This is a genomic window from Lysinibacillus sp. NPDC096382, from assembly GCF_044762845.1.
Classification (GTDB): domain Bacteria; phylum Bacillota; class Bacilli; order Bacillales_A; family Planococcaceae; genus Lysinibacillus.
This window is the reverse complement of the sequence record NZ_JBIWFC010000014.1, coordinates 1-57,671: the sequence shown is the minus strand read 5'-3', so window position 1 is coordinate 57,671 and position 57,671 is coordinate 1. Positions and strand designations below refer to the sequence as shown.

The window sequence follows — 57,671 nt, the reverse complement described above, 5'->3', positions numbered from 1 at the left end:
ACGGTTGCTCGATTTCAGCGAAAAATCTACTCTTATCCGAAAAAGATTTCAATTATTATAGGATTAACTTTATCCACTAAATTCACCTGTACTCTGCGACGAAATCAAAACGACAAGAGCATTCGTCTAGCCCTTCTAAAAATCACGTCCTTTTTGTGCAATAGCTAAAAGTTGCACTATGATTACTATAAGTTATACTTGTGGTAAAAACTCAAAATAGTTTATAGCAAGCGAAGAAAAACGTACACAAATTTTAGCAATTTTACATGCAGAAAATGAGTGAAGTAAATGTCTTACGAAAATAAAATTTTACAAATGAAAAAAATGCTCGGTAAAAAAACGACAACAACTATAAAAAAAGAGGATAAACCTGCTTATCAAAAGCCTATTGTTCCAAGCTATACAGAGCAGTGGGCAAAAGCGGGCCTGACAGTTTTAGAAAATGATTTCGGTATTGTTTTTAAACGACAAGTGCGATATCCTTTTGGTTTTCAGCATGGTCATTATAAGTTGCAGTCATATTTTGATGCATTAGTAAAATGGCAAGAGGCAAAGTTTGAACATCCATATGCGTTAAAAATGGATGAAAAGGTATTATTTTTTGATACGGAAACTACTGGGTTAAAGGGTGTAGGTACACAAATTTTTCTTCTGGGCTTTTTAGAAGTGTCAAAAGAAGATAAAAGCTTTATTTTAACTCAATTTATTCTAGCCGATCCTGCTCATGAGGCCGCGTTACTTTTTGAATCGAAGCTTTGGCAAAAAACAGCAACGGTGATTACCTACAATGGAAAAAGCTTTGACTGGCCGCAACTTGAAACACGTTGGACACTCCATCAAAAAGAATTACCTAAATTGCGTACACAGCGGCAAATTGATTTGTTGCATAGTTCAAAGCGTTTATGGAAAAATGATATGGAACGAATGAAATTAACATCTGTGGAAGAAGAGAAGCTTGGCTTTTCCCGCATTGGAGATATACCAGGATATCTAGCACCAATCATTTATTTAGATGCAATTAAAAGCGGTGTTCCAGATGCACTTATGAAAGTCCTTCTTCACAATGAATGGGATTTACTTTCACTGATTACGCTTTATGTCCATTCTACAAATTTGCTATTTGAGGAGGCAAGCGAAGAATCGGCAAAAACGTTTACAAATATCGGGAAATGGTATGCTGATTTAAAAGAGGGTTCACAGAGCGTAAAAGTTTTGGAAAAGGTAACGACCCAATTTGATGCACTAGAAGCAGGAAATGCACAATATTATTTAGCAATCCAGCAGAAAAGAAATAAAAAGTTTAGTGAAGCAATCGATGCATTTGTGGCTGCTCTTCATTTCGTTGATTCACGAAAAAAGTTGCATGTATTAGAACAGCTCGCTATGATATATGAACATCAAATGAAAGATTATAACCAGGCCATTTATTATACGCAAGAGGGCATAAAATTAATTAAAAAGAATGAGCAATGGAGAGTAGAACAAAAGGAGAAATGGGAAATTTCTTGGGAAAAGAGGTTACTCAGGTTAGGAAATAAGAAATAATTTCCCGGGTAAGCGCAAGAAACGACAAGTTTAGCCTTACATTTAATGTTTTCAGACGATATAATGTGATGAAGTATGCTATAATGTAACGCATGTAGTGTGAGGAAGGGCGATGTGAATGGATATTAAATTAACGTCAAAAAAGATCCTTGAAAAGGAATTTAAGAAGAATTTTAAAGGCTACAATGTAGAAGAAGTCGATTCATTTCTTGATGAGATAATACAAGACTATGAAACGTTTGAAAAAGTGGTGGCCCAACTTCGTGAAGAAAATAAACAGCTAAAAGAAGAAATTGATAATACTCCTAAGAGACAACCTGTTGCATCTGCTACTGGTACGACAAACTTTGATATTTTAAAACGTCTTTCGAATTTAGAGAAACACGTATTTGGTAGTAAGTTGTACGAATAATTTTTTGTCAAATATATTGTATTTATCATAAAACTCTAGTATAATCTTTTTATCATCATGAAATTCTGGTAATCGCTGCGGCGCTAGACGTCGTAGAGGAAAGTCCATGCTCGCACGGTTCTGAGATGACCGTAGTGTTCGTGCTTACTGAAAAAATAAGGTAAGGCAGCTGTAAAGGCTGACGGCGGAAGGAAAACCTAAGTCTTAATGATATGGTTGAAACTTCCTGAAAGTGCCACAGTGACGTAGCTTGCTTGGAAACATGCAAGGTGGAACGAGGTAAACCCCACGAGTGAGAAACCCAAATTATGGTAGGGGCACTCTCTTGAAGGAATTGAACGGATAGAGGGACAGAGCTGGCTCTGTAGATAGATGATTACTACCCGGTCGTACGAGGCGATAGCTGTTTGAGTACTCGGGAACAAAACATGGCTTATGGAATTTTTTTGATGCTTATTATGAAATGACAAGCGCTCTCCAATTTGGTGGAGAGCTTTTCTTTTGAATACAGTAAGAAAAAGTTACTTGTTAATCATGTCTAGACATGAGCGATATACGTTTGAGAATAAGGCTGTACACTGTTGGTCATGCCCCTGTCACTACGATTCGAAACATAAACATCTAATAAACTATTATCGCATCGATGTACATATTGTCTACATACGAGTAGACTGACGCAAAAGCGCTTTTCTGAAAAATGAGGGTAGTAAAGAGAGATAGGATGGAGCGGAAACATGAACGGAGTGAACGATAGTCTGGAGAAGCTAAATTCGATTTCCAAATATCCTACTGCATTAATAACAAAAATCTTCGAAAATGTATCTGAAGGCATCATGATTACGGATAAAGAGAAAAGAATAGAAATGGTCAATCCTGCATTTGAATTTGTTACCGGCTATAAGCGTAATGAAGTGATTGGAAAAACGCCAGCCGTTCTACAGTCAGGTGTTCATGAATTGCAATTTTATTTAGATATGTGGCAAAAGATACGACAAGAAGGCAATTGGCAGGGGGAAATATGGAATCGTCGTAAAACCGGAGACGTATATCCAGAATGGTTAACAATTGTTGGTATAACCAACGATGAGGGAGAAATTACAAATTACTGTGGTATTTTCACAGATTTGTCTGAGAGAAAAATAGTAGAAAATGAACTAGAAAAGCGTTTATTAACTGACTCATTAACGGATGTATCAAATCGATTTGCATATATTGAAAGAATGGATAATCTACTAGAATCAACTTCTACTATTTCTCATTCAGTACAGCATGCAGTCTATTTTTTAGATTTAGATCGATTTAAGCAAATTAATGATACGTTAGGTCATGCGGTCGGAGATACCATTCTAGTAGAAGTGGCAAAGCGCTTAAAAACATTGTTGAAAAATAAAGATATCATTGCTAGATATGGCGGTGACGAATTTATTATTACGTTAACAAACGTGAAGAATGCCAAAGAAGCCGCAAATTTTGCTGAACAAATTATTGGAATTATTGAACAGCCTTTGGATATTAATGGTCAAGATATTTTTATTTCTACGAGTATTGGTATCAGTATGTATCCATTAGATGGTGAAGCAACGGAGCAATTGATTCATTGCGCTGACAAGGCAATGACTTATTCAAAAAAGAATGGCCTTAACGACTATGCTTTTTATTTTGATGAATTGAAGACTGACTCACAGCGTGTTTTATTATTAGATTCAGAACTACGAAGAGCAATCGAAAACCGGGAATTTCATCTGCATTTCCAACCTAAAGTATCTATGGAAAATGAAGAAATTCAAGGGCTAGAGGCACTTGTTCGTTGGAATAGTGAAAGACTAGGATTCGTCTCTCCAGCAGAGTTTATTCCGTATGCTGAGGAAACAGGATTAATCATTCCTTTAAGTGAAGTGATCATAGAAAAAGCTTGTGAGGCAGTTATAGAGATGCGTCAATGTGGCTACAAAACGCCAGTTGCTATTAATATTTCAAGTATTCACTTTAAGCAACAAAACTTTTTAGACTCTGTTCAGTCAATATTAGAGCGTTATAACACGCCTGCTAACAATTTTGAAATCGAAGTTACAGAACGTACTGTGATGAACAGTGCCAATGAAACGGTTAGCAAGCTTGTGCAGCTGAAGAAAATGGGCTTTAAAATTTCTATTGATGATTTTGGGACAGGTTATTCATCTCTTAGTTATTTGGTTCGCTTCCCCCTTGATTATTTAAAAATCGACCGAAGCTTCATTCAGCATATTGGCTCACTCGATGAAAAACAGGCAGTAGTGGATGCAATTATTCAAATGTCGCATCGTCTAAAAATGAAAGTTGTTGCTGAAGGTGTAGAACAAGCACAACAAGTGGATATACTACGTAAAATGAACTGTGATATAATTCAAGGTTATTATTACAGCAAACCGTTGCCACTTCACGAACTTATGGAGTTTATGGAGTATTGGGAAATTGAACATCAAGGAAGGAATTAGTGTATGGCAAACTATAAATTAGTAGCAACTGCAGCAATGGGACTAGAGTCGATTGTAGCACAAGAGGTACAGGCATTAGGCTATGAAACAACAGTCGATAACGGCAAAGTGTATTTTGAAGGTGACGAAACGGCCATTGCACGGACAAACTTATGGCTACGTGTAGCTGACCGAGTAAAAATCGTTGTGGGACAGTTCCCTGCTAAATCTTTTGAACAGTTATTTGAAAGTGTAAAAGCGCTACCTTGGGAAAAATACTTACCAGTTGATGCAGCTTTCCCAGTATCGGGGAAATCTGTTAAATCCAAATTATTTAGTGTACCCGATTGTCAGGCAATTACTAAAAAAGCAATTGTAGAGCGCATGAAACAACATTATAAGCGTTTAGGATTTTTAGATGAATCAGGTGCAACGTATAAAATAGAAGTTTCAATTTTAAAAGATGTGGCTACACTTACTATTGATACTTCGGGTGCTGGCTTGCATAAGCGTGGTTATCGTCAAGCACAGGGTGAAGCACCATTAAAAGAAACATTAGCAGCAGCACTCGTACAAATTTCAAAGTGGAATCCGAATCGACCATTCGTTGATCCATTCTGCGGTTCAGGTACAATTGCATTAGAAGCAGCAATGTTTGGCCAAAATATTGCACCGGGCTATAATCGTGAGTTTATTTCAGAGAATTGGCCATGGATGAAGGCAAAAATTTGGGATGCAGCGCGAGATGAAGCGGATAGCTTAGCGAACTACGATCAACCATTAGAAATTATCGGGTCTGATATAGATCATCGTATGGTGAGTATTGCACAAGAAAATGCACTAGAAGCGGGCTTTGGTGATATGATTACGTTCAAGCAAATGCAAGCACGTGATTTTACAACACAGCTAACAGACGGTGTTTTGATTGGTAATCCACCATACGGAGAGCGTATTGGTGACATCGAAGTCGTGGAACAGGTAATTCGTGATTTAGGAAAAGTCATGAAAAACTATCCGACTTGGTCTGTATACATGTTATCTTCAATGAAAAACTTTGAGGAATTGTACGGTCGTCAATCGACGAAGAAGCGTAAATTATTCAATGGCTTTATTGAAACAAATTATTACCAGTTCTGGGGACAAAAGTCTAAAAGAGATTAACAAACGGTAACGGAAGATAAGATTTTTTCTTATCTTCCGTTTCGTCGCGTATAATAGGAACAGATAGTTAGAGGGGGAACGTCAATTGCGTAAATCTTTACCATTTGTATTAACGAAGGACCGCTCATTTTTTGAGTCATTAGGTGACTGGATGGGGGACGTCCTTTACGATGAATTACCAGAAAAGGGCTTTGAATGTCGTGATGAACAAATTTTTATGGCATATCAAATTGAGCAGGCTCTAAAAGAGAAAAACGTGCTTTTTGCTGAGGCAGGTGTAGGGACTGGAAAAACAATTGCCTATTTACTACCAGCTGTATCCTATGCACGTTATACTGGAAAACCAGCTCTGATCGCATGTGCTGATGAAACTTTAATCGATCAGCTAGTAAAAGAGGGCGGCGATATTTATAAGCTACAAAAAACGTTAGGTCTTGAAATTGATGTTCGCTTAGCAAAGTCACGAGATCAATATTTATGTTTAAAGCGTTTTGAGGAAGCTGAAAAAGTGGTGTCCGATGAATGGATCGACGATATTGCGTTTTCTATACCTGATGGAGTATATGCACAGGGCTCGATGATTGCTATACAACCTTATGGTGAGCGTAGTGATTATCCAACTGTCAGTGATGAAGATTGGCAAAAAGTAAACTACAACTCGATTATGCAGTGTTCAGTATGTGACCTGCGTAATCGATGTGGTCAAACATTACATCGTGCACATTATCGTAAATCGGCGGATCTCATTATTTGTTCACAAGATTTTTTAATGGAACATTTAGCTACAAAGGATTCTCGTGAACGTGAAGGGCAATTAGCTTTATTGCCTGAAGTGTCAATGATTGTGCTAGATGAAGGCCATTTATTAGAATATGCCGCACAAAAAGCAATGACGTATAAAGTACAGGCGACAACAATTGTTACATTGTTAGAGCGTTTAATGGTAGATGGTGTGCGAGAACGTACATTATATGCTATGGAAAAATTACAAGATGACCATGAGTTATTTTTTGACCAGCTACGAGATGATCTAGTAGCTTCTGAAGAAGAGCGTAAACGTATTAATAAATCGCCAAATTTATTGAAATACGGTAAACAACTTATTGCTGATGTTGAAACATTACTCGAGGAACTTGTCTTTGAATCTGAAATGTATATGATTCCAGAATATGAATTAAATATGGCAGAGGAGTATTTAGAACAATACGAGGCATCCTTACGTATTTTCATAGCGCAGGGAGATGCAGTCGATTGGTTAGAGGAAACTGATGGAGAGGAAACGCTCGTAATTATGCCCCGCCTCATCACAGAAGTTTTAGCAGAAAAATTATTCTCTAAAAAACTTCCAATAATATTCTCTTCAGCAACTTTATCAGTCAACAAAGATTTTTCCTATATTGCTTATAGCTTAGGAATCCGTGATTATCAATCATTTTCTGTTCCATCACCATTCGATTATGAAAAAGTTATGCGAATTTATTTACATGAGCTATCACAAAAAGGGAAAACGGCGCGTGTTCAACAGCTATTACGTGACGGTGAAAAAACATTAGTTTTATTTAAATCAAAACAAGCAATGTTAGATTTCAAAGCAGAGTTACCTCTTATGGAACGGATGTATGTAGCGTTTGAGGGGGACCGCGAACTATCAGGAATTGTGCGTGATTTCCAAGAAGGTACCATCAAAACATTATGCTCCTATCATTTATGGGAAGGTCTAGATTTGCCAGAGGAGGCATTAACACGCGTTATTATTTATGATTTGCCTTTCCCTCCACATGATCCATTATTTGATGCGAAACGTACATTTGCTGAAAATCCATATGAAGAAGTGGAATTACCGTTTATGCAACTTCGTTTACAGCAAGGAATGGGGCGTTTAATTCGTACTTCAAACGACCATGGAGATATTCATATTTTGTTAAATGAAGAAGAAGCAAAGCAACGTGAAACATTTGAAAATATATTAGCCGTTACACCAGAAATTAAGTAGAAAAAAGCGAGTTTGCATCTGATGCAAACTCGCTTTTTTGTATATTAAAATAATATTTCTATCGCGAGATAATGTTGAGGTTGAAAAAAGTGTTGAATATTTCTCTTTTACGCTATATAGTTCTTTGTAATGCAACGAAAATTATTAAAATAAATTATTTTTTATATTGAAAATAATTTTGCAAAAGGTTTATAATGATGACAAGAATTTTAAGAATAATCAAAATCAACATTTGGTTATTCCGTGATAGGGGGTTTGAGCCCGTCGAACATTCAATCGGTGTGCCAAAAATATACGAGCTTATCTGCAACAGATGTAGAAAAGTTAATAGAAATAGAAGCTTCATTATCGTATTATGCTGAGTTGACAGATTGTTATATGTTCATAGATTGTATGCTGGAAAACTTACCACATGCAATTGTTGTGGCAGAGGCTTTCCCAAAAACAAAAAATGGCTTATACGAAAAATCTGTAATTGGCAAATTTGTATTTGAAAGCTTCGAACCTGCAGTATTTGCTGCGTTTAAAAATAAAGAAAAATCATCAATTACTCGAGCAATCACACAGGAAGGTATAACGGTTGAACAAAACGTTGTCCCTCTCTTTAATGACCAACAACAGGTTATTGCAGTGTTAATCCAGGAAAAAAAGGTGGAAGTGCAAACAACACCTATAGATGATTTTCGACATATGCCTTTTGCATTAATTGAGCATATTGTAGAGCCAAATTCTCAACCGATTCCAGTGGTTTCTGATTTGCTCGTAGAATCCATTATTCTCACAAATCATGAAAACAAAGTGATCTATAGCAATCCTGCGGGTCACCGATTTATATCGGAACTATCAGGGCTAGAACGTTTTGACAACGTTGCATTGAATAAGATTTTACCTTTTTTACAGGAGGTCTATGATAAAGGCGATGATGTCTTTTTCTTAGAAATTACGATTGAACGTAAATCCTTTATTGTAAAGAAAATTCCTATTCGTGATCAAAACGATAAAGTGACACTCCTCATTATTCACGATCTTACAGAGCTAAAGCTGAAAGAAAATGAACTAATGATGAAAACATTTGCTATACGAGAAATTCACCACCGCGTGAAAAATAATTTACAGACCGTTACAAGTCTATTGCGTTTGCAAATGAGAAATGACTTGTCAGCTTCTAGTGCAAGTGCATTTCAAGAGGCATTAAACCGAATATATAGTATTTCATCTGTTTATGAACTTATTTTAGAAAATGAGGATAACGCTGAAGAGAAAGTAGACGTTATCGCGTTGTCTAAAAAAATTGGACATAAAATGGTTGGGACATCCAACACACCATCTATTCAGTTAACCTTTCATGACGACAATGTACAGTTATTTTGTCATTCTAAAAAAGCTGTTTCGCTCGCGTTAATCATTTGTGAGCTACTGCAAAATGCACTGAAATATGCTTTTATTGGTCGTGAGGAGGGTACAATCGATATTCAATTTCAACAGGATGCTTTCTCTATTTCACTTTATATTTCTGACAACGGCGTTGGAATGCAAGAGGTGAAAGCATCATTTGGAATGGAGATTATTACAAGGCTTGTTGAATATGATTTAGCTGGCACATTTTCAATTATCCCTAGCGAACAAGGTACACATACTCATATTCAGTTCCCTGTAAGTGAGGAGGTATTTATCCTAAATGACTAGGAAAGTTATGATTGTCGAAGATGAGTCGCTTATTGCAATTGATTTGAAGTTTATGCTAGAGGATAACGGCTACGAAGTGGTAGCACAAGCGAATAATGGAGAATCAGCAATTGAGTTGGCTTTTACACATAAGCCACAGTTAATCTTAATGGACATTAAAATGCCAAAGCTAGATGGTTTAAAGGCAAGCAAAATTATTGAACAGCAACTCGGTATACCGGTGCTATTTATATCAGCTTATAGTGAAAAAGAATTGTTACTGTACATGAAGCAGGACAATATTTTAGGCTATGTTATGAAACCTTTTTCCGAAAGAAATGTTCTTCCATCATTAGAAGTGGCGTTTCATCAGATTGATAAGTTTAATCGTCTAAATGGGGAATTGCTGCATACACAAACAGAAATAGAAAAGCGAAAGATAATCGAACGAGCAAAAGGTTTGCTAATGCAGTCAGAAAACCTTAGTGAGGACGAGGCTTATAAAAAAATTCGCAGTGAGAGTATGCAGACTCAACAGGAAATGGTGCTTATTGCAAGGCGCATTATCAATTCATTACAAGTAAATAGTTAAAGCAAAGACGCATTAAAGAGATTTCCTCTTTAATGCGTCTTTTTTTTATAAATAACATAATTTTTTAGCAAAACTAAAGGGGTGATGATAAGGATGGCAATGATAGGAACGGTTATCGTTTATCTTATTATGATTTGTGCAGTTTTAGGAGCATTCGGAGCAATTCGAGATGCTGAATATGGAATCGGGAAAGAGTTTATGAATGGTATTCATACGGTTGGACATATTTTTGTACCTGCTGCAGGGATCATGGCTGCTATACCTTACTTAACGTGGTTTATAAGTCATTTTATTAGTCCAATTTTTGAATTAATTGGTGCTGATCCAGCTATTGCAGCAACGACAATTTTAGCTTCAGATATGGGAGGATACCAGTTAGCAAATGCGTTAAAAGAGTCTTATGAAGGATGGGTCATGGCTCTAGTGGTCGGATTTATGTCTGGCGCAACAATTGTGTTCTCTATTCCTATGGGTCTTGCCATGTTAGATAAGCGTGATCATAAATATATGGCTTTAGGTATTATGGCGGGTGTTTTAACAATTCCGATTGGAGCATTTATTTCTTCCATCATGATTGTAACGTTTAATACAAATGTTCGGGAAGTGATTAGTACAACAGCAGAACCAACATATGTTTTTGCCATTTCAGTTTTACAAATATTAATTAATTTATTACCTTTATTTATTTTCGTAGTGTTAATTGCGTTAGGTCTTAAGCTAATTCCAAATGGCATGATCAAAGGCTTCATGATTTTTGGACGCGTGATGGATGCTGCTATCAAGCTTGTGCTAGTGTTCTCGATTGTAGAAATTTTTACAGGTATTTTTACAAAGATCTTTGGTGCATGGGGCTTTGATCCGATCATGGCAGATAAAGTCGATCAATTCCGGGCATTAGAAACGGCTGGGTATATCGGTATTATGCTAGCGGGTGCATTCCCTATGGTGTACTTAATTAGAAAATATGCATCGAAACCTCTAGAAGCAGTAGGTGAAAAATTAGGCTTATCGTCAGTAGGAAGCGCAGGTATTTTAGCGACAATTGCTAATATCTTAGCCATGTTTACACTTGTTCGACATATGCCACCGAAAGATAAGGTCATTAACATTGCCTTTGGAGTTTGTTCAGCATTCCTTCTAGGAGATCATTTATCGTTTACGGCTAACTTCCAACCGACCATTATTTTACCGGTTATTGCAGGTAAGTTTTTAGCGGGTGTTATCGCTATTATTTTAGCCTATAAGTTATCTGTTCCGACAGCTTTAAGGCTAGAACAAGAGGATCGCAAGGCAGGAATTATTAAAGAAGGTGAATATCTAACAGATAAAAATCTTGAAAGAGGTGATGACGTGTGAGTGAAGAAAAGAAACGGTTTATTCAGGAGTTTGTGCCAGGTAAGCAACTAACATTGAGTCATCTTATAGCAAATCCTGATCCTGAGATGTTTCAAAAGCTGGGCATTCAAGAAGCAGGTGCACTGGGCATCATGACATGTACACCGAGTGAGACAGTTATTATCGCAGGGGATTTAGCAACAAAGGCAGCCAACGTAAGACTAGGATTTTTAGATCGCTTTACTGGCAGTCTCGTTATTGTTGGTAGTGTCTCCGAGGTTGAAATGGCGATGTTAGAAATTAATCGTTTTCTATCAGAGATGCTAGGCTATACGCCATCAAAAATAACGAAGTCATAGGATGTGCCGTATGAAAAATCGAGTAATGATAATAGGTGGTGTGCAAGCAGGTAAGTCGACACTGATGAATGCGTTATTGGGGAAAGATGGACAAGCCAATAAAACACAGGCGCTCGTTTATGATGACTGGATTGTTGATACACCTGGAGAATATATAGAAAATCCGATGTATTACAGAAACATTATGGCAACATCGCTTGAAGTGACACATGTGATTTATTTACAGGATGCCACGTCATCAAAGAGTGTTTTTCCTCCGCAATTTAGCTTAGGAATTCCCAAAATACAAATTGGTGTCATTACAAAAATTGATGCACCCCTTGCAGATGTGGAAAGAGCAACAGCTTTATTACAAAATGTCATGATGCATGGTCCTGTAGTGAAAACCTCTTCGTGGCAAAAGCTTGGTGTTGAGTTTATTGCGCCACTTATTCAGCTCAATTCTGACGAAGAAATTCGTCAGTTTGTAAAGGATCGTGATAGTCCTTATCTCATGTATTGTCCCTTAAGTGGCGAGAGGGGAGAGTAAGTTGAAGACAGAAAAAATTTATAGTGCAGGCATTGATATTGGTACAAGTACAACAAAGATGGTGGTCAGTAGTTTTCTATTGAAAAACGTTGCAGGTGTAACGCATGTGCCACGAATAGAAATTATTGAAAAAAAGGTTTTGCATCAAAGTCCTATTATTAAAACACCGTTTATCAATAAAGAAATTATCGATATGGAAAAAATCGAGCAATTTATTTTTCAGCAATATCAATTGGCCCAAATTGCACCAGCAGATATTTCAACAGGTGCCATTATCATTACAGGCGAATCTGCCACAAAGGAAAATGCCAGCGAGGTTGTTCATGCGATTGCAGATACAGCCGGGCACTTTTTAGTTGCTACTGCTGGACCCGATTTGGAAGGCATCATTGCAGCAAAAGGAGCAGGTACATTACAGCAATCAAAAAACACTGCCAAAGTTATCGCTAACATCGATATCGGCGGTGGTACTGCAAATATTGCGGTAATGCAGTTTGGCGAAGTAATTGGTACGTGTACATTGCATGTCGGTGGAAGACTTATAGAATTTCAGAATAGCGTTGTCCAATCGATTTCGCCACCCATTATGAAACTAATGGAGAGATGGTCAAAGCCATTAAAGGTTGGTGATTCAGCAGAGGATGTACGTGTTACAAAATTAATCCAAGAAATGGCGGATATAGTAGCGATGACGCTAAGCGGACAATTAACAGACGAACAGCATCCTTTATTGCTAGGACATTTGCCAACTTGGGATAATCCGATTGATGCACTCGTTTTTTCCGGTGGGGTAGCCGCCTGTATTTATGAAAATGAATGTACAAATCGTCAGTATGATGATATCGGCGAAAAATTGGCAAAAAGTCTTTTACAGCATGAACAGCTACAATCCTTTTTATGGCTAAAACCAGAGGAAACAGCTCGGGCAACAGTGACTGGAGCGGGTACGCAAACAACTGAGATTAGTGGTGCAACGATTCAGGTAGATGCGGAAGTATTACCTTTAAAAAATGTGCCTGTTTTCGATTGCTATATGGATACGCACAGCAAAGAATTCGACGATGCGGTGAAAACAGCCGTTGCACGAGCAGATGCACTATTTTCTATACAGGAGAATCGTTCTCCGTTTGCACTCTATTTTAGTCATTTACCATATTTAAGCTTCACGGATGTCCATACATTATGTGAGGCCATTTTGAAGCACTTAGCTATGAGAAACTCCAAGGAAATACCAATTATCATAGTCATTCAATCAGATTATGCAAAGGTTATTGGGCAAACGATACAAGCGATCAATCGAACAGTTCCCATCATTTGCATCGATCAAATCAAAGTAGAAACAGGTGATTATATTGACATTGGGCATGTACTACCATCTGGTGTTGTCCCAGTCGTTATAAAAACACTTGCTTTCCATTCAAAGTAAGGAGGATGAATGTGAATCTATCGGTGATATTTGGTGGAGAAAAATATAATTTTAAGTCATTAAAGGATGTAATGGCTAAGGCCAATGAAGAAAAATCAGGAGATCAGCTAGCGGGGATTGCGGCTGAATCTGTACAGCAACGAATTGCGGCAAAGGCCGTTTTAAGTGAGCTGTTAGTGAAGGATATAAGAGAAAATCCATTAGTTCCTTCTGAAAATGATGAAGTATCACGCATTATTGAAGGTGATATTAATGAGCAAATTTATGAAGAAATTAAAAACTGGAGTATCGAGGGACTAAGAGAATACATTTTATCCAATGAAACAGGCGATCGGGAATTAAAACGCTTAAGCAAGGGCATGAATTCAGAAATTATTGCGGCCGTAACAAAGCTAATGTCCAACTTAGATCTTGTCCATGCTGCCAATAAAGTAGAAATACTGTCAACTTGCAATATTACGATCGGACAAAAGGGCACGCTTTCCTCAAGATTGCAGCCCAATCATCCAACAGACAATATTGACGGTATTATTGCCTCATTAAAAGAAGGATTGTCCTATGGTATTGGCGATGCAGTCATTGGAATTAACCCTGTAGATGACTCAGTTGAAAGTGTAAAAAAAGTATTGCAAGCCACAAAGGAGTTTATCAATGATTGGTCGATTCCTACACAAAACTGTGTGTTAGCACATATTACAACACAGATGAAAGCCATTAAACAAGGGGCGCCAGCCGATATGATTTTCCAAAGTATTGCTGGAACGGAAATTGCCAATCGCTCGTTCGGCATTTCTGCTGACTTAATAAGAGAAGCAGAAGAGCTTGTGAAAAAGCACGGAACAGGAACTGGCCCGAACTTATTCTATTTTGAAACTGGACAAGGTTCGGAGCTATCTGCTGAGGCACATATGGGTATTGACCAAGTAACACTTGAATCGCGCAATTACGGCTTTGCTAGACATTTTAATCCGTATATTGTGAACACGGTTGTTGGCTTTATTGGACCTGAGTATTTATACAATAACAAACAGGTAATACGTGCTGGCCTTGAAGATCATTTCATGGGTAAAATGCACGGTCTCCCAATGGGCGTGGATATTTGTTACACAAACCATATTAAGGCAGACCAAAATGATATTGAAGATTTAAGTGTTTTGCTAACAGCAGCTGGTGTCAACTTTATTATCGCTGCCGCTATGGGCGACGATGTCATGCTGAACTATCAGTCAATGAGCTTCCATGATGTCGCAACATTACTTCAAACGTTTGGTAAAAAACCAGCTCCTGAATATCTAGCGTGGTTAGAAAAAATGGGCATCTATGAAAATGGTCGTCTATCTGCAAGAGCTGGCGATTTATCTATATTTGAAAGGTAGGTGAATCCATTGAATGAACAATTAGTATCGATGATTACACAGTTAGTTATGGAAAAGGTGGGCAATAATGCGTCAGAAAAGTCTTCTCATGACACAGCTGTGCCAACAGAAAACCACAAGGAAACACTTATTAAGTTTCACAATACGGTAGCTAATGCTAATGGTACTGATGAAGTAGCAAGCCCGAGCACAATAGAACAATCAAATGAACCATTAATTAAGCTTTATCATACTGAATCAAGTAATCATGAACAATCATCTTACAGCGCAAGTAATGATGAATCGACTTATACTTCAGTACCTATCACAGAATTTAAATTTGAAGAGGATGAAGTGTCTGAAAGTGTTCAAGCTGCTAAAAAGCATACACCAGCAAGAATTGGTGTTGGAAGAGCTGGGACAAGGCCTAAAACAAAAACTTGGCTAAAGTTCCGACTCGATCATGCAGCGGCAGTAGATGCGGTATATGGAGAAGTGACAGAAGAGCTACTACAAAAGCTTGATGTCTTTCAAGTAACAACAAGAGTTACAGATAAGGAAGAATACATTACTAGACCAGATTTAGGTCGTCGTTTATCAGAAGAATCAAAGATACTTATTCAATCTAAATGTACAAAAAATCCAAAAGTACAAATCATTATTTCTAACGGATTAAGTGCAAGTGCGATTGAAGAAAATGTGCAAGACGTTTACTTAGCCTTACAGCAAAGTCTTCGCAATTTAAATATTGAAATAGGAACTACTTTCTATATTGATAAAGGGCGTGTTGCCCTTATGGATGAAATTGGGGAGCTTTTACAAGCAGAAGTGATCGTTTATTTAATCGGTGAGCGCCCTGGACTTGTATCGGCTGAGTCCATGAGTGCCTATATATGCTATCAACCTAGAATTGGCACAGTAGAAGCTGATCGAATGGTCGTTTCGAACATTCATAAAGGTGGTATCCCGCCATTAGAGGCAGGTGCTTATTTAGGAACAGTCGTTCAAAAAATATTGCATTACAAGGCAAGTGGAGTAGGTCTTGTGGCAAAAGAAGGTTAGGGGGCAAACAATGAATCCTCAAAAACTTATGGCAGAAATTTTGGCAATGCAAATCATTCCAAGAGTGAATAATGAATTAGCAGAGCAATTAGATTTAAAGCCATATCACAATAGCATTGGACTCGTAACTCTAACAATAGATGATATTGGATATGTAGCGTTGGACGAGGCTACGAAAAAAGCAGATGTTGACGTTGTTTATGCAAAAAGCTTTTATGCTGGAGCGGCACATGCATCTGGGCCATTATCTGGTGAGGTCATTGGCATCATTGCTGGTAGCTCGCCGGATGAAATACGCAGTGGTTTTGATGCGATTCAGCAGAAAATTCAGTTTGATACGTATTTTGAAGCCATTCTTCAAAATGAAAGCCACGCTCTTTTTGCACATACTGTAGCGAGCTGTGGTACGTATCTGGCTGAGCTAGCAAACGTTAAGGTTGGAACAGCCCTTGCTTATTTAATAGCACCGCCCCTTGAGGCTGTAGTCGGTTTAGATGCGGCATTAAAGGCTGCAGATGTAGAACTAAAGGTTTTCTTTGGTCCACCATCTGAAACCAATTTCGGTGGCGGTTTATTAAGTGGTAGCCAATCTTCCTGCCAAGCTGCTGCAAATGCTTTTAGAGAAGCTATTGAAAATTTAGCGAGAAACCCAGTTGTTTAGAAAGGAGGGGCTTTAGTGGCCACACTAGATAAAGATTTATTAGCAATTCAAGAAATGAGAGACGCGGTGAGAAATGCCAATATTGCCCAGACTGCTTACATGCAGTATTCACAGCAGCAAGTAGATCATATCGTCAAGGCTGTTGCAGATGCAGCATATAAAGAGGCAGAACGTTTGGCAAATATGGCCGTTCAGGAAACGGGGATGGGCATACCTAATCATAAAAAAATGAAAAATGAGGTAGCCTCTAGAGATGTTTATGAAGATATTAAAGATTTGAAGACTGTTGGTGTTGTTGGTTTCGATCGAATGAAGAAAGTGACAGAGATTGCTAGTCCGTTTGGAGTCATCGCTGGCATCGTACCAACAACAAATCCAACATCAACAGCAATCTTTAAAACACTTATCTCATTGAAAACTAGAAATGGTCTCGTACTAAGCCCACACCCATATGCGGTTGATTGTACAAAGGAAGCTTTAGAGATTTGTAGAGTAGCTGCAGAACAAGCTGGAGCACCAGCAGGATTGCTACATTGTTTAACAATGTCTTCTATGGAAGCTACGCAGCAATTAATGAAGCACCCAGATATTCACTTAATTTTAGCGACTGGTGGCGGTGCTCTAGTAAAAGCAGCCTATAGTTCGGGCAAACCTGCTTACGGTGTAGGACCAGGAAATGTTCCAGCTTACATTGAAAAATCGGCGAATATATCCAAATCCGTTCGCCAGCTTGTGCAAAGTAAGTCTTTTGATAACGGCACAATTTGTGCTACAGAACAATCAATTATCGTAGATAAAGTCATCGCAGAGCAAGTTTTAACAGAGCTAAAGAAAAACAATGCTTATATTTTGAGTGATGAAGAGAAGGTGAAGATGGAGAAGCTGATTTCTCCAGTCCCTGGGAAGGTAAATCCTCAAATTGTAGGTAAGTCAGCAGCTTGCTTAGCAGATTCTATCGGTATTACTGTGCCGGAAGATACAAAAGTACTTGTTGGTATGGAAACGATGATTGGCAAGAACATTCCATTTTCACTGGAAAAATTATCACCGATATTTGCGTTATACACTGTCGAGGACAGTACAGAGGCAAAACAGGTAATGATTGATTTACTAAACATAGGTGGACGCGGGCATACATGCTCGATTCATACAGAAAATACAGCTTTAGCTGAGCAGTTTTCAGTGGAATTACCGGTGTCTAGAATTGTTGTTAATACATTATCATCCATCGGCGCAGTTGGTGGAACTACTGGATTGGCACCATCCTTTACATTAGGGTGTGGTACTTTTGGTGGCAATATTACGTCCGATAACATTACAGCAAGACATTTATTGAATATTAAACGCATGGCTTATGGCATTAAAGATGTAGAAGTGCCAAAACCAGAATTTTTAGCAAAACCAGTAGTAGACAATATCAAGGCACACGATCCATCTTTGGATACAGCAGTAGTTCAACAAATTGTTGATCAAGTATTAAAACAAATAACATTACAAAATAAATAATTTGGAGGAATGACAAATGAGTACAGCATTAGGAATGGTAGAAACAAAAGGTTTAGTAGGAGCAATTGAAGCAGCAGATGCAATGGTGAAGGCTGCTAGTGTTAATTTAGTAGGAAAAGTACATGTTGGTGGCGGTATTGTCACTGTATTAGTTCGTGGTGATGTAGGCGCAGTAAAAGCAGCTACTGATGCAGGTGCAGCAGCGGCCCAACGTGTTGGAGAACTTCTATCAGTTCATGTAATCCCACGCCCACACCATGAATTAGAATTAATTTTACCAAAAGCAGAGGCTTAATTTTATTTCAGTCCGGACAAGGGCGACGGAAAGAAGGGTCGAAGTGACGGAAAGAAGAGCTGAAGCGACGGAAAGAATCCTCGGAGTGACGGAAGGAAGTCAAAGCGACGGAAAGAAGAGCTGAAGCGACGGAAAGAATCCTCGGAGTGACGGAAGGAAGTCAAAGCGATGGAAAGAAGAGCCGAAGCGACGGAAAGAAGAGCTGAAGCGCCGGAAAGAAAGACCGAAGCGGCGGAAAGAATCCTCGGAGTGATGGAAAGAATCCTCGAGCGACGGAAAGAAGAGCCGAAGTGACGGAAAGAAGTCAAAGCGACGGAAAGAAGAGCCGAAGTGACGGAAAGGAGTCAAAGCGACGGAAAGAAGAGCCGAAGTGACGGAAAGAAAGATCGAAGCGACGGAAAGAATCCTCGAGTGACGGAAGGAAGTCAAAGCGACGGAAAGATGAGTCGAAGTGACGGAAAGAAGAGCCGAAGCGACGGAAAAAAAGACCGAAGCGACGGAAAGAATCCTCGGAGTGATGGAAAGAATCCTCGAGTGACGGAAAGAAGTCAAAGCGACGGAAAGAAGTCAAAGCGACGGAAAGAAAGATCGAAGCGACGGAAAGAATCCTCGGGGTGACGGAAGGAAGTCAAAACGACGGAAAGAAGAGCTGAAGCGACGGAAAGAATCCTCGGAGTGATTGAAAGAATCCACGAGTGACGGAAAGAAGTCAAAGCGACGGAAAGAAGAGCCGAAGTGACGGAAAGAAAGATCGAAGCGACGGAAAGAATCCACGAGTGACGGAAAGAAGTCAAAGCGACGGAAAGAAGAGCAGAAGCGACGGAAAGGGCAGGATGTTACACATTGCGTTGCGCTTCATCCTGCTTCATTTCCTATAATAATATAGTGAAATAGATATAGAGGTGGCTAACTTGAATACAGCGACAAAAACATTTCCTGTGGCCATTTCAGCTCGTCATATACATGTCAGTGAAGAAGATTTGCAGGTACTTTTTGGTCCAAATGCGACGCTAACGAAGGATTTTGATCTTTCGCAGCCAGGGCAGTTTGCAGCTAAAGAGCGTGTCTCTATTGAGGGACCAAAAGGTGTTTTTCACAATGTTCGTGTATTAGGTCCAGTAAGAGCGGCGACACAGGTGGAAATTAGTCGAACAGATGCAATGAAATTAGGATTAACCCCTCCTTTGAGACAATCTGGTGATATCGAAAGTTCAGCTAGCATCAAATTAATTAATCAAGAACAAGAAATAATCATCAAGCAGGGGGTCATTATTGCACAGGCACATATTCATATGACGGAAGAAGATGCGTTAGTATTGGACGTACAAAATAATGAATTAGTATCTGTTGAAGTTGATAGTGAGCGACCTGTGACATTTCGTGGGGTTGTAGTTCGTGTATCAAACGATTTTAGTCTAGAGATGCATATCGATACAGATGAAGCAAATGCTGGCTTTATTGAACAGCAAGCCCAAGGAAGAATTATCAGATCATTGACATAAGGAGGAGGTTAGATGCAGGAAAATTTAATCCAAAAAATTGTTGAAGAAGTGTTACAGCAAGTTTTAAAGAATCAGCCTTCCTCTCATCATGACGGAAAAATCCCTGTCGGTGTTTCAGCGCGACATGTACATCTTGCTCAAACGGAAGTGGAGCAGCTTTTTGGTGAAAACTATCAATTAACACCTAAGTTTGAGCTTTCACAACCAGGACAGTTTGCTGCTGAGGAAACTGTTGTTATTGCTGGTCAGAAGGGATCCATTGAACGAGTACGCATTTTAGGTCCAGCTCGTTCATTATCTCAAGTAGAAATTAGTTGGACAGACGCGATGAAATTAGGGGTTAAGCCACCATTAAGGGTATCAGGAGATATTAATGGCTCTAGCCCCGTTACACTAATTGGTCCAAAGGGCAGTGTCGTGCTTAATGAGGGACTCATTATAGCACAAGCACATATTCATATGTCACCGACTGACAGTGCTCAGTTCCAAGTAGTGGACGGACAATCGGTACAAATAAAAATAGAAGGTATAAGACCTATTATTTTATCAAATGTAATGATTCGCGTTTCAGAGCGTTATCGATTGGAGATGCATATCGATACTGATGAGGCAAATGCAGGTTTAATCCAACGGGGTACATTTGCAGAAATTGTCAATGCTCAAGCTAAGGAAAAAATGAACGTCAAAGAACTTCCGCCAATCGTCAGTCAAGCTGAAAAACCGTTAAGCTATCTATTTGATAAGAAACTGCTTTCGCAAGTAGAAGTGCTTGAAATAGAAGCACTGGAAATTGTTGTTCCTAAGAAAACCATTGTGACGGCATTGGCGTATGACAAAATACGAGAGCTGAATAAGACGTTAACAATTCGCTCTGACTAACAATAGTCCATACGGGATAAAGAGGTGAAGTTCATGCAAATGGGCAGAGTTATCGGTAGTGTATGGGCAACACGTAAAGAAGAAGGGTTGAATGGCTTAAAATTATTAATTATTCAACCAATCGATTCTAATCAACAGCCGATTCGAACAGAAATTGTAGCAGCAGACCGTATCGGGGCAGGAATCGGAGATGATGTGCTCATTACAAGTGGTGGATCATCCCGATATATTATGAAAGAAAATCCATTGCCTATCGATGCGGTCGTTATAGGTATTATTGATTCCACGGAAGTGATGCGAGGTGAGGAAAATGGGTAGCGCAATAGGAATGATTGAGACGAAAGGATTAGTTGGTTCTTATGAGGCAGCAGACGCGATGATAAAGGCGGCAGATGTAACCATCGTCAAACAAGAATTTGTTGACGGTGGCATCGTTACTGTAGTAGTTAAAGGTGATGTTGGTTCAGTTCAAGCAGCTGTAGATGCTGGGAAAGAGGCAGCTAAGCGCGTTGGAGAACTATTAGGCGCTCACGTAATTCCGAGACCTGATGAAGATGTTTTTCAGATGGTTAAAGGACCGGAAGCACCAAAGAAAAAATCTGCACCAGCAGCAACACGTGTTAAAAAAACGACGGAAACAGCAGCCGCTGACAATCGAGGTGATGAAAAATGACATTTCGAAAAAGTAAAATTGCTGTAATCGGTGCTGGTCATACGGGTGCAACTTTAAGCTTATTTTTGGCACAAAAAGAGCTAGGAGATGTTGTCCTGTTAGATATTCCAGAAGCGGAGAATCCGACAAAAGGAAAGGCGCTAGATTTATTACAAACAGGACCAATAGAAAAATTTAATGTTTCTATTAAAGGAACGAGCAATTATGAGGATATTGCTGGAGCAAATATTGTCATTATTACAGCTGGTATTCCTCGTAAACCAGGCATGAGCCGAGATGATTTAGTGACGACGAATGCAAAAATTATTCAACAAGTATCTAGACAAATAAAACATTATGCTCCAAACAGCATAATCCTTATATTAAGCAATCCAGTCGATGCCATGACCTATGTTTGCTATAAGGAAACAGGCTTTCCGAAAAATCGTATCATTGGTCAATCAGGTGTGTTAGATACGGCACGTTTTAATACCTTTGTGGCACAAGAATTGCAAATTGCACCGGAGGATGTATCAGGATTCGTCTTAGGTGGACATGGCGACGAAATGGTCCCTTTAATTCGATATTCCTATGCTGGAGGGATCCCTTTAGAAAAATTGATCCCTCAAGACAGACTGCAACTAATCGTAGAACGTACACGTAAAGGTGGCGGGGAAATTGTTGGTTTGTTAGGCAATGGTAGTGCTTATTATGCACCAGCTGCTGCATGTGCACAGATGGTCGAAATCATCATGAAAGATCAACGTAAAATAATTCCTTCTATCGCCCTTTTAGAAGGAGAATATGGTTACCACGAATTATTTTTAGGAGTGCCGACAATATTAGGAGGCAATGGCATTGAGTCAGTTATTGAATTACATCTGACGAATGAAGAAAAAGCGGCGCTCCATCAATCGGCAGAAGCCGTCAAACAAGTATTAACAATTTGTCAAAACATTTAATATGTAGGATCCCCAACTATATATTGTTATAAAATTTAACGCTTAAAAATGTTTGATTGGAAACCGAACAAGGCATTTAAAAGCTAGTAAAATTTCCCCTTATTTATATAAAAGTAAGAAGCTCTCCTTGATCATGAAAATGATGAGGAGAGCTTCTTTGGTATATACAGCTCAAATTGAGTAATTTAAGATAGGGTGAATGTTTGGACACACCTGCTGAAAAACGGCTTGGAGCCACCGGAACACACGTAATGTAGTTCATATGGGAATAATGAAAGTAATTGACTTTGCCCTAAGGGGAAGGTGTATGAATTGTAGCAAGTAACAAATTAATAAATGAGGTGGTTTTGTGTTATCAATAGGAGAATTCTCAAAAATATGTGGTGTCTCGACAAAAACACTTCGATATTACGCTGAAATTGGATTAATTAACCCAGATGAGATTAATGCTGAAAGCGGTTATAGGTATTATTCCATCGAACAACTAAAAAGGATGCTCTATATCAACCGTTTAAAATCCTATCATTTTTCTCTTGAAGAAATTAAAGCAATGTTGGAATTGGAAGAGGATCAATCCGAAGAAATGCTTTTTTCTGCGCTTAACCATAAAAGAAATGAGATGCAAGAAAAACTAAAGGCTTTTGAATATCTTGTAAAACAACTAAGTCATGATATTGCAAACTTAGAAAAGGGGATGCCAATCATGTCGTACCTTGACGATATCGAGGTACAGCTAGTTGAAACGAAGCCAAAAAATATTCTTTTTAAGCGTCTAGTAATGAGCAGTGATGACTATTCATCAGGATACGGTAACTATTTTAGCAAGCTATATGAAAAGATTGCGACGGAGCAGCTTACTTTACTCGGTAAGCCGATGACGATTTACCACAGCCCTGAATTTAACCCTACTGGTAATGATACTGAGTTCGCTATTCCAATAGCTGAGTCTGTTAAAGGAACGAGAGATTTGCCTGGTAGTCTCTGTGCTAAATCCGTTTTAAAGGGAGCATATCCTGAATTAACATCTGTCTATGCTAATTTGATGAAGTGGATTGAAGACGAGGGTTATGAATTGATAATGCCGCCATATGAAATATATGTAACAGATCCAAATCAAGCAAACTCTTCTGAGGATTATATTACTGAGGTATATTTTCCTGTCAAGAAAAAATGACAAAACCATTTGGAGGTTCCTATGCAAACAACAATAAATTGGCACACGGTAAAGCCTGAATTGAACAATGAAAAGCTTTCCAAGCTAGAGCACACGATAAAAAGTGATTATAACAATATAAATGGTATTGTTATCATTAGAAATGGTAATTTAGCATATGAAAAATATTTTAATGGGAAAAGTCCTGATGATTGTCAACATGTAGCATCTGTAACGAAAAGTGTACTATCTGCACTTATAGGCATCGCTATCGATAAAGGATATATTAAAAGCGTTGAAGAAAAGGTGTTAGATTTTTTCCCTAAATATATTGCTGGTGCTAATAAGCAGAAACAGGAGATTACTATACGACATCTTCTCACGATGACAGTACCATATCCATATGAGGATTGGCATGAACCGCTAGATATTCTATGTCAACAGCAGGATTGGATAAAATATACACTTGATATAATAGGTGAAAATGGGGATTTAGGCGCGTTTAAATACTCCACAGCTGGAGCACATTTATTGTCAGCTATTCTTACTGAAAGTACAGGCAAGAGTGCACGAGCGTTTTCTAATGAACATTTGTTTACACCGCTTGGCATGAAAGAAATTCCTGACTATCAAATGAACGCATATGAGTTTGATGATTTATTCGGAAAAAACGTTAAGGGGTGGGTCCATGATCCAAACGGTCATTCGACAGGTGGATGGGGGCTAACATTAACTACACGTGATATGGCACGATTTGGCTACCTTTATTTAAACAATGGTATTTGGGATTATAAAAGGATTCTCTCTGAGGCATGGATTCGTAAATCAACGGAGATGAACCATAACAATTACGGTTATTTATGGTGGCTACGGCAAGAAGATGGACTTTCTACCTTTTCAGCAATAGGGGATGGGGGCAATATGATTTGTTGTATACCAAACATGAATATGATTGTAGCAATTAGTTCAGAATTCATCATGAATCCACGAGATAGATGGCCATTAATAAAAGAGTATATAATCCCAGCAGTATTATAATTTTTCTATTGTACATAAAAGTAGATATATGAGTTATCAAAATAACATCTACTTATACAAATCTTACAATTAGTTGATCCTCTCCGAGTAGAAATGAAAAGGTGGCGAAAGTCTTTTACATTCCTAACGGGGAGGTTTTATTTTGAGGAACAAAGTCATTTATCAGGAAAAAAATTAATCTAAAAAATGGACTTTTTTTATTTTCTTTAACTTCTTTCAGCAATTATTTTCTATAGCGAAAACAAAGTGACAGCTAAAGAAGTCTACCACCTCTATTGATGGTAAAGAAGAATGCGGTTTTAAGTCACTTTTGGAGCGGGTGTTCAAACATCCGCTGAAATAGAGGAACTCAGTCTAAATACGCCACGTCCTGTGGCAATGACTGCGTGACCAACTTCGTATTGGCCAAAAGCCTTCTGCCGATTCCGGACGCAATTATGCCGAGCTATAATTGATATTCTACTTTTACTAAAAATTTATTAAAGAAAGAGAGGAAAGAAATGAGTGAAATGAGTAGCTACTTGGTTGTCTTTATAGTCATGATTCTTCTTATGTTAAGGGAGAAAAAAGTTAGACCAACTAGAATGTGGATAATACCGATTTTGTTAATTGGGCTAACGTGTACTTCTATTTTAAGTTCAGATAAATTAACACCGATAAGCTATATCTTGTACTTCATTTGTTTAACAATTGGCATAGGTATCGGGATTTGGAGAGGAAAATTAGAAAAAATCCGTGTTAATCATGAAAGAGGAATCGTAACTACACAAAGCTCCGTCGCTGGAGTTATTGTATTTCTAGGAATTCTTCTTTTGCGTCTACTTGCAGCAAAATGGGGAAAAGAGCATGCTGTAATATCATTAACGAATGCTCTTATGTTTATACCGCTTGGTAGTGTATGTGCTCGTCGGTTTATTATTTATATGAGATACAAACAACTTACTGGATAAAAAAATATGGATTTTAAAACGTTTCTTTTCGCATTTTACAAAAAATTGGTGCAGTGGATCGAACGAGAGCGGTTGTATATGCTATTCGCAATGGAATAGTTTTGTAGAAATAAAATTGTGAACAGTTACTATTCCTATAAAAAATACTATAAAGTCCATAATATACAAAATTTTCGAAAATATGATAAACTAGTAGCGTGAAAAGGAGGATGTTAGCATGACCGTACAACAATTTACTGACTATGTAAAAAAAATGAAGCACTACGGAGAAGCATTAAGTGTGATTTATTGGGATATGCGCACGGGTGCACCTAAGAAGGGATTAGCTCAGCGTTCAGAGGTAGTTGGAACATTATCTGCCTCCTTATTTGACATGCAAACTAGTGAAGAGTTAGGGCAATTACTAACGGATCTAGAGGGGCAAAAGGCAGATCTTGATTATGTTACACTGCGTTTAGTTGAGGAAGTACGTAAAGAGTATGATCAAAATAAAAAAATTCCGGCTGATGAATATAAGAAATTTGTAATTTTACAATCTAAAGCGGAAACAGCATGGGAAGAAGCAAAGGAAGCTAATAATTTTGCTTTGTTCCTACCTTATCTAGAGGAAATTATAAGCTGGCAGAAGAAATTCATTCAATATTGGGGTATTAAAAACGGTTCTCCGTACAATACATTACTAGATTTATATGAACCTGATATGACGACTGATGTTTTAGATCAAGTTTTTAGTGACTTACGTGAAACAATTGTTTCTCTTGTGCAAAAAATTGCAGCTTCACCTAAGAAACCAGATACAAGCCTATTATTTAAGCATTTCCCTCGTGAATCTCAGCGTGCATTATCATTAGAAATGTTAGCACAACTTGGCTATGATTTTGATGCAGGGCGCTTAGACGAAAGTGTGCATCCATTTATGATAGGCATAAATCATGGAGATAATCGTATTACAACGAAATATGATGAAAATGATTTCCGCTCAGCAATTTTTGGAACTATCCATGAGTGTGGACATGCCATGTACGAGCAAAATATTGATGTGAAGCTTGATGGTTTACCGTTAGCAACAGGTACATCTATGGGAATACATGAGTCCCAATCTTTATTTTATGAAAATTTTGTTGGTAGGAACGAAAAGTTCTGGGAGCATAACTACGAGCGACTTCAAAAGTATTCACCTGAGCAATTTGGTGATGTAGCATTAGCGGAATTCCTACGAGCAATTAATATGGTGGAGCCATCGTTTATTCGCATTGAAGCAGATGAGTTAACGTATCCACTACATATTATGATTCGCTATGAAATTGAACGTGATTTATTCAACGGCGATCTTCAAGCGAAAGATCTTCCACAAGTATGGAATGATAAATACGAAGAATATTTAGGCATTCGTCCTGAAACAGATGCAAAAGGGGTACTACAAGATATGCACTGGTCAGGGGGCATGTTTGGCTATTTCCCATCCTATGCTTTAGGAATGATTTACGCTGCACAATGGAAGCATGCAATGGATAAAGATCATCCAAACTTTGATGAGCTGTTAGTAAAGGGAGAGCTCCTACCAATTCGAGAGTGGTTAACAGACAAAGTCCATCAATACGGCGCGTTGAAGAAGCCGTTTGAATTGTTACAAGAGGCAACAGGGGAAGGCTTAAACGCCAAATATTTAGCAAACTATTTACAAGAAAAGTATACGAAGCTGTATCAGCTCTAAAGGACAAAGCGTTTTCTCCACTACAGAGAAATCGCTTTTCATAATGTTGAAAAGGTAATGGTCAAGGAAATTACTTTGTATGTTGTGGCGTTTTCGATGAGGGTGGATCTAAGTTACTCGCTCACCTGGGGGAGGGAGTTGTGCAACTTCCTCCGTTTAAGTATTTTCCTGATTCGCTTTGGCATAAAAACACATCTTGTTACTGCCGCTCCGTTTCGTACATAAAAAATATGCAATGTGAATTGGTTGATTGAAGTGGAGGCTAACGACTCTTGGGGATCTGCGTCACAGATAAGACCCTGGAGCGAGCTTCGCGAGTGAAGCGGCTCATCGGACGCCCCCAGGAAGCTTTGCTCTGTGAGAAAGCGAAGCGTCAGCTACAAATGTTTTATCTGTGCGAAAGCGAAGCGACAGCAACAAAGCGCCCAGCCGGAACTGAAATCAACCCCTTGTTTTGCATAGAAGCTTTACTTTAATTAATACCTAAATTACATTTTTTCAGCAAAGTAAAAAGCGATTTCTCAGCTAGAGAAATCGCTTTTTTTATGAAGATGCAAAACATTGTTACCAAAGTTTATAGCCTTTAGAACCAGGAGGGGAATTAGAAATAATATCGATAATTGGAATAGTATAAGCAAATAAAATTAATGCTACTAAAATAACAAGCCATACTTTAAAGTTCTCTAAGATAGCTGGAGTAGTACCACCGTTTTCATGTACTTCACCAACTGGGAATTCCTCTTCGCCTTTTGGTGCAAACCATGCTAATTTCACCACAATATAAAGGATGATTAAGATAGCGATGAATAGAATCGTACCACCAACAGCTTGAGCGATTTGATAAGGAATCCAATCATAAGCTTGTTGAGCACCGCCATACTCAGAGTAATCAGATCGACGAGGTGCACCGATCAGCCCAGCGATATGCATAGCGGAAGACATAATTGTCATACCAGTAGCCCATAAAATAGCGGCAAAATTACCAAGATTGTTTAAAGATTTAGTCAATGTACGACCTGTTAAATATGGAATTAACCAAAATGCTGCACCGAAATAAGTTAAAACGGCTGTTGTTGCAATTGTTAAATGGAAATGCCCTGTAACCCAAATAGTATTATGGATTAATTGGTTCATTTGGTAAGAAGCATTGATGATACCGCCAGCGCCACCAGGAATAAACGCTAGCATACCGATAAATGGCACGAAGAAACGAGCATCTTTCCATGGTAACTTTTTGAGCCAGCCGAAAAGACCTTTACCACCTAATTCGCGACCACGTAGTTCAAACATTGCAAACATCGAAAAGGCAGTCATTAAGGATGGTACGATTACGGCAAACGTTAATACAACTTGTATGAATTTCCATGTGCTAGCAATACCAGGCTCTGTTAATTGGTGATGAATCCCAACTGGTACAGAGAAAATTAAAAATAGCATAAATGATAGTCTTGCTAAAGAATCAGAGAAAATTTTTCCGCCAATAACCTTCGGAATAATGACATACCAAACCATGTATGCTGGTAATAACCAGAAATACACAAGCGCATGACCAAAATACCAAAATAATGTACGGGATAGTGCTATGTCGACACGTTCAACAAAGCCTAAGGACCATGGTAGTAACTGGAATAGAACAGAAGCAGCTACACCTAGAGTTGCTACAAACCACATTAAATTATTAACAACAACCATAAATGATAGTAATGGGCTTCGTTGTCCACTTCCTTTGTTTTCTTTGCGCCACTGTGCATAGCGTAATATTTGACCCGCGCCGCCAACCCAAGAACCAACAACGACTAATGTAAGGCCAAAATAGAATATCCAGTGAGCTTTCAATGGAGCATAGAACGTATATAAAACAGATGCCTCATTAAGTAGAACCATTGTTGCAGCAGCTGCTGTACCGATAGTCATTAACCAGAAGCCGATCCAGCCAAGGCGACGTTGACCGTCTGAAAAAGTCCCTGACGTACGGCTAACACTAGCAATTTGGAAACCAAAAATAAAGAATGTTGTTAAAATAAGACCGAGTAAAACACCATGTACGGTTAAAACTTGATAGTAACCAATGCCTGCTGGTAATGTAAATTGACCAGAACGAACGAAAACTTGTAATAAACCAGCAAGACCCCCTAATAACAATGCGATGAATGCCACATAAATATGTGCCATCGCTAGCTTCGCATCACGACGATCCACTTTTGTCAAATTATTGTTGAGACTCATTTGGCTTCACCACCTTTAGCATAGAGTGCATCATCGTATGTCCTGTACCACAATATTCATTACATACGATTAAAAACTCTCCTTCTTTATTTACTGTAGTTACATATTCAGAAATGTAACCTGGTTCAAGCATCATATTAATATTTGTACCTGCAACTTCAAAACCGTGCATTACATCTGCACTCGTTGCAATAAATTTCACTTTAGCTCCAAGTGGCACTTCAATTTCTGGAGGATTGTAGTTAAATGCTGATGCTAAAACAACTACTTCGTAATCCCAATCTTTACCTTCTACTTTATGTACACCCGGGTTATCGAAGGGTGCAAATTCTCTTACTTTCTCATAATCTAGTGTTTTTTTACCATTGTTCGGATGTGAGCCTTGATGGAATGCACCGATGCCTAGAATGATAAGGAATGCTACTAAAGTAGTAACTCCAAACACAAGCCAATATTTTTCATACTTATGTAAGTGCATATGTCTCTGTCCTTTCTTAGTAGAATCATTATGCCTCGGCATAATTGCCGCTGTCGCTACGCTTTCGCGCAAATAAACAATGCTTCTGAAATCGGCTTTGTGCTTGCACAAAGAACTCTTTTCCGATTGCGTGACATCCGCCAGAGGCTTTAACTTCTTTCAGCGGGCGTTTGAATACTCGCAGAAAAGTAGCTTAAATCCGCATTCATCCACCACTTATAGAGGTGGAGACTTTTGTACCTGTCGCTTCGCTTTTGCTACAAAAAACAATTGCTGAAAGAAGTTAAAAACGATTGATGAACAAATCGAAGCAGTACACCCAAAGCAAGATAATGATGATTCCTACTCCAAATACCGCATAGAGTGAACCTTTTAAATTTTCATCTGACTTTTTTTTATTTGCCATTTTTGCTCCTCCTACGCTTTTTTTGTGTCTTTCTTATTGCCATGATATATAAATAAATTTCTTTTAGATGTGAAAAAAATCACATATATTGGCGAAATGTGTGAAAAAAATGTGAAAAATTGAGGGTAGAATAAAAAATAGCCACCTCAATAGTCATTGAGATAGCCACTTATTGGTTAGAATTAGAGGAATTGTTATTAAAATATCTTTATTTTCAAGAAATTTTACTAATTGTATTTTGGACTTAAGCCTAATGGGGCATCCTCTGTTAATTATTGAGAATGACAAAGTGTGTTCATAAATGTTTAATGAATTGGCATAGGATATATCATTTGGAATAGTTCGATATTCTAGTACTCTATTCTCCTTCAATTGTTAAAAGAACTGTCAGCGGACCAACACTTGGAATTGTGACAGGGAGTATAAATGCCTTTTCAAAGCCGTATAACTTTGTGTTGCCAACCATCACTGTTGGCGGTGTGATATCAATTTCTAAGCTTTCTTGTCCTACAGTAGTGCATAAATTTCCTGCAATCATATTTCCGAATTCCCCTGTAAAGGATTCCAACATTTCTCCTTCAAGAGGCATACCAAACATTATATTGCCGATACCACTAAAAATTTCAGGAGAGGAATCAATGATTACACGGCCCTTTAAATCTCCTATTAAACCGATTAAAACACCCATTTGCTGTTGTTGAAATGGTTCAGAAATAATACTAGGTGTTTTCACCTCTATATCCATAGGAAGGATCGATTTTAAAGCGTGAATTGTCCCGTTTAAAATAGTTTGAAAGTACTTCGAATTACTCATCATTACCGCATCCTTTTTCCGACTTTTCTACATCTTACCATGTTAAATGGGTAAGATGAAAGTATGTCTTGACGAATTAGTGGGAAATTTATATTATATTAATGAGAATGATTTTCAAAATCAATAAGTGGACGTTAAGTCTTTTCGAATACAAATATTTATATTAAAAGGAGCGGTTAGCGATGACATTCGTATTTATTGGAGCGGCAGTGGTTATCTATATTGGAGTGGGAAAACACGTTATGAAACAGGCGACTGCACATTTGAAATAAGAGGGTATCAATAAAGACAATTTTTATATAGCTAGAGCATGGTCTAAGTAATTTTGAGATCATGCTTTTTTTATTGATCTTTCATACTTTTGTTGTAATAAAAAGAGGGTAGTTGTTTGTTTTTTCTGAAATATATTGTAAATGGGAGTCATTTTTTTGTAGAATTAAAAAAATTAGTATATCAGTGCAATGTGGGTCATTGATGGATTCAGTTGTTATTTCGGTTACAGAATTCGGACCAGTAAATAAAAATAATAAAAAGGATGGGCAATCAAGCGACGTCCTATAGAAATTAAGGTGAAGAAAACATGACAAAAATATTGTTAACAGGGTTTGTACCATTTCTTGAGTATAAAATTAATCCAACAATGCAAATTGTAGAAAACTTACATGGAGAAATGATGGATGGCTATGAAATTATAGGACGCATTTTGTCAGTAGATTTTCAGCAATCTGCTCAGCAGCTGAAACAATATATTGCTGAGATAAAGCCAGAAATCATTATTTCATTAGGTTTAGCTGGAGGACGTTTTAAAATAACACCTGAGCGAATAGCGATTAATATTAAAGATGGCGAAGCGGATAATAATGGTTATACACCAGCAGATGAAAGCATTTATGATGGCGGTGAAGACGCGTATATAACGAATTTACCTATTAGAAATATGGTGAATCGATTATGCAAAGAGGGGTATCCAGCGGAAATATCAAATACGGCGGGTACCTATTTATGCAACAATATTATGTATGAAGGGCTAGTTTACGCAAAGCAACATAAAGGAGTCCGCGCTGGATTTATTCATATTCCTGCGTCATTTGATTTGGCGATTCAGCATGGAAAAATCCCGGGATGGAATATTCAAGATTTAATAACGTCCATTAGGCTCTGTATCGAGGAGACAATTCGTGCAACAAATAATTAATTTCCTATTTGTGAGTCGATTTCAATCAAATGCATTGATTCAAATAGGCTTGTACATGTCAAAGTATTCTAACATCAAATGAAGTGATGTCATGTCAGTATAGCAAAAGAAAAATAAAATTTCAGTTGCAAACACTGTGTAACACGGGGTGCACTGGATTATGAAAAAAATATGAGCTTAAATGTCAAATGGAAAATAAAAATAATGGATGCTCTTAAATTTTTTAAGGCATCCATTATTTTTATTATATGAAGTTTATTTTTTTATAGATGAAGCATATTATTGGATAGATTCGTATAACAACATATATTTCCTTCTCTACCCAATTTCCCTAAGATGATTAAAGTGTAGTCACTAATTCAACAGCCTCAACAATAATTGGTGTTCCTGCTGGTAAAGTGCCTGTAACAGTTTGGAATGTTAATTCGGTTGCAGAAACAGAATAGGAACCACCCTCCTGAAGCACCCCGTTTATATATAAATTATAGTACCCGTTTGTTACGATTGGGAAAGTAGTTGCAGCAGAACCGCTATCATTTAAAAAGGTAGTAGCGGCAACCGTTGTACCATCTGAGATCGTTAAAGGTGTAGCTAAAACATTGAAAAATCTAGTCGAAGTACTTGTAACATTGACATGAATATTAATAATAGAAAGTGCCACTTATTTTCACCCCCTTTCAGGTTTGTTTCTTACATTGTAGAAAATCCTAATGATTCTATAATGATTGGAGTTCCTTTATATATTGTTGAATTATCTGGACTTAAGGTTAACGAGGTTGGGATTATAGTATAAATTCCACCTTCCTGCATTACGGCATTGATAAAAAGATTAACGTAGCCATTCGGATTAAAAATCTTAAATTCAGTTACTGGGTTTCCATCATCATCCCAAAATTGGCTAGCAGGTAGAGTCACCCCATTCGTTAAATGAATATCTGATGTAGCAATAAAGAAATATCTATTTACTGTTGGAATGATATTTCCATTAGGTTTAATAACCGGGGGAGGGTCTACCGAAAGAATGGTACTAGCTTTTATTCGAGGCCAAATAAACCGATCTTCACACCCACATTTACATTTTTGCTCGATCTTACCGTGATCCCTATAATTCACCATTTTTTTATCACCTCATTTAATTGTTTGTCCCTCATTTCGTTTTGTGGTTAAAATTTCCACTGTATTTGGAAATTTTAGTATTGCAATCGCATAATACCCCTTTTTAAAACTTAATTTTCCTTACCTTAAAATATGGAGAAAATTATTATTTACTTAGTTGTGCAACCATTTGGAATAATTAGTAGTTTTATAAAAAAATAATGGCCTACTATCATAAATTGAAGATACCATTTGTTAGAGACCCTGGAGCGAAGCGGCTCATCGGACGCCCCCCAAGAAGCTTTGTTCTGCGCGAAGGCGAAGCGACAGCAACAATGTATTACCTGTGCGAAAGCGAAGCGTCAGCAACAAAGCGCCCAGTCGGAACGGAAATCAACCACACGTTTTGATAGTGAGCCTGAATAGTGCATTCTTTTGATTAAACAGGACGATATGGATGAATATGGCGTCTGAAACCTTTATATATATGCTTTTTAAAGTAAATTAGTGTTATACTTTGCTTGTCGAATAAGGTAGAATACTATTTATGACTATCTTCATTCAGAAAAATACCACCTCTGAAGTGGTAAGATGAATGCGGATATAGTTTCTTTCCAAACATTACTGAAATAGAGGAACTCAGTCTAAGAACGCCACGTCCTGTGGCAACGACTGAGTGACCAACATCGTGTTGCTGCTGCTTCGCTTTCGCACAAAAAACATTTGTTGGCCTAAAGCTTCCGGCGGATGTCATAGATTTTTAAAGGAGTGAACTGTGCTCAACACTTCAAAATCCGGACGCATTGTTGATCGGCGCGACAGCGGCAATTACGCCAAGGTGAAATTGATTAATATGAATAAAGGGGTTACTGGTTTTATGAATGATTTTGAACAACAGTTGGAGGCGCTATTAAAGCAAGCTTCGTTACAATACATAATTTATCAGCATAATGGTGATACAGAGCGTATGGATAAGACATCACTTTTTGCGCGTAAAATACAGCAAAAAGAATATGTTATCGGCTTTGCTGGCCATTTCTCTGCTGGTAAGTCTAGTATGATTAACGCGCTATCAGGTGAAGATTTACTTGCGTCAAGTCCTATTCCAACGAGTGCCAATATCGTCAAAGTCCATAAATCAGATGAAGACTTTGCGATTGTCTATATGCACAATGAAAAACCTGTAAAATTTGAAGCGGGTTATGATTTTAAAACAGTGAAAGAGCTTAGTAAAAATGGGGACCTAGTGTCTCAAATTGAAATTGGTCATAGTACATCGACATTACCATTAGGCGTCACAGTTATGGATACGCCAGGTGTCGACTCGACAGATGATGCACACCGTATGTCAACAGAGTCAGCCCTTCATATTGCTGATATCGTATTTTATACAATGGACTACAATCATGTGCAATCAGAAATGAATTTTCAATTTACAAAGCAATTAATGAAGTACAATCCAAACGTTTATTTAATCGTAAACATGATTGATAAGCATAATGAAAATGAATTAAGCTTTGAGGAATTTAAAGCAACTGTTCACAATTCCTTTGCAGCTTGGGGAGTAGTTCCTAAGGGTGTATTTTTCACTTCATTAAGAGAGCCTGGGCACCCTTATAACGATTTTAAAGCTGTTAAAAAAATTGTTATGGATAGTATGAATGATTGGCAGGATCAACTTGTACAGACAGCATCAAATACACTGCGTTTATTACAAAGTGAACATGACACTTATTTAACAGAAGAAAGAGAAGATCGTTTAGACATCGATGAAGATGTATTAAGTGCCGATGACTGGGCAAACCATAAAGATATTTTAGAGCAGTACAATAAGCTAAATCGTCAAGTTGAATTGTTTTCGATTGAGGCCTGGAATGAAACGTTCGAGGACCAGCGTAAAGAACTTCTTGCGAATGCTGCCATTATGCCGGCTGATTTACGCGATAAATTACGTCTATATTTAGAGAGTCAGCAAGATGGTTTCAAAGTAGGAGGTTTATTTACTGCTAAGAAAAAAACAGAGGAAGAGCGTAACCGCCGCAAAGAGGATGCCTATAGTGCCTATCAAAATGTTGTGCATGCACAGATTACTGGACATTTAAAAGGGCTAATGAAACAGGTGTTAAAGGATGTTAGTGCATTAAATGAAGAACGTGCTACCGCTATTGATGCCTACGCCTTTGAATTACCTTTCTCCCTTATTGAGCAGCAGGTACAAGTTGGTGCTCTATTAACTGGAGATGCAGTTCTAAACTTCGCAAACCGTGTAGCAGAGGCAACAAAACGCTACTTCATCCAGGACACAGATAATTGGAAGGATGCACAAGCGACAACTTTAGAAGCAGTGGCTACTGAAACAGCAGCACCATCTAAATTAAAAATGGCTGGGATGCAAGCGAAAGTTGATGCTATTCAGGCAGTGCTTGAAATCGAGGGGTATCAACAATATAGTGCGAGTATTATGCATCAGGCAAGCAATGAAATACGTCAGCTTGCAAATCAACAGCTTACAAATTGGGATCAAGCCTTTAAGCAAGATTTAGCGGATATTCGATTGTTTGATGAATCAATGTTAAAGCCAAAAGAGGAAGCGTTACAACAGGAAGAGGCACAGCAAGCAGTAAGTGCAACAAGCCTACCTATTGAAGGTGTAGTTAAGCGTGCACTTCATACGGCAAACTCGGTAAAGGATGTACAAGGCTTTGCGGAAGTAGCAACTTACTTAGAAAATAAAGTAGAACGATTACAGAAAAAAGATTTCACAATCGCGCTTTTCGGTGCATTTAGTGCAGGGAAATCTTCCTTCTCTAATGCGTTAATGGGTGCTAAAGTTTTACCAGTATCACCAAACCCAACTACAGCGGCTATTAATAAAATTCGCCCTGTAACACCAGAGCATCCGCATGAAACAGCAGATGTACTGTTAAAAACAGCTGACCAAATGCTAGAGGATATTCAAGCTTCATATGCAGCAGTTGGTTTATCAGTTTCTTCTTTAGAAGAGGCATTTAATCGTGCAGATGAAGGACTTGCGGTACAGCTATCGGACGAACGCTTAAATGTGCATAAATCATTTATTCGTGCATATAAAGAAGGATTTCCAACATTTAAGTCTGAGCTTGGAAAAGTATTACGTGTTAACCGTGAAGAGTTCGAAAAATTTGTTGCGCAGGAAAATAAATCATGCTTTGTCGATAATATTGATTTCTATTATGATAGTCCGTTAACACGCATGGGTGTGACACTTGTTGACACACCAGGAGCAGATTCTATTAATGCGCGTCATACAGGAGTTGCATTTGAATATATTCGTAATGCTGATGCAATCTTGTTTATTACTTATTATAATCATGCTTTTGCTAAAGCTGACCGTGAGTTTTTAATTCAGCTAGGGCGTGTGAAGGATGCCTTCGAACTTGATAAGATGTTCTTTATCGTCAATGCGATTGATTTAGCGACAACAGAAGAAGAGCAGGAAGATGTCAAAGGCTATGTACGTTCAGAGCTACAACGCTTTGGCATTCGCTTCCCTCGACTTTACGGTGTGTCAAGCTTATTGGCATTGAAGGAAAAAGTAGAGGGTGCAGATTTAACATCAGGTATGCCACCTTTCGAAGATGCCTTCCACACATTCCTAAATGATGAATTAAGTGCATTGGCTGTTCAGGCACTTGCAGAGGAAGTTGATAAAACGGAGCAACGTTTAGGTGACTTAATTACGCAGACTGAAGAGAACTTAAAGCGTAAGGATGAACGTTTAGAGGAATTAACAACTCTTGAACAGCATATAACATCGAAGTTTAATTCACTTAATACAAGTATGTTAGAAAGTGAAACGAAGCAAGAACTTGATGAATTATTATATTATGTTCTTCAGCGTGTGTATTATCGTTACCCAGAGTTCTTTAAGGAAGGCTACAATCCTTCAACATTTGCAGCAATGCCAGCTCAGCAAGCATTAGAGCATGCTTTAAAAGAAGTAATGCAAAGTTTACGCTTTGACTTTACACAAGAAATGCGTGTCACAAACTTCCGTTTATCACAGTTTATTAGTAAGAAGATGCAATTACGCTTTAAAGATGAAGTACGTGAGCTGAAAGAATTAAACCGTAGCTTCTCGTTCCTAGCGTTTGAATCTTCCGAGCCAGATTTACTTGATTTTGAAGGACCATTTACAGATATCGCGAAATATTCGGGTGTTAAATCACACTTCAGAAATCAAAAGGCATTCTTTGAGAAGAATGAAAAAGTTAAGCTAAGTGAGGCGCTTGAAGTATTAACAAAACCAGATGCGCAAAACTATTTAGATTCACAGAAAGTATCCCTTATGACATGGGCTATTACCAATATTGCTGAGGAAGCAGAGCAATTACGTCTGCATATTTACCATCAGGCACTTGAACAAATTGCAACAGAAAGACTTGCACTTCAGGAAGAAAGTCGTTTAGCTTCTTGGAAAGCTATTTACGAACAATTACAATACGCATGAGGTGATTCGTTTGGGAAAAGTATTCAAATCAGTTGAGGAAATTCAGTTAGATGGAGTCCGTTTCGTAGATGCTCGCTTTGATTTACAAAACAAAGAGGCAGGGAATAAACTATTTGAAGAGGGACACGCACCAGGAGCGATTTATATCGATCTAGAGCAGGATCTATCAGATATGGGGTCTATCAATGGCCGCCATCCTATGCCAAATAAAGAAAAGCTATTGGCATTATTTCAAGGATTAGGATTAAATTATGAAGATCAAATTGTCATTTACGATCAAGGCGCCGCACCATTTGCACCACGTGCCTGGTGGATGCTGACATATGCGGGCTTTCCAAATGTAGTGATTGTGAATGGTGGTGCACCTGCACTCGAGGAAAAAATATCTTTTACAAAAGACATTATAAAATACCCACCATCTACGATTGAATTTGTTTGGCGAGATGAACTGTATGCTCCGCGTGAAGCAGTTAAAGCCATAGTCGATAGAGAAGTCGAAGCGACGTTGCTTGATGCACGTGCCGCAGCTCGCTACCGTGGTGACATAGAGCCACTTGATATGGTAGCTGGGCATATACCAACGGCGAAAAACTTTGACTGGGAACAATTAAAGTCAGATGGTCGTCTACAAGCGAATGATGAGTTACGCAGCAAGGTTTCTCAAGACGAGCACGTTGTTGTGTATTGTGGCAGCGGTGTTACAGCATCGCCATTGTATGCAGTACTAGCAGATGAAGGTTATGAAAATATTCAACTGTATGTAGGTAGCTTTAGTGACTGGATTACACAATATGATGTAGAAAAAGGAACTAATGAATAAATGATTGAGGAAAAAATGCTCACTTTGGTGGGCGTTTTTTCCTTTTATTGGAGTGGAAAGGGGAGTAAGGGCGAAGTGACGGAACGAAAGGCAAGTGTGACGGATAGAAAAGCCGACGCGACGGTAAGAAAGGCAAGAGCGGCGGGAAGAAGAGCCGAGGTGACGATAGAAAGGCAAGAGCGATGGAAAGAAGAGCCAAGGTGACGGATAGAAATCCAAAGTCGTGGATAACCCTGCCCAAATCGTGGATAGAATCATCAAAATGCTGGATAGCCCCGCCCAAATCGTGGATAGAATCGTCAAAATGCTGGATAGCCCCGCCCAAATCGTGGATAGAATCGTTGAAATGCTGGATAGCCCCGCCCAATCGTGGATAGCCCCGTCAGAGCGACGGAAAGAAAAGCCGAAGCGACGGATAGAAATCCAAAGTCGTGGATAGCCCCGCCCAAATCATGGATAGAATCGTCAAAATGATGGATAGCCCCGTCAGAGCGAGTAATTATGAAACAATAAATAACGATGCGAGTTGTGATGTATTCATAAAATGACTGGTTATTCATTTTATGCTACACTCTTTTTACAAAGGGGGGAAAAGGATGATTAAACGAGAGAAAAGTATAGAGATTCAACAAGATCGCGATGTGCAATGTGCTCACGGTAAAGTGGCAGTTCAGGGGATAGCAATGAGTGTTTATAGTTTTTTTGTGGATGGTTTACTAATTGATACAGGCTCATATTCACTTTCACAGGAGTTTCAATCCTTTTTTAACGAAATACCGATTGAACAATTGGCGCTCACTCATTCTCATGAGGATCACTCAGGAAATGCAGCATGGATTCAGCAACATAAGGGTATTCCTATCTATGTTCACCGTGATTCGGTAAGTCTTTGTACAAAGGATGGTGAATATCCTTTTTATCGACAGGCATTATGGGGGGAGCGACCTGCGTTTATTGCCCAACCGCTAGGAAATACATTACAAACGAAATCAGCTACATGGGATGTTATCGAAACACCAGGGCATACGACAGATCATGTATCATTTTACAATCGAGAATCAGGTGCTATGTTTACAGGTGATTTGTATATTCAGACGAAAACTAAGGTTGTCCTTGATGAAGAAAATATCGTACATACCTTGGCGTCATTGAAGAAAATATTAAACTATGATTTCGAAGAAGTTTATTGCTGTCATGCGGGCTTTTTAGCGGATGGTCGAGCGAAAATACAAGAAAAAATTACTTATTTAGAAGAAATGGAGGGCAATATAAGGCAATTATTTGATAAAGGTTATTCGGTAGAAGAAATAACAAAATCAATCTTTTCTCGTGATTATCCGATTACCAAAGTATCGGAAGAACAGTGGTCTTCCAAGCATATTATCACTGCTTTTATAAATAAGTTTGCGCAAGAGTCCTTAAAATAAGGGCTCTTTTTTGTGCTTTGAAGTCGAGGGATTCAGAAAGTAAAAAAGAATACTTGAGGATGCATAATAAAAAACTTTGTGAAAAAATGTGAAGAAAATGTGACGGAACCAGATGGAATAATGGATACGCTTACATTAGTTTGTGAAAAATTTCTCATTTACACAAGAAAAATACTATGTGAAAAGTTGAACAGGTTTAGTGGCGGTATTTGTACATTTTGTATAAAGCCAATTGATGTAAGTGTTATATTAAAATAATTGATTGTGAACTTAATAACAAAGCAATAAATGATCGAAGTTAATAATAAATAGCGCTATTTCGAAGGAAAATTAAAATTGACAGAAAATTCGTTGACTTTACTTTCACAAAGTATTATGATTCTGGAATATATAATAATTTGAAAAGAAAAGGATGGGATTGAATGGATATTATGAAAAAGGCTTTAGAAATGCACGAGTATTATAGTGGAAAATTAGAGATAATTTCGAAAGTACCTGTGCAAGATTCATATGATTTAAGTCTCGCGTATTCGCCTGGGGTAGCTGCGCCTTGTATAGAGATTGAAAGAAATCCATCGCTTGTTTACGACTATACAATGAAAGGTAATATGGTAGCGGTTGTTTCAGATGGTACGGCGGTATTAGGGTTAGGGGATATTGGCCCGAAGGCAGCATTACCAGTAATGGAGGGGAAGGCTATTTTATTAAAGCGTTTTGCCAATGTTGATGCTTTTCCTATTTGTTTAGATACGAAAAATACGGATGAAATCGTCTGCATTGTGAAGGCGCTTGCCCCTACTTTTGGTGCTGTGAATTTAGAAGATATTTCGGCGCCAAGATGCTTTGAAATTGAAGATCGTCTGCGCCAAGAATGTGATATTCCTGTGTTCCATGATGACCAGCATGGAACGGCGATTGTAGTAGGTGCAGGGATGGTTAATGCCAATCGCATTGTGAAAAAAGATGTGGCAACGATGAAGGTCGTCATTAATGGTGCAGGAGCAGCCGGAATTGCTATTTTGCGTATTCTTGTGCAAATGGGCTATAAAAATATTTTTATGTGCGATACAAAAGGTCTCATTTATGAAGGTCGCGCTGAAGGTATGAATCCAATTAAAGAAACAGTAGCCCATTTAACAAATCCTGAAAAAATACATGGAACATTGGAAGACGCCATTAAAGGTGCTGATGTCTTTATCGGTGTATCAGTTGCTAATTTATTAACAGAAACACATATTGCTTCAATGAATGATGATCCAGTCGTGTTTGCACTAGCAAATCCAAATCCTGAAATTACGTATGAAAATGCTAAAGCATGGGGTGTGCGTATTATGGGGACAGGACGTTCCGATTATCCAAATCAAATTAACAATGTGCTTGCTTTCCCTGGTATTTTCCGTGGGGCATTGGATGTTCGAGCAACAGATATTAATGAGGCTATGAAAATAGCTGCAGTGGAAGCGATAGCCGCTCTTGTAAGTGATGAGGAATTAACGGAGGAATATATTGTACCTAAATCATTAGATGAGCGGGTTGTTGAAATTGTTTCCCAAGCTGTAAGTGGAGCAGCTGTTGAGTCTGGTGTGTCGGAGCTTTTCCAACAAAATACAGTGCTTTCTGTTTAACGTGAAAAAATCTCCCCCTCTCATAGAGAGAGGGGAGATTTTTTACGTTCCGGCTAAAATGCCGATAACTGCAAAGAGAACAATCATCAGAATAATGAGGACAATGAGAAGAATGCCTGGAATATAGAGAGTAAAGAAGGCCCTCCAATTGGTTATTTGGTGTGCTTCTGCAATAATTCCTACTGTAATAATGAGGTTCCAAATTGCAACCACAATCGATAATAAAATTGCAATCCAAAAAACCCAAGGGTAAGGCCCGGCGAAGTCAGGATCCATTAAAGACTCAGGTGATGTAAATAACCAAATTAAATAAAAAGGAATAAGTACTATAGATGGAATAGCAGTTAAACTTAACCCTTTAAATAAGTGTGAGTACGTACCTGTTCCTTTAAAAAGTTTACCGAACAGCCAAGCGATTAGTGCAAGAAAACCCGTACCGATTATTCCTGAAATCGGTGATGCAATAACACAAAATAGTAAGATAAAGCAAGGAGAAAAGTCTATCACGGATATCTTATCAATAAGGTTTGAAAGTGTAACACCAATATAACCAATTGACAAAAGAAGAAGAGCAAAACCAATTGATTTTTCTTCTATCATGTAACGGGTTGTTTGCTTTGGATGCAACCAAATAGACAAAAATGGATTAACCTTTAGCCTTTCTTGTGATCTTTCATTAAAGTCATCCATTAAATTACCTCCAAAATAATAGTATAAATGCATGATGCGTATAATTAGTATACGTGTAATTCGATGAAAAGTTTCGAAAAAACATGTTAGCAACAAAAAGAGCCGCAAGAAAGCGACTCTTTTTGATTACTCGTATCTAGTCAGTCATGGCATTTTAATAGAATAATTTTTTATTCAGCTAACATAATTTTTTCAAGATCTAATGGTTCTATGTATTGTTCGCCTTTGTAAGCACGCATATTACCACCTGAAATTTCATCTATTAATAAAATTTCATTTGTTTTAGCGTCGCGGCCAAACTCTAGTTTGATATCATAAAGTGTTAACCCTTTTTTGTTAAGCTTTGCAGCAACAAATTTAGCAATTTCAATTGTACGTTGCTTTAAAATTGCGTATTCTTCATGTGTTAACAGGTTTAACATGGCTAAAGCATCTTCAGAAATGGGCGGATCTAGTCGATCATCATCTTTGATGGTAACCTCTACGAAAGAATCTAAGTCTTGTCCTTCTTTTACGTAAGCGCCAAAGCGACGTAGGAAAGAGCCTACTGCCTTGAAGCGGCAGATGACCTCTAAACCCTTACCAAAAACAGTTGCAGGCTTTACTGTCATTGTTGCATCGTTGAAGTTTGCATCAACGTAGTGAGTAGGAACACCTTGTTCGTTTAGTTTTGAGTAGAAATAAGAAGTTAAGCGAAGTCCAGCTAAACCAGCGCCGTCGATTGTTAACCCTACAGTATTAGCACCCGGATCGAATACGCCGTTTTCTCCAGTTACATCATCTTTAAATTGTAATAAGTAATGACCATCTTCTAATTGAAACACATTTTTCGTTTTACCTGTATACAATAATTCCACAAACACCCCTCCAATATTTCGTACTACTTCATTATTATAACACGAATGTTTTGGATATTTAATAGTAAAAATGTTCGTTTTAAACGATTTTTTTATGTTTTCAACTTCGTTTCTAATGGTGAATCAAGGTAATAACGAATGTTCGTTATCACCTTAAGTGTATTGAAAGGATTCTGAAATTAATGTTAATAAACGCCTTCAGCTAGCATACCATCAGCAACTTTTATAAAGCCAGCGATGTTCGCGCCAACTACAAGATTGCCGGGGTAGCCATATTTTTCAGCAGCTGCTTTGCTGTCCGCGTAAATGTTTTTCATAATTTCATGTAATTTAGCATCTACTTTTTCAAATGACCAGAAAACACGACTTGAATCTTGCGCCATTTCAAGAGCAGATACAGCAACACCTCCGGCATTAGCAGCTTTAGCAGGACCGAATAATACGCCAGCATTTAAGAATTCGTTAATTGCTTCAAGATCTGATGGCATGTTTGCGCCTTCACCAATAGCTTTCACTCCGTTAGAGATTAAAGTACGAGCCGAATCGCCATTAATTTCATTTTGTGTTGCACATGGAAGCGCGATGTCACAAGGGATCGTCCAGATACCAGTGCAACCTTCTGTAAATGTAGCATTTGGACGATAGTTTAGGTAAGTGGAGATACGATCGCCTTTTACTTCTTTAATTGCTTTAATTGCATCAAGATCTAAACCTTCTGGGTCGTAAACATAGCCTGAAGAGTCAGAGCAAGCAACAACTTTTGCGCCATAAGCTTGTGCTTTTTCAATAGCATATGTTGAAACGTTACCAGAACCAGAAACTACAACTGTTTTACCTTCGAATGAATCATTGACATCTTTTAGCATTTCGTTTACAAAATATACAGTACCATAACCAGTTGCCTCTTTACGGGCTAAAGAACCACCGTAGCCAGGAGTTTTACCAGTTAATACACCAGATTCGCTTGCTTTTGTTAAACGTTTATATTGGCCCCATAAATAACCTACTTCACGAGCGCCAACACCGATATCACCTGCTGGAACATCGACATCTGGACCAATATGGCGGTATAATTCAGTCATGAATGCTTGACAGAAACGCATAATTTCCGAATCTGATTTACCTTTAGGATCGAAGTTTGAACCACCTTTACCACCACCGATTGGTTGGCCTGTTAAAGCATTTTTAAAGATTTGTTCAAAGCCTAAGAATTTGATAATGGATTCATTTACGGAAGGGTGGAAGCGAAGACCGCCTTTGTATGGCCCCATTACGTTGCTGTATTGCACACGGTAACCACGGTTTACTTGAACTTCATTGTTATCATCTTGCCAAGCTACACGGAAAGAAATGATACGATCTGGCTCAACGATACGAGATAAGATATTGGCTTTAATATATTCAGGGTGTTGTGCAAATACAGGCACTAATGAAATGAAAATTTCTTCAGCTGCTTGTAAGAACTCTGCTTGATAACTATTTTGTTGTTTTAGTTGCTCGAATACGCCATCAACGTATTCTTTTGCTAATTGTTCGTTGCTTACAGTTGTAGTTGTCATAGTAAAAAACCTCCAGTTATTTGATATTTGTATCGTATATCTATTTTTCACACTATTCAATAAAATACTTTTTCCAACCGTCTAAAGTTTGTGAAGAATTGAACAAACGGGGGAGAGGATTTATTATATTAAAATAATAATGAGTTGAGCGATCTATCTAATTATGAGAAAGGAATGATGCTTTATTGTGAAGGTTTTAATTGACGCTGATGCCTGTCCAGTCGTGGATTTAGCGTTATCTATATCATCTGAGTTTGAGATTGAAACAATCTTGTTTTGCGATACATCCCACCGTATCGAACGTGATAATGTAATAACAATTATGGTTCCGAAGGGTCCAGATTCGGTTGATTTTACGCTAGTGAATGCGCTTTCAAAACATGATATTGTCATTACACAGGATTACGGTTTAGCAGCTATGGTTTTGGCAAGAGGAGGTTATCCAATCGATCAAAATGGAAGAGAGATGTCCAATGAAAATATCGAACGTTTGCTCGATATGCGCCATGTTGGACAGAAAATTAGACGTGCTGGAGGACGGACGAAAGGGCCTAAAAAACGAACTCAAGAAAACAATATTTCGTTTGAATTGAAATTTCGACAAATTTGTGAACGAGCGATTTCGGCTCAAAAAATGGAGGAATCTGAAGGTGGAAAATGAGCGTAAACACGAACTATTAAATCAATTTCCGGGACTAAACGAGTTAGCAAATCATCATACTGTACTTTGGAAAAATACAAATCGAGAAAAAAAGGCGCAAACAAATCTTTTTTCAATGGAGGAAGTTGAGGAGGCAGAGGAAACACTTAAACGCTTTTCTACCTATTTAACTTTAGCATTTCCAGAGCTTTTGGAAAGCAAAGGGCTTATTGAATCGTCTTTACTAGATATACCTTGCATGAAGAAAGCTCTTGAAAAAGAATTTGATGTATTAATACCAGGTCAATTTATCTTAAAATGCGATCATGCCTTGCCAATTTCCGGCTCTATTAAAGCCCGTGGTGGTATTTTTGAAGTATTAAGGCAGGCAGAACAGCTTGCGATCGCTAGTGGCAAGCTAACAAAAGAGGATAGTTATGCTGTGTTGGCAACAGAGGACTTTCAATCGTTCTTTCAGCAATACACAATTGCCGTAGGTTCTACAGGTAATTTAGGATTGAGTATCGGCATTATGGGCAAAAAACTCGGCTTTAATGTCGTTGTACATATGTCGAGTGATGCAAAAGAGTGGAAAAAAGCATTACTGCGTGAAAAAGGTGCGACAGTTATTGAATATGAAGCAGATTATAGTGTTGCTGTAGAACAAGGTCGTCGAGAGGCTGAACAAGATCCTATGTGTCATTTTATTGATGATGAAAATTCGAAGGACCTATTTGCCGGCTATGCAGTGGCGGCGAAGCGTTTAAAAGCACAGTTTGAAAAGACGAATATTTCTGTGGATGCTGCCCATCCATTGTTCGTGTATTTACCATGTGGTGTAGGTGGAGGACCGGGGGGAGTTGCGTACGGGATACGTGAAATTTTTGGAGAGCATGCCCATATATTTTTCGCAGAGCCCGTAGCATCTCCTTGTATGACAATTGGCTTAATGACAGGTTTACATGATGAAATTAGTGTAGAAGATATCGGTCTTACTAATAAAACCGAAGCAGATGGCCTTGCTGTTGGTCGTGCGTCAAAATTTGTTGGCAAAGTGATGGAAACATATATTAGTGGTTGTTATACAGTGAAAGATGAAGAATTATTTACGTCGCTCGGTTTAGCGATAGATTCGGAAGGTCTATTTTTAGAACCATCTGCACATGCAGGGATGTTCGGACCAATTCAGTTAATGAAAAATGGACAAAGTTATTTAGAAAAGCATGATTTAGTTAATAAGATGGAGCAAGCTACCCATCTTGTATGGGCAACAGGTGGAAGTATGGTGCCGGAGGAAATGCGTGGGGAGTACATGGCAAAGGTGTGCCAGTAGCAAAAATTAATGATTAAGGTAGTTAGTTAATAAGAAAACGCAAGAATGCTATCGGAATCAACATTCTTGCGTTTATTACTTTTAAAGTTATTTATATAAATAGTCCAACGCTTGATAATCTTGCTGATAGCGTCCACCGTCCGCTACTTCAGCGTGATATAAAGCTTTTAAAGCATAATTTTTTTGCAAATCCATTTCGGACATTAACTCTTTTAGGCGATCATGTAATTCACGGTTTTCTTTCACAAGTTGCTGCATTTGTGGTTTAAAATATTTCATACTGTCTAACTCCTCAATTTATAACGTGTTTATTAGTATAACACTTTTAGCTTTTGAAAATGTACTCATATTCATAATTCGGGCTGTAAAAGATTATTCAGTCGATCATGTACTTAGGTGTATCGTTCTCTTACGATTTCAATGCTTGTTTAATATTTAATAATAATAACTAAAAAATGAAATAGTATATGTGCGTTTCATTATGCATTAAGAACTTTCAATTTAATGACAGGTATACATGATGAGACCAAGGTTGAAGATATTGGTCTAAATAAGGATTTTTAAATTGAACATTTCTTCTTGCTCAGTAATCGCGCTCGTCTTGAATTACTAAAGGGTTATCTCCTATTTATCCCGTCCTGTTTAACTTTTTTTCGTATAGATTAAAGAAAAGCAAGAAGTCCATATAAGATTCCTCCTAACAAGAAAAACGGTTCAACAATTACTAAAAGTTCGGGTTGATCCACATTTACTGGGCTACAGGAGGCACTTTAGGATTTGAAGTCCAGACAATGGGCGAAGTGTTATTCATCATTAATCTGGTTGCAATTGGCCTATGTATAATTGCTGCACTTGCCCTTGTTCAAGCATGGGGACGACGATTTCCATCCTGGTTGTTGCTCATTTTAGGATGGGGAGCATGTGTGGTTTTAGGTTTGAGGGGTGGTGTAGGGATAATTCAAAGCTTATTGGGATCAGAATCACTTCCTTTACTAGAGTCGACCAAACAAAAGCTGCATAACCAGTAAAAACCAACCACTTCTCTATTTTGTCTAGAGGATGGCAATCATTATTGTTTTTGATTGAAATAACTCCTTTCATTATGAGGAATGAAACCATTTTGAATTAGTACAATCAGTTACTACATTATATGGCCCTTTTGCTTAATTAGAGATTGAATAGGGACAATAAATAAACAAACTTCCAAATCCATACATAGATTTGGAAGTTTAAATCTTTATCCCACATTATCAAGCAATAAGAGGAAGAATAATTACCCATATAATCCCAATTGGTGAAGGGGAATCATATCTGTGGGGATGAAGAAGGCCTCGCTGATTAAAGTTTCACTTTATCGTGGCATTGTTTTCGCTGAGCGGTTAAAAATACTTCCTGTGCTGCCCGCACACCTGCACCTGGCTCAAAGTCATATTCAAAGTCTTGAAGTGCCGCTTCCATTAAAGAAACTGCTTGTAAAATATCACTTGGGAAACAATAGCCCATATGGCCGAATCTAAAAATTTTACCTTGCAAATGGCCGAGGCCACCAGCAAAATCTAAATGATATTGTTGTTTTAAATGTGCCAAGAAGTTACCGAGTGCAATCCCTTTTGGTGCCATAATCGCTGTAATGGTCGGAGAAGCATGCTCATCCGTAGTGAGAAGTTCAATATGAAGGGCATTCATCGCATGACGCACCATGTTTTTCATTAGCTCATGGCGAGCAACTGTATGTTCAAAGCCTCCTTCTTCCTCTATAAGTTTACAAACCTCATGAAGTCCAGAAATAAGTGTCACAGTAGGCGTGTTTGGAGTCATCCCTTTTTCTGCCCAGCTACGATAGCTTAATAGGTTTAAATAATAGGACGGTGTATTATTTTCTTCAATAACGTTCCAAGCTCTATCACTAACGCTGACAAGAGAAAGTCCAGGAGGTAGCATCATCGCTTTTTGAGATCCAGTAACAAGAATATCGATCCCCCAGGCATCCATTTCAGCAGGAGCTCCACCTATGCAACTTACACCATCGACAATACACAATGCATCCGTTTCCTCACGTACAACTTGTGCTAATTCAGCAATTGGGTTTAAGATACCAGTCGAAGTTTCATTGTATGTGACAAAAACAGCTTTAATATCTTTCAACGGTTGCAAGAATTCTCGTAGCTCCTTAGCTGTGCAAGCTTGTCCCCATTCTTTTTCAAGCTTATGTACATGAAAGCCGAATTTCTCACAAATCGAAACAAAATAGTCTCCGAATGCTCCAACAGTGATCACAACAACATTTTCACCAGCAGAAACAGTGTTAACCGCCGCGGCCTCTAAAGCTGCTGTACCACCTGATGGAAGAAGTAAAATATCCTGCTTTGTCCCGAAAATAGGTTTTACTAATTCAATTGTTTCACGGTAAAGCGCTACAAATTCATTGCTTCGATGACTAATAATATCGCGATTCATCGCAAGCTGAACCTTTTTAGGAATTGGCGTAGGTCCTGGATGTCTTAAAATATTTTCATACACAATCATCAAACCCCTTTGTATTAAAAATTAGAAATTCGAAATTTTCTAACTATAATATAGCATATTTTTTCTGTTAGCTAACTTCTTTTTCAAAATTTGATAGATCAAGTGTCGTAAGAGAGTAGGAAATACATCTGATTAATTTTTTGTATGGTAAAATTTTTATAGAAGGGGGGCTAAGTGATGGAATCGAAAGTAAAGTATCCATATATTTATTTTTTATTGGAATCAAATATGGTTTTTGTCTATCGAATTAAAACACATAATTATTTGAACGCATCGGATTTGATAGATAGGAGTGAATGGGAGGCTTATGAATTACAGCATCATGTTCAATTTGAAGCATTCAACCATGAAGAAAGTAAAGCAATTGACGAGTGGGGATTCTGGCTTGAGCAACATAAATTAAGCGACATCGTAGAAATTATCAATGACTGTATTCAAAAACATTGTTCTGTGGATCAACGAATAACAACACAGGCAGTTCATATTGTGAGCTCTGAATCTGCAGCTGGTTCAGTGAGAGTAGCACTAGCACCACCTAAACATGTGATTGGATTCCCTGATTGCTTCTCAATTGGACCATTGTGGAAGCTAGAGGAGAAAAGAGGTCAAACATTCCGAAACAATTGGTTATTTGTAAATATTAACGATGAACAAGAAGATGTTTATCAAAATAAGTTTACAAATACTTTGCGTGAAATAGAAGATATTTCGAATCATGTTCCTATCTATATTTGGTATGGTAATAATGCAGATGAACAATGCGGGCTTCGTTTTTTCCTCTATTTATTGCGAAATAAATCAAATGAGATTTTTCTTATTAATACAACAGAACAGAGTAAGGTTAATTGTGAGACAAGCCATCTTAGTTCACAGCAATTAGCGCAGCTTTTTATGAACATAGAAGAAAAAAAGCCATTAACTATCCAGGACCGTCGTATTTTCCAAAATGAATGGGAAACATTATCGCAAACTAACGATATTCTGCGCTTATGGATTAATAATGGAATAAAAGGGGTACCAGAAAATTATTTTGATCCCCTTATTATAGAGACGATAGAAAGGCTACATAGTGAACAAGCAACAACAGATTTTATCAAGACAGGGGCAGTGATTGCGGAACTCTTACCTTTGATAGAAGAGCTTCCTAGTGTCTTCTTTTTAGAATCTAGAATAAGATTTTTAGTCTATAGTGGGGTGCTTGCATTAAAAGGTATTCCTAAGTCCATAAGACACTATAGTGTGAAATTACGTGAATAACTAGAAAACCTCTTTAACCTTAAATGGTAAAAAGAGGTTTTTGTACTTGCATATGTATTATGCAACGAAAGGTTTATTCATTTTTATTAAGCCATAGATAAAATAGAATAGTCCTAATGTGATGAACGATAAAATCGTATAAAGTACAGCTTTCCCAGTTCCACCAGTCCAACGATAGAAGAGGCGATATGTGATATAGAAAATAAAGCCGAGAAGACCTATTGAAGCAATCACATCCAGAAACAGAAACGGAATAAAAGAAACAAATGTCAATACAGCATAAATAATAGCATTTTTCATTGCTGCTGCTCGAACTGTTACGTCATTATTACCCTTTGCTGTTAATAAGAAAAGGTTATATATACCAATGATCGGAATCCAAGCAATATAAGCCAGTTTGCTAAAGCCATTTACTTTAGATGCCTGGTAATAAATAAGTGAACTAATTACATAGCTTGCAATACTTATCAATGCAATACAAATTAACATAATAATGAGAAATTCCACGTCTAAATCATCGAAATCATTGTAATATGAAGAATCGTACATAAGAAAACCCCCTTTCTTAAAAAATACTTCATAATAATAACAATACTAAAGTCATATATCTATAGTTAATTATATCCGGAATTTAATGTTAATGATGCATTTACACTATTTCAACGGATATGAAAATTGTATTAATAATGAATTTTTGACAAATGATTGATTGGAACAAAAAAAGGGGTTAGTAAACTAGTAGCCAAGGGTTGTAGATGTTACAAAAAATCAGTGTTTGAACAAGATAGCTTCCAAAAAATAATTTAATTCAAACTAAAATGCTACAAGAAACTATTTTGATGAAAAATTGAACACTAATGTAAAAAATACTAAAAATATCCATAAAAATATTGATATAATAGTTTTAGGATTTTTGGCTTATATGAAGTGAAAGAAACAAGAGATAGGAGAGTATGTTTATGCTAATTATAATTTTTATATCGATAGTGATAAGCTTTTACTTTATGGAAAAACATTATCGGAAAAGTGTCTATTATAAACAGACAAAAAATAATTACTTTGCAGTTAAACTAAATAAAGGGAGAAATGGTGAGTACTTAACATCGAAAATTATTGAACGGCATGCCTTACAAAGTCATAGACAATTATTAAATGTATATATTCCAAAAAGAAATTCAGATGAATTAACGGAGATTGATTTACTTTATATTGATCGAACTGGTCTATATGTAATTGAGTCAAAAAACTATAGTGGTTGGATTTTTGGCAATGAAACACAACAACAATGGACACAAACGATGCCGAATAAGAAAAAATATAAATTTTTCAATCCAATCCGTCAAAATGCTACGCATATCCGTGCAATTCAAGACTTTTTAGACCTCCCGAAAGAAGCAATTCATTCAGTCATTGTCTTTAGTGACCGCTGTACATTAAAAAAGGTGTTAGTAACTTCCCAAAATGTTCATGTTATAAAACGAGAAAATGTAAGGCGTTTTATCCAAACACAAAAGCAAACTGCACAACAGTTTTTCTCTCAAGACGATATTCAAGCAATTTACAATAAGCTGGTACCTCAAATGCAAGTATCCAATGAAGTCAAAAAACAACATATTCAAACGATTCAGCAGAAATATGGAAAATAATCGTATGTAAAGGGGACAGTTGGCATGTCAATATACAATAAATTAGTACGTGATTTAATTCCTCAAGTAATTGAAGAGCAGGGTAAAACATGTAGCATAAGAGTATTAGAACAAGGAGAACACTTAGAGGAAATAAAAGTGAAAATGCAAGAAGAAGCATTAGAATTTCTAGAGGCAGCCTCACCAAAAGAGGCCGTTGAGGAACTTGCGGATATTTTAGAATTAGTACATACAGCTATACAAATGTACGACGTGCCCTACGAACAATTAGAACAAATACGTACTCAGAAGAAGAGCCAACGCGGAGGCTTTTCGAAAGGTATATATTTAGTTGAGGTGAAGGACTAGGAGGAAGCAGTAGTCGTATGAACCATCTTGCAGAAATATGCTAATGATAATGCTATCCCTCCCGAATGGCAATTCGATCAACTTTTAGATTCGTTGCAACTAAAAATCGTCAATGAGGTAAAGCGTGATTGTAAGCAGAACGTGATCGGCGCATTTTACGGAGATACAGCAGGGGTATTCTATGAATTTGACATCAAACATGCACATTTTCGTTTCAACAATCCTGTCTATCAATTCATGAAAAATACCAGCGGGTTTTAACAAATCTAACAAATTATCATTTAGCCAAATATCTCGAAAAAGTGAATGAAGTTACAAGTATAATGGCTTTGCTTTCGAAAGTAGAAGTGATTTCAAAGCACAGTTCTTTAATTTTACAAGGTTCCTACACAATTTGAACAAAATCGATGCTTCTATTGTAATTGTGATTTATCAACTAATCGCCGAAAAACACACGTCGATCACTTCATTCCGTGGAGCTTTGTTCAAAATGATAATTTATGGATTTTAGTGTTGGCGTGTAATGGTTGTAACTTGCAAAAAAGTGACAAAATCACAACTAAATTTTATTTAGAGTCCATGCTTGAAAGAAACTATAATTTAGTGTCAATTAGAGAACCAATTATTTTTATACATATGAAAATAACAAACTTGTAGATTTATATGATTACTCAATAATGAACGGATATACGACGTTATGGGAACTAAGGAAGGTATACAAGTTGCAAGTGTTGTCACGTTTGATAATCCTATTATTTCAAGATATAGTTCTTATTACAGATACAATAAGGAGGAATGAATATGGCTGAAATTAAATACGAAATTGTTGAAACAGTTGCGGTATTATCGGAAGGCAATAAAGGCTGGAAAAAAGAATTGAATTTAATTAGCTGGAATGGTCGTGAGCCGAAATACGATATTAGAGATTGGTCGGAAGATCATACAAAGATGGGGAAGGGTGTTACGTTGTCACTGTCTGAATTACAGCTTTTGAAAGAGTCATTAGCTAAGTTGTCAGACTTGGATTAATGTACAGAGCAACTCTTTAGAGTTGTTTGACTAATTATGTAAGTGAGTAGCAATTTTAAATTTTCTGAGGATTTTCCATAGAATATATTTCGTAAAATTGTTAGACTAACAATAGCAACAATTCATAATGCAGGTGGCGGCTGAACTCCCTTTTGAAGGGGGGTGAGGCGGATGTTATCTTAAGTGAAAAGTGTTTAACACGTATGAGGATCATAGAGACATAATATAGTAGAAAGAAAATGGTGAATGAGAGTAGGATTTATATCTACCTTTCACCATTTTTATTTTGGAAAAAAATGATATTATTCAGAGATACACAATGCTTTATAGTTTAACAAATAATCTAATATTTTTTAGTGAAATAAGATACATTATTTATACATAAAATGGTAATATTAAAGTATTATTACATAATATGTATATATTGTGTGTTGGTGGTGATATAGAATTGGAACTACATATATTAGAAGGTGAAAATGGTAAATTCCCTCTACTGTTAGATGATGAAATGAAAATTGTTAAGCCAGTATATGAATATATGAAAAAACTAAAATCAGACAACAAAGCAGATAACACATTAATAGCGAATGGTAGGGATTTGAAAATATATTGGGATTTTCTTATCCATAATTATTATGTTTATGATGAAATAACTCCAAGACATATTCAGTAATTTAGAGAATTCCTTTTCAAAGAAAACCCATATGACAGTACACCTGTCCTATATCAAGAAAGTAAACGAACTCCCACTACAATTAACCGTATATTAAGTACCATATATAACTTCTATGTTTATTTGGGGGAAGTTCATGAAGTGGGAAATCCGATACTTATGAAAGAGATCAATCGTGGGTTTAATGTGTTTAAAGGTTTTTTAGAACATGCTCGTGCAGCCAATACAACAGTTCATTCCATATTTAAGGTTAAAGAGGTAAAGAGTGATTTTAATATCCTTACCTTAGAACAAATTAAACAAATCCGTAATGCTATAGATAACAAACGTGACCGTTTGATTTGGATACTTTTAGCAAGTACTGGAGCAAGGATACAAGAAATATTAGGGCTTCAAATTAAAAATGTTCCTTATATTGATCACTCTGAAGAAATGAGTATATTGAAAAATGTTAAATCAAAAGGAAAGAAACGAGTAGTTTAATAATCAAGTTCTCTGATTTTGATCATATTTAAGGAAGTTATTACCTTAAATATGATTTTTTATTTTATAAAAATTGGGGTTTATTTATGTATGGCAAAAAGAAAGAGTGGATGAACAGAAGAAAAGATGCATGTTATAAAAAGGAAGGAAGAGGTAAGGGGAATTTAAGTGAGTATACCCTTTGGCTAAATGTACAAGATTTCTCTCCTAATGAAATGTGACTAAATTAAATGCTTGGAAGACTAAAAGGCAACATGAGTTTTTTAAAAATTTGGAGAGATGAAATTCAACGAACTTGATTGGGCTGTAGCATTACATCATATAATTCCTTCTTCCTTCTCCAGCTGCATAAATAGTGAATGATTCCCTCAAAGGCCGTATGAGACGATCTTTTTTACAATTAATAAATTTGTAAGAAATGAGTAAGAAAAAAGAGAAGATAGATTCTTACAATTAAAGTATAAGATAAAAGGAGGTATTAAATGAGTTATATATTAAAAACAAATCTGCTGACTTTTGCTTATGTATACTGCTAAACAAGGACTACAAGGGGCACCTTTGTTTGAAATAAGCAATGAAATCGATTACTTATCTAAGGAGGCAATTCTTTTATGAAAAATAAACTATCTGGGGTGTTAGCTGCTACATTAGCGTTAACGATGAGCCTACCAACAGGGGCGATGGCGTTTTCTAGCAGTCAGAATACGGTTGTAGTAACTAACCAAGAAGTAGCTAGCCAAGAACTGAAGAAGATTGCGGCAGAGAAGGCTGCGCTACTCACGAAGTCGTATGAAACGACTAGCGTGCAGTATGCGCTAATTGATAATGGCAAACTTATTTTGTCGGGTCAGACAGGTAAGAACGATATGAATGGGAAACAACCACTGACCAAAGATACCCTATACGGGATTGGTTCAGTCAGTAAAATGTATGCAGCGGCGGCTGTGATGAAATTAGTAGACGAAGGAAAAGTTGATTTGGATGGTCCTGTCGTCCACTATGTTCCTGATTTCAAGATGAAGGATGAACGGTATAAACGTATTACGCCGCGTATGCTGTTGAACCACTCCTCCGGCTTGCAAGGTACTGAGTATGGTAATTCATTTTTATTCAAAGATAATGATACCTATGCCCATGATAACTTGTTGCGACAATTGTCCAACCAGAGCTTGAAGGCGGACCCTGGCGCGTTCTCGGTATACTGCAACAACGGCTTTACGCTGGCTGAGATAATGGTGGAAAAAGTAAGCGGTATGAGCTTTACCGAATTTATACATCAACGGTTTACAGAACCCTTAAAGCTAAATCATACGAAAACTCCGCAGGACAAATGGGAAAACGATAAACGGGCTGGGCTTTATTTTCCTACGTACCAAGGGCAGCTTCCTACTGAATTGGTGAATGTGATTGGTACGGGAGGGATCTCTTCCACAGCAGAAGATATGGTGCGATTCTCACAAATATTTATGAGACAGGGAAAAGGAATCCTCTCTGATAAGGCAGTCAAGGCGATGGAGCAAGAGGAATATAAAAAAGGAATGTGGCCAGGGGATGGAGATAATACCTTCAACTATGGTCTTGGCTGGGATAGTGTGAAACTATATCCATTTAGTGAATATGGGATAAAGGGCTTGGCTAAAGGCGGCGACACGGGACTGCAACATGCTTCACTGGTCGTACTTCCTGAACAGAAGATGGCAGTGGCTGTGTTGTCATCAGGCGGTAGCAGCTCTACAAATCAACTGATGGCGACTGAATTACTGCTCGCAGCCCTTAAAGAGAAGGGCACAATTAAGGATATCAAGCCGAACAAATCCTTTGGCAAGCCGGTCAAAGCCAAAATGCCTCAAGAAGTAGAAAAGAAAGCAGGTTTTTACGGCAATAGTTTCAGTCATTTCAAAATAGAAATTACGAAGAATGGAGAACTGATCTTACCATTTAATCCAGAAGAAAAATATGTATATACTGCGAATGGAAGCTTTATTAATGAGACAGGTACCTCCAAGCTCAACTTCGTTACAGAGAAGAATAGACGAACATATTTGAAGGAGAGCACATTTATATCGTTGCCAGGTTTAGGGCAAGCAGCGGCTACTCAATATTTAGCCGAGAAACTAGAAGACAATGTGCTATCGAAGGAAACCGCTGCCGTATGGGCGAAGCGGGAAGGCGTTAAGTTCTATCTCATAAACGAGAAATATAGTTCTGCTCAATATTTCCTACCAATGATGCTTACAACACAAATTAATCGCAATGAGGGTTTAGAGGGATATTGGAACGGCAGAAAAATTACAGGCCCAAACACTGCTGCACATCAGCTCCAGATCCCCGTGATGACAGGCCGTGATACGACGGAATCTCGTTTCTATACAGAAGGCGGTAATGAATATATGGAGATGTCCGGATTGTTATACGTAAGTGGATCCAACATAAAGCCACTTGATATAGGCCAATCATCCAAAGTTACGCTACAAGCAAATGGGCATGCGAGATGGTTTACGATCCCACAAGCGGTAGCCGGGAAAACGATGACTGTGGCGTTGCCATCGAAGAGTTCGTTCGCGGTATATGATGAGAATGGTGTATGTGTCAATTTTACTGTTGTGAGTGGCAATAACAAAGTAAAACTACCGAAGAACGGAACAGTTGTATTTGCTGGAGCGCCGAATTCGGAATTTGCAATCACGTTGAACTAGCTACAATTCAAGAAGGATTTCAATAAAACCAGTACGACACCGAAAAGGTGTTTTGCTGGTTTTGTTGTGCGCCCGGCATGCGCAACAACTTGGTGGTGAAAGTCCACTACAGGCTTGGCAGTAGGAACTGTTAGCGAAAGACAAGGGTGTCCATGGTGAC

Annotated in this window: 54 protein-coding genes, 1 other RNA gene and 1 pseudogene; 44 read left to right on the top strand and 12 right to left on the bottom strand. The window is 37.7% G+C overall.

Translation table 11 applies throughout. The annotated features are described in order from the left end of the window. The first annotated feature begins 288 nt into the window (after positions 1–288). From ACIQZA_RS17865 to ACIQZA_RS17735, 27 genes are all read left to right on the top strand, one after another. A complete protein-coding gene (locus tag ACIQZA_RS17865; RefSeq protein WP_402883218.1) occupies positions 289–1,545 on the top strand; it encodes a ribonuclease H-like domain-containing protein in 1,257 nt (418 codons plus the stop codon). Positions 1,546–1,663: 118 nt separating this feature from the next. Then, positions 1,664–1,957, top strand: coding sequence for a cell division regulator GpsB (gene gpsB / locus ACIQZA_RS17860; protein ID WP_100544475.1), 294 nt, complete (start codon positions 1,664–1,666; stop codon positions 1,955–1,957). Between the two features lie 60 nt (positions 1,958–2,017). Continuing rightward, an RNA gene (rnpB, locus tag ACIQZA_RS17855) (RNase P RNA component class B) lies at positions 2,018–2,398 on the top strand. A gap of 293 nt (positions 2,399–2,691) precedes the next feature. Then, positions 2,692–4,431 carry an EAL domain-containing protein gene (locus ACIQZA_RS17850; protein WP_400939314.1) on the top strand — a complete coding sequence of 580 codons (1,740 nt, stop codon included), beginning with the start codon at positions 2,692–2,694 and terminating at the stop codon, positions 4,429–4,431. Positions 4,432–4,434: 3 nt separating this feature from the next. After that, positions 4,435–5,571, top strand: coding sequence for a THUMP domain-containing class I SAM-dependent RNA methyltransferase (locus ACIQZA_RS17845; protein WP_142508285.1), 1,137 nt, complete (start codon positions 4,435–4,437; stop codon positions 5,569–5,571). 85 nt (positions 5,572–5,656) lie between these two features. Next, positions 5,657–7,564: an ATP-dependent DNA helicase gene (locus tag ACIQZA_RS17840; protein ID WP_142508284.1), complete on the top strand. Its 1,908-nt coding sequence runs from the start codon at positions 5,657–5,659 to the stop codon at positions 7,562–7,564. Between the two features lie 255 nt (positions 7,565–7,819). Continuing rightward, positions 7,820–9,250: a sensor histidine kinase gene (locus tag ACIQZA_RS17835; RefSeq protein ID WP_402883222.1), complete on the top strand. Its 1,431-nt coding sequence runs from the start codon at positions 7,820–7,822 to the stop codon at positions 9,248–9,250. Then, positions 9,243–9,821 (top strand): ANTAR domain-containing response regulator, encoded by a 579-nt coding sequence (locus tag ACIQZA_RS17830; protein ID WP_142508283.1) that lies wholly within the window; start codon positions 9,243–9,245, stop codon positions 9,819–9,821. The genes ACIQZA_RS17835 and ACIQZA_RS17830 overlap by 8 nt, the downstream gene beginning before the upstream one ends. 93 nt (positions 9,822–9,914) lie before the next feature. Further along, positions 9,915–11,177 (top strand): ethanolamine utilization protein EutH, encoded by a 1,263-nt coding sequence (gene eutH, locus ACIQZA_RS17825; protein WP_400939307.1) that lies wholly within the window; start codon positions 9,915–9,917, stop codon positions 11,175–11,177. Further along, positions 11,174–11,515, top strand: coding sequence for an ethanolamine utilization microcompartment protein EutS (gene eutS / locus ACIQZA_RS17820; protein ID WP_053482454.1), 342 nt, complete (start codon positions 11,174–11,176; stop codon positions 11,513–11,515). Before eutH ends, eutS begins: the two co-directional genes overlap by 4 nt. Positions 11,516–11,525: 10 nt before the next feature. Then, the gene (locus ACIQZA_RS17815; protein ID WP_402883225.1) at positions 11,526–12,044 is read left to right on the top strand and encodes a EutP/PduV family microcompartment system protein; all 519 of its coding nucleotides are present in this window, start codon (positions 11,526–11,528) and stop codon (positions 12,042–12,044) included. Between the two features lies 1 nt (position 12,045). Next, a complete protein-coding gene (locus ACIQZA_RS17810; protein WP_400939302.1) occupies positions 12,046–13,470 on the top strand; it encodes an ethanolamine ammonia-lyase reactivating factor EutA in 1,425 nt (474 codons plus the stop codon). A 5-nt stretch (positions 13,471–13,475) separates the two neighbouring features. Next, positions 13,476–14,846 carry an ethanolamine ammonia-lyase subunit EutB gene (locus tag ACIQZA_RS17805; protein WP_400939299.1) on the top strand — a complete coding sequence of 457 codons (1,371 nt, stop codon included), beginning with the start codon at positions 13,476–13,478 and terminating at the stop codon, positions 14,844–14,846. Between the two features lie 9 nt (positions 14,847–14,855). Continuing rightward, complete coding sequence (eutC, locus tag ACIQZA_RS17800) at positions 14,856–15,887, top strand: ethanolamine ammonia-lyase subunit EutC (RefSeq protein WP_400939297.1); 1,032 nt, start codon at positions 14,856–14,858, stop codon at positions 15,885–15,887. A 10-nt stretch (positions 15,888–15,897) separates the two neighbouring features. Beyond that, a complete protein-coding gene (eutL, locus tag ACIQZA_RS17795) occupies positions 15,898–16,548 on the top strand; it encodes an ethanolamine utilization microcompartment protein EutL (protein WP_400939294.1) in 651 nt (216 codons plus the stop codon). 15 nt (positions 16,549–16,563) lie between these two features. Further along, the gene (locus ACIQZA_RS17790; RefSeq protein ID WP_400939292.1) at positions 16,564–18,054 is read left to right on the top strand and encodes an aldehyde dehydrogenase family protein; all 1,491 of its coding nucleotides are present in this window, start codon (positions 16,564–16,566) and stop codon (positions 18,052–18,054) included. Between the two features lie 16 nt (positions 18,055–18,070). Next, the gene (locus ACIQZA_RS17785) at positions 18,071–18,349 is read left to right on the top strand and encodes a BMC domain-containing protein (protein WP_053482447.1); all 279 of its coding nucleotides are present in this window, start codon (positions 18,071–18,073) and stop codon (positions 18,347–18,349) included. Positions 18,350–18,517: 168 nt separating this feature from the next. Further along, positions 18,518–18,643: a hypothetical protein gene (locus ACIQZA_RS17780; RefSeq protein WP_402883229.1), complete on the top strand. Its 126-nt coding sequence runs from the start codon at positions 18,518–18,520 to the stop codon at positions 18,641–18,643. Between the two features lie 617 nt (positions 18,644–19,260). Further along, positions 19,261–19,851, top strand: a complete 591-nt coding sequence (locus ACIQZA_RS17775) for a phosphate propanoyltransferase (RefSeq protein ID WP_402883231.1) — start codon at positions 19,261–19,263, stop codon at positions 19,849–19,851. A 12-nt stretch (positions 19,852–19,863) separates the two neighbouring features. Next, a complete protein-coding gene (locus ACIQZA_RS17770; protein WP_402883234.1) occupies positions 19,864–20,730 on the top strand; it encodes a phosphate propanoyltransferase in 867 nt (288 codons plus the stop codon). Positions 20,731–20,763: 33 nt separating this feature from the next. After that, the gene (locus tag ACIQZA_RS17765) at positions 20,764–21,048 is read left to right on the top strand and encodes a EutN/CcmL family microcompartment protein (protein WP_132359031.1); all 285 of its coding nucleotides are present in this window, start codon (positions 20,764–20,766) and stop codon (positions 21,046–21,048) included. Further along, on the top strand, positions 21,041–21,403 hold the full coding sequence (locus ACIQZA_RS17760; protein ID WP_142508272.1) for a BMC domain-containing protein: 363 nt from the start codon (positions 21,041–21,043) through the stop codon (positions 21,401–21,403). Before ACIQZA_RS17765 ends, ACIQZA_RS17760 begins: the two co-directional genes overlap by 8 nt. Further along, positions 21,400–22,344 carry a malate dehydrogenase gene (gene mdh, locus ACIQZA_RS17755; protein ID WP_400939286.1) on the top strand — a complete coding sequence of 315 codons (945 nt, stop codon included), beginning with the start codon at positions 21,400–21,402 and terminating at the stop codon, positions 22,342–22,344. Before ACIQZA_RS17760 ends, mdh begins: the two co-directional genes overlap by 4 nt. A 349-nt stretch (positions 22,345–22,693) precedes the next feature. After that, entirely contained in the window at positions 22,694–23,518 is an 825-nt protein-coding gene (locus tag ACIQZA_RS17750) for a MerR family transcriptional regulator (protein WP_400939283.1), read from the top strand. Between the two features lie 21 nt (positions 23,519–23,539). Then, a complete protein-coding gene (locus tag ACIQZA_RS17745; protein ID WP_400939280.1) occupies positions 23,540–24,535 on the top strand; it encodes a serine hydrolase domain-containing protein in 996 nt (331 codons plus the stop codon). A 500-nt stretch (positions 24,536–25,035) separates the two neighbouring features. Next, a complete protein-coding gene (locus ACIQZA_RS17740; protein WP_400939277.1) occupies positions 25,036–25,485 on the top strand; it encodes a CcdC protein domain-containing protein in 450 nt (149 codons plus the stop codon). Positions 25,486–25,702: 217 nt separating this feature from the next. Then, positions 25,703–27,199 (top strand): carboxypeptidase M32, encoded by a 1,497-nt coding sequence (locus tag ACIQZA_RS17735; protein WP_400939274.1) that lies wholly within the window; start codon positions 25,703–25,705, stop codon positions 27,197–27,199. A 564-nt stretch (positions 27,200–27,763) separates the two neighbouring features. Here ACIQZA_RS17735 and ACIQZA_RS17730 read toward each other — a convergent pair. The 4 genes from ACIQZA_RS17730 to ACIQZA_RS17715 all read right to left on the bottom strand — a co-directional run bounded on the left by ACIQZA_RS17730 (position 27,764) and on the right by ACIQZA_RS17715 (position 31,123). Then, positions 27,764–29,425 (bottom strand): b(o/a)3-type cytochrome-c oxidase subunit 1, encoded by a 1,662-nt coding sequence (locus ACIQZA_RS17730; RefSeq protein ID WP_400939272.1) that lies wholly within the window; start codon positions 29,423–29,425, stop codon positions 27,764–27,766. After that, positions 29,409–29,903 (bottom strand): cytochrome c oxidase subunit II, encoded by a 495-nt coding sequence (locus ACIQZA_RS17725; protein WP_132359007.1) that lies wholly within the window; start codon positions 29,901–29,903, stop codon positions 29,409–29,411. Before ACIQZA_RS17725 ends, ACIQZA_RS17730 begins: the two co-directional genes overlap by 17 nt. A gap of 283 nt (positions 29,904–30,186) precedes the next feature. Next, the gene (locus ACIQZA_RS17720; RefSeq protein ID WP_255505077.1) at positions 30,187–30,309 is read right to left on the bottom strand and encodes a hypothetical protein; all 123 of its coding nucleotides are present in this window, start codon (positions 30,307–30,309) and stop codon (positions 30,187–30,189) included. 358 nt (positions 30,310–30,667) lie between these two features. Further along, entirely contained in the window at positions 30,668–31,123 is a 456-nt protein-coding gene (locus tag ACIQZA_RS17715; RefSeq protein ID WP_142508472.1) for a chemotaxis protein CheX, read from the bottom strand. A gap of 580 nt (positions 31,124–31,703) precedes the next feature. Here ACIQZA_RS17715 and ACIQZA_RS17710 point away from each other — a divergent pair. Next, complete coding sequence (locus ACIQZA_RS17710) at positions 31,704–32,318, top strand: pyroglutamyl-peptidase I (protein ID WP_400939270.1); 615 nt, start codon at positions 31,704–31,706, stop codon at positions 32,316–32,318. Between the two features lie 340 nt (positions 32,319–32,658). On the opposite strand, the gene ACIQZA_RS17705 is transcribed toward ACIQZA_RS17710, so the two are convergent. Together ACIQZA_RS17705 and ACIQZA_RS17700 are read right to left on the bottom strand one after the other, a co-directional pair. After that, positions 32,659–32,979, bottom strand: coding sequence for a DUF4183 domain-containing protein (locus ACIQZA_RS17705; protein ID WP_142508263.1), 321 nt, complete (start codon positions 32,977–32,979; stop codon positions 32,659–32,661). A gap of 29 nt (positions 32,980–33,008) precedes the next feature. After that, positions 33,009–33,434 carry a DUF4183 domain-containing protein gene (locus tag ACIQZA_RS17700; protein ID WP_400939267.1) on the bottom strand — a complete coding sequence of 142 codons (426 nt, stop codon included), beginning with the start codon at positions 33,432–33,434 and terminating at the stop codon, positions 33,009–33,011. Positions 33,435–34,290: 856 nt separating this feature from the next. Here ACIQZA_RS17700 and ACIQZA_RS17695 point away from each other — a divergent pair. From ACIQZA_RS17695 to ACIQZA_RS17675, 5 genes are all read left to right on the top strand, one after another. Beyond that, positions 34,291–37,902, top strand: a complete 3,612-nt coding sequence (locus ACIQZA_RS17695) for a dynamin family protein (protein WP_402883269.1) — start codon at positions 34,291–34,293, stop codon at positions 37,900–37,902. A 10-nt stretch (positions 37,903–37,912) separates the two neighbouring features. Beyond that, complete coding sequence (locus ACIQZA_RS17690; protein ID WP_400939264.1) at positions 37,913–38,722, top strand: sulfurtransferase; 810 nt, start codon at positions 37,913–37,915, stop codon at positions 38,720–38,722. Between the two features lie 75 nt (positions 38,723–38,797). Then, a complete protein-coding gene (locus tag ACIQZA_RS17685; protein WP_400939261.1) occupies positions 38,798–38,926 on the top strand; it encodes a hypothetical protein in 129 nt (42 codons plus the stop codon). A 392-nt stretch (positions 38,927–39,318) separates the two neighbouring features. Beyond that, the gene (locus tag ACIQZA_RS17680) at positions 39,319–40,149 is read left to right on the top strand and encodes an MBL fold metallo-hydrolase (RefSeq protein ID WP_402883243.1); all 831 of its coding nucleotides are present in this window, start codon (positions 39,319–39,321) and stop codon (positions 40,147–40,149) included. A gap of 422 nt (positions 40,150–40,571) precedes the next feature. Continuing rightward, positions 40,572–41,774 (top strand): NAD(P)-dependent malic enzyme, encoded by a 1,203-nt coding sequence (locus tag ACIQZA_RS17675; protein WP_402883245.1) that lies wholly within the window; start codon positions 40,572–40,574, stop codon positions 41,772–41,774. 42 nt (positions 41,775–41,816) lie between these two features. On the opposite strand, the gene ACIQZA_RS17670 is transcribed toward ACIQZA_RS17675, so the two are convergent. The 3 genes from ACIQZA_RS17670 to gdhA form a co-directional block, all read right to left on the bottom strand. Beyond that, entirely contained in the window at positions 41,817–42,464 is a 648-nt protein-coding gene (locus tag ACIQZA_RS17670; RefSeq protein ID WP_402883247.1) for a Yip1 family protein, read from the bottom strand. A gap of 170 nt (positions 42,465–42,634) precedes the next feature. After that, positions 42,635–43,321 (bottom strand): phosphoribosylaminoimidazolesuccinocarboxamide synthase, encoded by a 687-nt coding sequence (locus tag ACIQZA_RS17665; protein WP_400939251.1) that lies wholly within the window; start codon positions 43,319–43,321, stop codon positions 42,635–42,637. A 185-nt stretch (positions 43,322–43,506) separates the two neighbouring features. Next, positions 43,507–44,880 carry an NADP-specific glutamate dehydrogenase gene (gene gdhA / locus ACIQZA_RS17660; RefSeq protein WP_400939248.1) on the bottom strand — a complete coding sequence of 458 codons (1,374 nt, stop codon included), beginning with the start codon at positions 44,878–44,880 and terminating at the stop codon, positions 43,507–43,509. Between the two features lie 187 nt (positions 44,881–45,067). Between gdhA and ACIQZA_RS17655 the strand changes: the two genes are divergently transcribed. After that, complete coding sequence (locus ACIQZA_RS17655) at positions 45,068–45,541, top strand: YaiI/YqxD family protein (RefSeq protein ID WP_274069206.1); 474 nt, start codon at positions 45,068–45,070, stop codon at positions 45,539–45,541. After that, positions 45,531–46,853 (top strand): D-serine ammonia-lyase, encoded by a 1,323-nt coding sequence (locus tag ACIQZA_RS17650; RefSeq protein ID WP_402883250.1) that lies wholly within the window; start codon positions 45,531–45,533, stop codon positions 46,851–46,853. Before ACIQZA_RS17655 ends, ACIQZA_RS17650 begins: the two co-directional genes overlap by 11 nt. 87 nt (positions 46,854–46,940) lie before the next feature. On the opposite strand, the gene ACIQZA_RS17645 is transcribed toward ACIQZA_RS17650, so the two are convergent. Further along, positions 46,941–47,132, bottom strand: a complete 192-nt coding sequence (locus ACIQZA_RS17645) for a hypothetical protein (RefSeq protein ID WP_049666523.1) — start codon at positions 47,130–47,132, stop codon at positions 46,941–46,943. A 458-nt stretch (positions 47,133–47,590) separates the two neighbouring features. Here ACIQZA_RS17645 and ACIQZA_RS17640 point away from each other — a divergent pair, with 458 nt between their 5' ends. Further along, positions 47,591–47,881 carry a DUF3995 domain-containing protein gene (locus ACIQZA_RS17640; protein WP_402883252.1) on the top strand — a complete coding sequence of 97 codons (291 nt, stop codon included), beginning with the start codon at positions 47,591–47,593 and terminating at the stop codon, positions 47,879–47,881. A 310-nt stretch (positions 47,882–48,191) separates the two neighbouring features. Here the strand turns inward: ACIQZA_RS17640 and ACIQZA_RS17635 are convergent, their stop codons facing one another. Then, complete coding sequence (locus ACIQZA_RS17635) at positions 48,192–49,373, bottom strand: pyridoxal-phosphate-dependent aminotransferase family protein (RefSeq protein WP_402883254.1); 1,182 nt, start codon at positions 49,371–49,373, stop codon at positions 48,192–48,194. 183 nt (positions 49,374–49,556) lie between these two features. Between ACIQZA_RS17635 and ACIQZA_RS17630 the strand changes: the two genes are divergently transcribed. Further along, positions 49,557–50,636, top strand: coding sequence for a DUF1835 domain-containing protein (locus ACIQZA_RS17630; protein WP_402883257.1), 1,080 nt, complete (start codon positions 49,557–49,559; stop codon positions 50,634–50,636). Between the two features lie 57 nt (positions 50,637–50,693). Here the strand turns inward: ACIQZA_RS17630 and ACIQZA_RS17625 are convergent, their stop codons facing one another. Continuing rightward, positions 50,694–51,185 carry a hypothetical protein gene (locus ACIQZA_RS17625; protein ID WP_400939236.1) on the bottom strand — a complete coding sequence of 164 codons (492 nt, stop codon included), beginning with the start codon at positions 51,183–51,185 and terminating at the stop codon, positions 50,694–50,696. Positions 51,186–51,595: 410 nt separating this feature from the next. Between ACIQZA_RS17625 and ACIQZA_RS17620 the strand changes: the two genes are divergently transcribed. From ACIQZA_RS17620 to ACIQZA_RS17590, 7 genes and pseudogenes are all read left to right on the top strand, one after another. Then, positions 51,596–52,282, top strand: coding sequence for an NERD domain-containing protein (locus ACIQZA_RS17620; RefSeq protein WP_400939234.1), 687 nt, complete (start codon positions 51,596–51,598; stop codon positions 52,280–52,282). A gap of 24 nt (positions 52,283–52,306) precedes the next feature. Next, on the top strand, positions 52,307–52,630 hold the full coding sequence (locus ACIQZA_RS17615; RefSeq protein WP_400939231.1) for a pyrophosphohydrolase domain-containing protein: 324 nt from the start codon (positions 52,307–52,309) through the stop codon (positions 52,628–52,630). A 420-nt stretch (positions 52,631–53,050) separates the two neighbouring features. After that, positions 53,051–53,287, top strand: a pseudogene (locus ACIQZA_RS17610) (HNH endonuclease domain-containing protein); the annotation flags it as partial. Positions 53,288–53,431: 144 nt separating this feature from the next. Continuing rightward, a complete protein-coding gene (locus ACIQZA_RS17605; RefSeq protein ID WP_400939229.1) occupies positions 53,432–53,659 on the top strand; it encodes a YdbC family protein in 228 nt (75 codons plus the stop codon). Positions 53,660–54,107: 448 nt separating this feature from the next. Next, the gene (locus tag ACIQZA_RS17600) at positions 54,108–54,332 is read left to right on the top strand and encodes a hypothetical protein (RefSeq protein ID WP_402883261.1); all 225 of its coding nucleotides are present in this window, start codon (positions 54,108–54,110) and stop codon (positions 54,330–54,332) included. Positions 54,333–54,473: 141 nt separating this feature from the next. Beyond that, complete coding sequence (locus ACIQZA_RS17595) at positions 54,474–54,815, top strand: hypothetical protein (protein WP_402883262.1); 342 nt, start codon at positions 54,474–54,476, stop codon at positions 54,813–54,815. A 611-nt stretch (positions 54,816–55,426) separates the two neighbouring features. After that, complete coding sequence (locus ACIQZA_RS17590) at positions 55,427–57,511, top strand: serine hydrolase domain-containing protein (protein WP_402883264.1); 2,085 nt, start codon at positions 55,427–55,429, stop codon at positions 57,509–57,511. Positions 57,512–57,671 lie beyond the last annotated feature (160 nt).

Excerpts from the sequence above, each read along its gene's own strand:
- gdhA (WP_400939248.1), bottom strand. The coding sequence starts at position 44,880 with ATGACAACTACAACTGTAAGCAACGAACAATTAGCAAAAGAATACGTT.
- ACIQZA_RS17680 (WP_402883243.1), top strand. The coding sequence starts at position 39,319 with ATGATTAAACGAGAGAAAAGTATAGAGATTCAACAAGATCGCGATGTG.
- ACIQZA_RS17760 (WP_142508272.1), top strand. The coding sequence starts at position 21,041 with ATGGGTAGCGCAATAGGAATGATTGAGACGAAAGGATTAGTTGGTTCT.
- ACIQZA_RS17765 (WP_132359031.1), top strand. The coding sequence starts at position 20,764 with ATGCAAATGGGCAGAGTTATCGGTAGTGTATGGGCAACACGTAAAGAA.
- ACIQZA_RS17645 (WP_049666523.1), bottom strand. The coding sequence starts at position 47,132 with ATGAAATATTTTAAACCACAAATGCAGCAACTTGTGAAAGAAAACCGT.
- ACIQZA_RS17715 (WP_142508472.1), bottom strand. The coding sequence starts at position 31,123 with ATGAGTAATTCGAAGTACTTTCAAACTATTTTAAACGGGACAATTCAC.
- ACIQZA_RS17710 (WP_400939270.1), top strand. The coding sequence starts at position 31,704 with ATGACAAAAATATTGTTAACAGGGTTTGTACCATTTCTTGAGTATAAA.
- ACIQZA_RS17770 (WP_402883234.1), top strand. The coding sequence starts at position 19,864 with ATGCAGGAAAATTTAATCCAAAAAATTGTTGAAGAAGTGTTACAGCAA.
- eutL (WP_400939294.1), top strand. The coding sequence starts at position 15,898 with ATGAATCCTCAAAAACTTATGGCAGAAATTTTGGCAATGCAAATCATT.
- ACIQZA_RS17830 (WP_142508283.1), top strand. The coding sequence starts at position 9,243 with ATGACTAGGAAAGTTATGATTGTCGAAGATGAGTCGCTTATTGCAATT.
- ACIQZA_RS17625 (WP_400939236.1), bottom strand. The coding sequence starts at position 51,185 with ATGTACGATTCTTCATATTACAATGATTTCGATGATTTAGACGTGGAA.
- ACIQZA_RS17675 (WP_402883245.1), top strand. The coding sequence starts at position 40,572 with ATGGATATTATGAAAAAGGCTTTAGAAATGCACGAGTATTATAGTGGA.
- ACIQZA_RS17620 (WP_400939234.1), top strand. The coding sequence starts at position 51,596 with ATGCTAATTATAATTTTTATATCGATAGTGATAAGCTTTTACTTTATG.
- ACIQZA_RS17720 (WP_255505077.1), bottom strand. The coding sequence starts at position 30,309 with ATGGCAAATAAAAAAAAGTCAGATGAAAATTTAAAAGGTTCACTCTAT.
- ACIQZA_RS17745 (WP_400939280.1), top strand. The coding sequence starts at position 23,540 with ATGCAAACAACAATAAATTGGCACACGGTAAAGCCTGAATTGAACAAT.
- ACIQZA_RS17785 (WP_053482447.1), top strand. The coding sequence starts at position 18,071 with ATGAGTACAGCATTAGGAATGGTAGAAACAAAAGGTTTAGTAGGAGCA.
- ACIQZA_RS17725 (WP_132359007.1), bottom strand. The coding sequence starts at position 29,903 with ATGCACTTACATAAGTATGAAAAATATTGGCTTGTGTTTGGAGTTACT.
- ACIQZA_RS17590 (WP_402883264.1), top strand. The coding sequence starts at position 55,427 with ATGAAAAATAAACTATCTGGGGTGTTAGCTGCTACATTAGCGTTAACG.
- ACIQZA_RS17815 (WP_402883225.1), top strand. The coding sequence starts at position 11,526 with ATGAAAAATCGAGTAATGATAATAGGTGGTGTGCAAGCAGGTAAGTCG.
- ACIQZA_RS17605 (WP_400939229.1), top strand. The coding sequence starts at position 53,432 with ATGGCTGAAATTAAATACGAAATTGTTGAAACAGTTGCGGTATTATCG.
- ACIQZA_RS17740 (WP_400939277.1), top strand. The coding sequence starts at position 25,036 with ATGAGTGAAATGAGTAGCTACTTGGTTGTCTTTATAGTCATGATTCTT.
- ACIQZA_RS17615 (WP_400939231.1), top strand. The coding sequence starts at position 52,307 with ATGTCAATATACAATAAATTAGTACGTGATTTAATTCCTCAAGTAATT.
- ACIQZA_RS17780 (WP_402883229.1), top strand. The coding sequence starts at position 18,518 with ATGGAAAGAAGAGCCGAAGCGACGGAAAGAAGAGCTGAAGCGCCGGAA.
- ACIQZA_RS17865 (WP_402883218.1), top strand. The coding sequence starts at position 289 with ATGTCTTACGAAAATAAAATTTTACAAATGAAAAAAATGCTCGGTAAA.
- ACIQZA_RS17630 (WP_402883257.1), top strand. The coding sequence starts at position 49,557 with ATGGAATCGAAAGTAAAGTATCCATATATTTATTTTTTATTGGAATCA.
- ACIQZA_RS17730 (WP_400939272.1), bottom strand. The coding sequence starts at position 29,425 with ATGAGTCTCAACAATAATTTGACAAAAGTGGATCGTCGTGATGCGAAG.
- ACIQZA_RS17735 (WP_400939274.1), top strand. The coding sequence starts at position 25,703 with ATGACCGTACAACAATTTACTGACTATGTAAAAAAAATGAAGCACTAC.
- ACIQZA_RS17845 (WP_142508285.1), top strand. The coding sequence starts at position 4,435 with ATGGCAAACTATAAATTAGTAGCAACTGCAGCAATGGGACTAGAGTCG.
- ACIQZA_RS17695 (WP_402883269.1), top strand. The coding sequence starts at position 34,291 with ATGAATGATTTTGAACAACAGTTGGAGGCGCTATTAAAGCAAGCTTCG.
- mdh (WP_400939286.1), top strand. The coding sequence starts at position 21,400 with ATGACATTTCGAAAAAGTAAAATTGCTGTAATCGGTGCTGGTCATACG.
- ACIQZA_RS17670 (WP_402883247.1), bottom strand. The coding sequence starts at position 42,464 with ATGGATGACTTTAATGAAAGATCACAAGAAAGGCTAAAGGTTAATCCA.
- ACIQZA_RS17850 (WP_400939314.1), top strand. The coding sequence starts at position 2,692 with ATGAACGGAGTGAACGATAGTCTGGAGAAGCTAAATTCGATTTCCAAA.
- eutH (WP_400939307.1), top strand. The coding sequence starts at position 9,915 with ATGGCAATGATAGGAACGGTTATCGTTTATCTTATTATGATTTGTGCA.
- ACIQZA_RS17805 (WP_400939299.1), top strand. The coding sequence starts at position 13,476 with ATGAATGTGAATCTATCGGTGATATTTGGTGGAGAAAAATATAATTTT.
- ACIQZA_RS17700 (WP_400939267.1), bottom strand. The coding sequence starts at position 33,434 with ATGGTGAATTATAGGGATCACGGTAAGATCGAGCAAAAATGTAAATGT.
- gpsB (WP_100544475.1), top strand. The coding sequence starts at position 1,664 with ATGGATATTAAATTAACGTCAAAAAAGATCCTTGAAAAGGAATTTAAG.